47 protein-coding genes (1 of these 47 only partly in view) are annotated in these 57,062 nt (G+C 63.6%); 14 read left to right on the top strand and 33 right to left on the bottom strand.

The window, feature by feature from the left end; genetic code table 11:
* The first annotated feature begins 405 nt into the window (after nucleotides 1-405).
* Together AC07VY_RS05130 and AC07VY_RS05125 are read left to right on the top strand one after the other, a co-directional pair.
* Nucleotides 406-3,363 (top strand): autotransporter family protein, encoded by a 2,958-nt coding sequence (locus tag AC07VY_RS05130; RefSeq protein WP_495096502.1) that lies wholly within the window; start codon nucleotides 406-408, stop codon nucleotides 3,361-3,363.
* Nucleotides 3,364-3,816: 453 nt separating this feature from the next.
* Complete coding sequence (locus AC07VY_RS05125; protein ID WP_495096503.1) at nucleotides 3,817-5,625, top strand: M14 family metallopeptidase; 1,809 nt, start codon at nucleotides 3,817-3,819, stop codon at nucleotides 5,623-5,625.
* A 23-nt stretch (nucleotides 5,626-5,648) separates the two neighbouring features.
* Here AC07VY_RS05125 and AC07VY_RS05120 read toward each other — a convergent pair whose 3' ends face one another.
* From AC07VY_RS05120 to AC07VY_RS05020, 21 genes are all read right to left on the bottom strand, one after another.
* Complete coding sequence (locus AC07VY_RS05120) at nucleotides 5,649-6,281, bottom strand: hypothetical protein (RefSeq protein WP_495096504.1); 633 nt, start codon at nucleotides 6,279-6,281, stop codon at nucleotides 5,649-5,651.
* Nucleotides 6,278-7,375: a cell division protein ZapE gene (gene zapE, locus AC07VY_RS05115; RefSeq protein ID WP_495074589.1), complete on the bottom strand. Its 1,098-nt coding sequence runs from the start codon at nucleotides 7,373-7,375 to the stop codon at nucleotides 6,278-6,280. The genes AC07VY_RS05120 and zapE overlap by 4 nt, the downstream gene beginning before the upstream one ends.
* A gap of 85 nt (nucleotides 7,376-7,460) precedes the next feature.
* Nucleotides 7,461-8,879: a dihydrolipoyl dehydrogenase gene (lpdA, locus tag AC07VY_RS05110; RefSeq protein ID WP_495074590.1), complete on the bottom strand. Its 1,419-nt coding sequence runs from the start codon at nucleotides 8,877-8,879 to the stop codon at nucleotides 7,461-7,463.
* 69 nt (nucleotides 8,880-8,948) lie between these two features.
* On the bottom strand, nucleotides 8,949-10,202 hold the full coding sequence (odhB, locus tag AC07VY_RS05105; RefSeq protein WP_495096505.1) for a 2-oxoglutarate dehydrogenase complex dihydrolipoyllysine-residue succinyltransferase: 1,254 nt from the start codon (nucleotides 10,200-10,202) through the stop codon (nucleotides 8,949-8,951).
* Nucleotides 10,203-10,297: 95 nt separating this feature from the next.
* On the bottom strand, nucleotides 10,298-13,171 hold the full coding sequence (locus AC07VY_RS05100) for a 2-oxoglutarate dehydrogenase E1 component (protein ID WP_495074593.1): 2,874 nt from the start codon (nucleotides 13,169-13,171) through the stop codon (nucleotides 10,298-10,300).
* Nucleotides 13,172-13,442: 271 nt separating this feature from the next.
* On the bottom strand, nucleotides 13,443-14,045 hold the full coding sequence (locus tag AC07VY_RS05095; protein WP_495096506.1) for an isochorismatase family protein: 603 nt from the start codon (nucleotides 14,043-14,045) through the stop codon (nucleotides 13,443-13,445).
* Nucleotides 14,046-14,084: 39 nt separating this feature from the next.
* A complete protein-coding gene (locus tag AC07VY_RS05090; protein ID WP_495074595.1) occupies nucleotides 14,085-14,660 on the bottom strand; it encodes an RBBP9/YdeN family alpha/beta hydrolase in 576 nt (191 codons plus the stop codon).
* 180 nt (nucleotides 14,661-14,840) lie between these two features.
* Nucleotides 14,841-15,638: a MetQ/NlpA family ABC transporter substrate-binding protein gene (locus AC07VY_RS05085; RefSeq protein WP_495096507.1), complete on the bottom strand. Its 798-nt coding sequence runs from the start codon at nucleotides 15,636-15,638 to the stop codon at nucleotides 14,841-14,843.
* Between the two features lie 20 nt (nucleotides 15,639-15,658).
* Nucleotides 15,659-16,324: a methionine ABC transporter permease gene (locus AC07VY_RS05080; protein ID WP_495096508.1), complete on the bottom strand. Its 666-nt coding sequence runs from the start codon at nucleotides 16,322-16,324 to the stop codon at nucleotides 15,659-15,661.
* Nucleotides 16,317-17,357, bottom strand: coding sequence for a methionine ABC transporter ATP-binding protein (locus tag AC07VY_RS05075; RefSeq protein WP_495096509.1), 1,041 nt, complete (start codon nucleotides 17,355-17,357; stop codon nucleotides 16,317-16,319). Before AC07VY_RS05075 ends, AC07VY_RS05080 begins: the two co-directional genes overlap by 8 nt.
* A gap of 19 nt (nucleotides 17,358-17,376) precedes the next feature.
* Entirely contained in the window at nucleotides 17,377-17,592 is a 216-nt protein-coding gene (locus tag AC07VY_RS05070; RefSeq protein ID WP_490593073.1) for a TOBE domain-containing protein, read from the bottom strand.
* A gap of 102 nt (nucleotides 17,593-17,694) precedes the next feature.
* Complete coding sequence (locus tag AC07VY_RS05065) at nucleotides 17,695-18,987, bottom strand: O-acetylhomoserine aminocarboxypropyltransferase/cysteine synthase family protein (protein ID WP_495096510.1); 1,293 nt, start codon at nucleotides 18,985-18,987, stop codon at nucleotides 17,695-17,697.
* A gap of 27 nt (nucleotides 18,988-19,014) precedes the next feature.
* Complete coding sequence (locus AC07VY_RS05060) at nucleotides 19,015-19,821, bottom strand: ATP-binding cassette domain-containing protein (protein ID WP_495096511.1); 807 nt, start codon at nucleotides 19,819-19,821, stop codon at nucleotides 19,015-19,017.
* A gap of 4 nt (nucleotides 19,822-19,825) precedes the next feature.
* Complete coding sequence (locus tag AC07VY_RS05055) at nucleotides 19,826-20,785, bottom strand: aliphatic sulfonate ABC transporter substrate-binding protein (protein WP_495096512.1); 960 nt, start codon at nucleotides 20,783-20,785, stop codon at nucleotides 19,826-19,828.
* Nucleotides 20,786-20,809: 24 nt separating this feature from the next.
* Nucleotides 20,810-21,733: an aliphatic sulfonate ABC transporter permease SsuC gene (ssuC, locus tag AC07VY_RS05050; protein ID WP_495096513.1), complete on the bottom strand. Its 924-nt coding sequence runs from the start codon at nucleotides 21,731-21,733 to the stop codon at nucleotides 20,810-20,812.
* Complete coding sequence (locus tag AC07VY_RS05045) at nucleotides 21,730-22,116, bottom strand: VOC family protein (protein WP_495096514.1); 387 nt, start codon at nucleotides 22,114-22,116, stop codon at nucleotides 21,730-21,732. Before AC07VY_RS05045 ends, ssuC begins: the two co-directional genes overlap by 4 nt.
* Before the next feature lie 25 nt (nucleotides 22,117-22,141).
* Nucleotides 22,142-23,305: an FMNH2-dependent alkanesulfonate monooxygenase gene (gene ssuD / locus AC07VY_RS05040; RefSeq protein ID WP_495096515.1), complete on the bottom strand. Its 1,164-nt coding sequence runs from the start codon at nucleotides 23,303-23,305 to the stop codon at nucleotides 22,142-22,144.
* 33 nt (nucleotides 23,306-23,338) lie between these two features.
* Nucleotides 23,339-23,590 (bottom strand): hypothetical protein, encoded by a 252-nt coding sequence (locus AC07VY_RS05035; RefSeq protein ID WP_495074605.1) that lies wholly within the window; start codon nucleotides 23,588-23,590, stop codon nucleotides 23,339-23,341.
* Nucleotides 23,591-23,600: 10 nt separating this feature from the next.
* Nucleotides 23,601-24,569 carry a sulfonate ABC transporter substrate-binding protein gene (locus AC07VY_RS05030; RefSeq protein WP_495096516.1) on the bottom strand — a complete coding sequence of 323 codons (969 nt, stop codon included), beginning with the start codon at nucleotides 24,567-24,569 and terminating at the stop codon, nucleotides 23,601-23,603.
* A gap of 96 nt (nucleotides 24,570-24,665) precedes the next feature.
* Nucleotides 24,666-25,253, bottom strand: coding sequence for an NADPH-dependent FMN reductase (gene ssuE / locus AC07VY_RS05025; protein WP_495096517.1), 588 nt, complete (start codon nucleotides 25,251-25,253; stop codon nucleotides 24,666-24,668).
* Nucleotides 25,254-25,296: 43 nt separating this feature from the next.
* The gene (locus AC07VY_RS05020) at nucleotides 25,297-26,313 is read right to left on the bottom strand and encodes a sulfate ABC transporter substrate-binding protein (RefSeq protein WP_495096518.1); all 1,017 of its coding nucleotides are present in this window, start codon (nucleotides 26,311-26,313) and stop codon (nucleotides 25,297-25,299) included.
* A gap of 127 nt (nucleotides 26,314-26,440) precedes the next feature.
* Here AC07VY_RS05020 and AC07VY_RS05015 point away from each other — a divergent pair, with 127 nt between their 5' ends.
* Nucleotides 26,441-27,265, top strand: coding sequence for an Ivy family c-type lysozyme inhibitor (locus AC07VY_RS05015; protein ID WP_495096519.1), 825 nt, complete (start codon nucleotides 26,441-26,443; stop codon nucleotides 27,263-27,265).
* A gap of 59 nt (nucleotides 27,266-27,324) precedes the next feature.
* On the opposite strand, the gene AC07VY_RS05010 is transcribed toward AC07VY_RS05015, so the two are convergent.
* From AC07VY_RS05010 to AC07VY_RS05000, 3 genes are all read right to left on the bottom strand, one after another.
* On the bottom strand, nucleotides 27,325-28,683 hold the full coding sequence (locus tag AC07VY_RS05010; RefSeq protein ID WP_495096658.1) for an MATE family efflux transporter: 1,359 nt from the start codon (nucleotides 28,681-28,683) through the stop codon (nucleotides 27,325-27,327).
* A gap of 51 nt (nucleotides 28,684-28,734) precedes the next feature.
* On the bottom strand, nucleotides 28,735-29,394 hold the full coding sequence (locus tag AC07VY_RS05005) for a DUF2239 family protein (protein ID WP_495074610.1): 660 nt from the start codon (nucleotides 29,392-29,394) through the stop codon (nucleotides 28,735-28,737).
* A gap of 89 nt (nucleotides 29,395-29,483) precedes the next feature.
* Nucleotides 29,484-31,898, bottom strand: a complete 2,415-nt coding sequence (locus tag AC07VY_RS05000) for a DUF3772 domain-containing protein (protein WP_495096520.1) — start codon at nucleotides 31,896-31,898, stop codon at nucleotides 29,484-29,486.
* 270 nt (nucleotides 31,899-32,168) lie between these two features.
* On the opposite strand from AC07VY_RS05000, the gene AC07VY_RS04995 reads away from it, so the two are divergent.
* Nucleotides 32,169-32,657, top strand: a complete 489-nt coding sequence (locus tag AC07VY_RS04995; RefSeq protein WP_495096521.1) for a GNAT family N-acetyltransferase — start codon at nucleotides 32,169-32,171, stop codon at nucleotides 32,655-32,657.
* A 9-nt stretch (nucleotides 32,658-32,666) separates the two neighbouring features.
* Here the strand turns inward: AC07VY_RS04995 and hrpA are convergent, their stop codons facing one another.
* Nucleotides 32,667-36,560 carry an ATP-dependent RNA helicase HrpA gene (hrpA, locus tag AC07VY_RS04990; protein WP_495096522.1) on the bottom strand — a complete coding sequence of 1,298 codons (3,894 nt, stop codon included), beginning with the start codon at nucleotides 36,558-36,560 and terminating at the stop codon, nucleotides 32,667-32,669.
* 84 nt (nucleotides 36,561-36,644) lie between these two features.
* Between hrpA and AC07VY_RS04985 the strand changes: the two genes are divergently transcribed.
* The gene (locus tag AC07VY_RS04985; RefSeq protein WP_495096523.1) at nucleotides 36,645-37,226 is read left to right on the top strand and encodes a hypothetical protein; all 582 of its coding nucleotides are present in this window, start codon (nucleotides 36,645-36,647) and stop codon (nucleotides 37,224-37,226) included.
* 10 nt (nucleotides 37,227-37,236) lie between these two features.
* Here the strand turns inward: AC07VY_RS04985 and AC07VY_RS04980 are convergent, their stop codons facing one another.
* On the bottom strand, nucleotides 37,237-37,638 hold the full coding sequence (locus tag AC07VY_RS04980) for a nuclear transport factor 2 family protein (RefSeq protein ID WP_495074615.1): 402 nt from the start codon (nucleotides 37,636-37,638) through the stop codon (nucleotides 37,237-37,239).
* 106 nt (nucleotides 37,639-37,744) lie between these two features.
* Nucleotides 37,745-38,989: a winged helix-turn-helix domain-containing protein gene (locus AC07VY_RS04975; RefSeq protein ID WP_495096524.1), complete on the bottom strand. Its 1,245-nt coding sequence runs from the start codon at nucleotides 38,987-38,989 to the stop codon at nucleotides 37,745-37,747.
* A gap of 192 nt (nucleotides 38,990-39,181) precedes the next feature.
* On the opposite strand from AC07VY_RS04975, the gene AC07VY_RS04970 reads away from it, so the two are divergent.
* The 7 genes from AC07VY_RS04970 to AC07VY_RS04940 all read left to right on the top strand — a co-directional run bounded on the left by AC07VY_RS04970 (nucleotide 39,182) and on the right by AC07VY_RS04940 (nucleotide 50,429).
* Nucleotides 39,182-40,609 (top strand): sensor histidine kinase, encoded by a 1,428-nt coding sequence (locus AC07VY_RS04970; RefSeq protein ID WP_495096525.1) that lies wholly within the window; start codon nucleotides 39,182-39,184, stop codon nucleotides 40,607-40,609.
* A complete protein-coding gene (locus AC07VY_RS04965; RefSeq protein WP_495074618.1) occupies nucleotides 40,602-41,183 on the top strand; it encodes a hypothetical protein in 582 nt (193 codons plus the stop codon). Before AC07VY_RS04970 ends, AC07VY_RS04965 begins: the two co-directional genes overlap by 8 nt.
* The gene (locus AC07VY_RS04960; RefSeq protein ID WP_495074619.1) at nucleotides 41,180-42,580 is read left to right on the top strand and encodes a sigma 54-interacting transcriptional regulator; all 1,401 of its coding nucleotides are present in this window, start codon (nucleotides 41,180-41,182) and stop codon (nucleotides 42,578-42,580) included. Before AC07VY_RS04965 ends, AC07VY_RS04960 begins: the two co-directional genes overlap by 4 nt.
* A 175-nt stretch (nucleotides 42,581-42,755) precedes the next feature.
* Nucleotides 42,756-44,297, top strand: a complete 1,542-nt coding sequence (locus tag AC07VY_RS04955) for a glucan biosynthesis protein G (RefSeq protein WP_495096526.1) — start codon at nucleotides 42,756-42,758, stop codon at nucleotides 44,295-44,297.
* The gene (mdoH, locus tag AC07VY_RS04950) at nucleotides 44,294-46,426 is read left to right on the top strand and encodes a glucans biosynthesis glucosyltransferase MdoH (RefSeq protein ID WP_495096527.1); all 2,133 of its coding nucleotides are present in this window, start codon (nucleotides 44,294-44,296) and stop codon (nucleotides 46,424-46,426) included. The genes AC07VY_RS04955 and mdoH overlap by 4 nt, the downstream gene beginning before the upstream one ends.
* A gap of 68 nt (nucleotides 46,427-46,494) precedes the next feature.
* Nucleotides 46,495-47,844 (top strand): amino-acid N-acetyltransferase, encoded by a 1,350-nt coding sequence (argA, locus tag AC07VY_RS04945; protein WP_495074622.1) that lies wholly within the window; start codon nucleotides 46,495-46,497, stop codon nucleotides 47,842-47,844.
* Nucleotides 47,845-48,053: 209 nt separating this feature from the next.
* The gene (locus tag AC07VY_RS04940; protein ID WP_495096528.1) at nucleotides 48,054-50,429 is read left to right on the top strand and encodes a diguanylate cyclase domain-containing protein; all 2,376 of its coding nucleotides are present in this window, start codon (nucleotides 48,054-48,056) and stop codon (nucleotides 50,427-50,429) included.
* Here the strand turns inward: AC07VY_RS04940 and AC07VY_RS04935 are convergent, their stop codons facing one another.
* The 6 genes from AC07VY_RS04935 to AC07VY_RS04910 all read right to left on the bottom strand — a co-directional run bounded on the left by AC07VY_RS04935 (nucleotide 50,430) and on the right by AC07VY_RS04910 (nucleotide 55,239).
* Entirely contained in the window at nucleotides 50,430-50,933 is a 504-nt protein-coding gene (locus AC07VY_RS04935; protein WP_495096529.1) for a disulfide bond formation protein B, read from the bottom strand.
* A gap of 49 nt (nucleotides 50,934-50,982) precedes the next feature.
* Nucleotides 50,983-52,101 carry a sulfate/molybdate ABC transporter ATP-binding protein gene (locus AC07VY_RS04930; RefSeq protein ID WP_495096530.1) on the bottom strand — a complete coding sequence of 373 codons (1,119 nt, stop codon included), beginning with the start codon at nucleotides 52,099-52,101 and terminating at the stop codon, nucleotides 50,983-50,985.
* Nucleotides 52,102-52,113: 12 nt separating this feature from the next.
* Complete coding sequence (cysW, locus tag AC07VY_RS04925) at nucleotides 52,114-53,031, bottom strand: sulfate ABC transporter permease subunit CysW (RefSeq protein WP_495074626.1); 918 nt, start codon at nucleotides 53,029-53,031, stop codon at nucleotides 52,114-52,116.
* Nucleotides 53,028-53,879: a sulfate ABC transporter permease subunit CysT gene (cysT, locus tag AC07VY_RS04920; RefSeq protein WP_495074627.1), complete on the bottom strand. Its 852-nt coding sequence runs from the start codon at nucleotides 53,877-53,879 to the stop codon at nucleotides 53,028-53,030. The genes cysW and cysT overlap by 4 nt, the downstream gene beginning before the upstream one ends.
* On the bottom strand, nucleotides 53,876-54,916 hold the full coding sequence (locus AC07VY_RS04915) for a sulfate ABC transporter substrate-binding protein (RefSeq protein WP_495096531.1): 1,041 nt from the start codon (nucleotides 54,914-54,916) through the stop codon (nucleotides 53,876-53,878). Before AC07VY_RS04915 ends, cysT begins: the two co-directional genes overlap by 4 nt.
* Before the next feature lie 128 nt (nucleotides 54,917-55,044).
* Complete coding sequence (locus AC07VY_RS04910) at nucleotides 55,045-55,239, bottom strand: hypothetical protein (protein WP_495074629.1); 195 nt, start codon at nucleotides 55,237-55,239, stop codon at nucleotides 55,045-55,047.
* A 183-nt stretch (nucleotides 55,240-55,422) separates the two neighbouring features.
* Between AC07VY_RS04910 and AC07VY_RS04905 the strand changes: the two genes are divergently transcribed.
* Nucleotides 55,423-55,695, top strand: a complete 273-nt coding sequence (locus AC07VY_RS04905; RefSeq protein ID WP_495074630.1) for an oxidative damage protection protein — start codon at nucleotides 55,423-55,425, stop codon at nucleotides 55,693-55,695.
* Between the two features lie 2 nt (nucleotides 55,696-55,697).
* A protein-coding gene (gene mnmC / locus AC07VY_RS04900; protein WP_495096532.1) for a bifunctional tRNA (5-methylaminomethyl-2-thiouridine)(34)-methyltransferase MnmC2/FAD-dependent 5-carboxymethylaminomethyl-2-thiouridine(34) oxidoreductase MnmC1 crosses the window boundary here: on the top strand, nucleotides 55,698-57,062 show its 5' portion. It continues 444 nt past the right edge of the window; 1,365 of the gene's 1,809 nt are visible here — the first part of the coding sequence; the start codon lies at nucleotides 55,698-55,700; the stop codon falls past the right edge of the window.

The raw sequence follows: 57,062 nt of genomic DNA, 5'->3' as shown, positions 1-57,062 counted from the left end.
TCTATTGCAACCCTCTTGCCACTAAGAGGTGCTTGCCATCCCATTACTCCAATACCCAGGTCAGGACTCCACGGAAATCAACGCACACAGGACAAGGCTTCTGCGCACCCGAACCACAAACGCGCCACCGGTGCGACGAATTGAGCAACTCGGTGCATGAATGCGGCACCTTACTTCCTCGAGTGGTTGGGGCATTTTCAGAAATTCACTCTAAGTTCGAGACTTATTGCTCTGTTGTATTTATGTAAAGCAACCAATACTTCAGCTCTGGACGTTCGCCGCGCGCAAACGAAATCTCTGCAGACCTCAGGGGAACGAAGATTACTGAGTTGTACGTTCGTGGCAGGGCAACAAATAGCCTCCCCCTCGCGTCAGCCGACGAAGAGGAACCTCGAAAAACACCCGATGAAATACCGTTACCCCGCGCAGCGAACAGCAAACCCACATGTTGATCCGATCACCTGTGCCACTCGGAATGCCGGCTCAGTTGCAGCCGAGAGCCTCTGTGGGCACGGTGTTCCCATCGCCATTCTGGCCATAGCGGCCGGCCTTGCGTCGGACGCGGCCCTGGCGGCTTGCACCACTGTTGCAGGCGCGCAAGTCCAGGCCACTCTCTCCTCAACTTGTGCTGCCGTGGGCAGCTTTAACGGCACTGGTGCGACCACGAACACCGGTGCACTGGCTGCACAGACGGGCGGCGTAATCAACGCCGCTGCCACCGTGCCCCTGCCCTTGTCCCGAAACAACGCGGCAGGAGCATATGCATCTGACACAGACTCGCAGGTCCACCTGCAGGACGGCGCTACCATCACCAGGGTGGGCACGAGCGGCTCAAACAACCTGGGCCTCCATGCCAGCCTCGGTGGCACCATTACCGTCGACGGACTGTTGTCGATCAACTTGCCCAACGGGGCGGGCAACCATGGCGTGTTGACCGAAGACAGCGGCACCCTCGTCACATTGAACGGCCCCGTCGACATCACGATGGGCAGTGGCTCCGCATTTGCCCCAGGGATCCGCGCCCTCACCGGTTCAGACCTGGTCGCCAATGGCGCCGTGACCATCAACACCGCGGGCGGCAACAGATCGGATGCCATTGCGGCCAATTCGGCCACCATCACATTGAATGGTGCACTGGATCTCACGACCAGTGGCTCGCAGGCTTCCGCACTCAAAGTCACCACGGTGGGCAGCATTACCTACAACGGGCTGGCCACTTTCAATATCAGCAGTATCAACGGATCCGGGATCCGGGCGGTCACCGGTGGTATCGTGACCGCAGGTACGTCTTCGAACACATCGATCAACGTCACGGGCGTCAATGGCCAAGGCATCTCTTCGAGAGACGTCGGCTCCCAGGTGAACCTGGCGGGCACGATGCTCATTGACGTAAGCAGCGCCACGCAGGCCAACCTTCCCAGCGGCAATCTGGAGTCTTACGCCGCCGGTCTGCTGGCCGACCTGGGTGGCACCATCACATCAACAGGCGCGCTTCATATCAACACCACTGACGCGTCGAGCTATGGCGCACTGATTACGGGAAGCAACTCCACCATCGCAGCCACGGGCGGCGGCACAGTCAAGGCAGCGGGCGTTGCCATTGGTTTTCTGACCGGTGCCGATCAAAGAGCCAGCTTCGATGGCTTTGCCATCAGCAACACCTCGGGCGATCTGATCCAGGTCAACGCGGCTACCGGCAGTTCTTCGCTTGCGCTGACCAACAGCACGGCCTCGGCCGTCTCGGGCGGCAAGCTGTTGCATGTCACGAACGGCAGCACGTTTGTATTGACTGCCGATCGCAGCACACTGAGCGGAGACATCGTGACAGACGCCGGCAGTGCCGTCAGCATGGGTTTGCTGAACGGTTCGAGCCTGACCGGTACCATCGATCCGGTGACCCTGGCCATTGACGGCACCAGTCGGTGGACGATGACCGGTGATTCCGCTTTGAGCGGCTTGACCCTCGCCGGGCGCATCGACTTCCAGGCACCCGGCACGACCTTTGTTCCCAAGACCCTGACCGTCAACGGCAACTGGATTGGCCAGGGCGGCACGGTGCTGCTGAATACGTCACAGGGCGGTTCCAGCTCGCTAACCGATCAGATCGTCCTCAATGGCGGCACGGTCAGCGGCAGCACCAATCTGCAGATCAACAACGCCGGGGGCCTGGGGGCGCTGACCACCGGCAATGGCATCGAAGTGGTTTCGGCACTCAACGGCGCCACCACCACCGCGCAGACCACCAAAGATGCGTTCGCGCTCGCGGGTGGCCACGTCGACGCAGGTGCCTACGAGTACCGCCTGTACGCCGCCGACGCCAACGGCGCCGGCGAGAACTGGTATCTGCGATCAACCGCCACGGCAACGACAAGCACGAGCGCCGTGCAAGTGCCGACCTACCGCGCCGAAGTCCCCCTGCTCTCCGGGTTGCCCAGTCAAATACGCCAGGCAAACCTGGCCATGATCGGCAACCTGCACCAACGCATCGGCGACGACGATGTCAAGACAGGCGCCGCCGCATCGACCGACACCGAGCTCCGCGCCTGGGGCCGCGTGATCGCCGCCAACATCGACATCCGCCAGCAAGGCACAGTCAACCCGCACAGCCAGGGCAACGTCAAGGGTTTCCAGTCTGGCACTGATCTATTCGCCACATCGAACTGGCACGCCGGCGTGTACGTCGGCCAGCTCGACGGCAGCGTCCGGGTCAGCGGCTTCTCGAGCGGTATCGCCAACCTAGACGTCGGCTCCAACGACCTGAGCAGCCAGTACCTGGGCGCCTACGGCACCTGGACCGCCGATTCGGGCTTCTACGCCGACGCCGTGTTGCAAGCCGGGCGACACCGTTACAACATCGAACCCCTGTCGACTCAACGCAACTCGGGCAAAGGCAACAGCCTGATGGCGTCGATCGAAGTGGGCCAGGCATTCACAATGTGCGAAAGCGTCTGGAAGATCGAGCCGCAATTGCAGCTGATTCACCAGCACCTGAAGCTGGACGACATCGTGATCTCTGGTGCCAACGTGCGGCAGGACAGCAACGACGGCTGGATCGCGCGCGTCGGTGTGCGCGTGAAAGGCGATAGCTACACGAGCCTCGGCACACTACAGCCGTACGGCCGCTTCAACATCTACAAGGCGAGCGGTGGCGCCGACGTCACCCACTTCATCGGAGCTGCCACCACGACCGACATCACGAGCCGCACCGGCTTTACCGCCAGCGAACTGGCCGGCGGCTTCACCCTGGAGCTGAACAAGACCACCAGCATCTACAGCGAAATCGGAAAGCAGTGGGCCTCGGGCGGCGATGCGAAGGTGAAGAGTACGGTACAGGGTTCGCTGGGTTTGCGCGTGAAATGGTGAAACCCTGCTTCATCCGATAGCGTGGTCACAGACGCACCATTTACTGCTCCTATGAGCAATATTAAGACGCAAGGATCGAGCGACTGAGAATGCAAACGACAGCGACGTTCTATCGCAAACTTGAATCGCTAAGGTTCCGTTGTCGGTAGACGGTGCGTTTGATGACTGAATGCTCGACGCATTCCTTCTTGCAACATATGAAGCCCCGTAGAGCAGCCATCCTGCCAACACTAGGCTTCTGGGGGTAGGTAGCCATGGTGGTCAAAACAAATCAAGCTGCACTGACGGCACAAGCATACATGGCGGCCGGCTTTGCGTGAACCGTGTTTGTCCTGGATGGCATTAGCCTAGGCCCTGGCTTTCGGGGTGCCCCCCAGTTGCTGCCAGCAGGCTGAACAACGGAGATACCTTCCGTTAACATGCCACATTCCATAGCAGAGCAGTTTGGCCACCATGACCCCTCGTATGCGCACCGCCTCTCCCGTGCTCCCTGCCACCCGCCCGGTCTACGCAGCCTGCCTAGCCGCGCTGGTGCTGCTGCAAGTCGCTTGCTCATCCACGCCGCTGCCGCCCTGGCCCACGTCCGCCGACACGACAGCACCCACGCGCATTGCACCCACGTCGCCCCCCGCACCAAGCAAGCCAGCGGCAGCCCCTCCGGCGGCCGTGGCCAGCCCGGTCAATCCCCCACAGGCCGTCGCGCTGAGCGATACCGGTGCCGATGCCACGGAAAGCCCGGCAGTGGCTGCGCGCTTCCCGGCACCGCCGCTGGCCTACAGCACGCCCGGTCTGCAGAGCGGACGCAGCAACTTCACCAGCAACCCGGAAATCATCGACTGGCTCAACGAGCTGGCCGCCCACCCCAGCCCGGGTGTCAAGGCCACGGTGCTGTCCATGGGCCAATCGCAGCAAGGCTCGCCCCTGGTCGCCCTGTTGTTGACCCGGGCGTCCAGCCCCGACGCCCCCACGGTGCTGGCCACCGGACGCCCCACCGTGCTACTGGTGGGGCAGCAACATGGCAATGAACCCGCCGGCAGCGAGGCGCTGCTGGTGGTGGCCCGCGAACTCAGCCAGGGCCTGCTGGAGCCCATGCTGGACAAGATCAATGTCATCGTGGTGCCACGCGCCAACCCCGATGGAGCGGCCGCCAACCAGCGCGCTACCGCCAACGGCATCGACATGAACCGCGACCACCTGCTGCTGAACACGCCGGAAGCCCGTGCACTGGCCCAGCTGGAGCGCAACTACCAGCCCATGGTGGTGGTGGACGCGCACGAGTACACGGTGGCGGGCCGTTATCTGCAAAAGTTTGGTGGCATCCAGAAATACGACGCGCTGCTGCAGTACGCCATGACGGCCAACCTGCCCGAGTTTCTGACCCGCGCCTCTGAGGAATGGTTTCGCCGCCCCCTGCTGGCCGCCCTGAAGAACCAGAAGCTCAGCAGCGAGTGGTACTACACCACCAGCAACACGGCGGACGACCTGCTGGTGTCCATGGGCGGCACGCAGCCCGATACCGGGCGCAACGTCAACGGCCTGAAAAACACGGTCAGCATGCTGGTCGAAACCCGGGGCGTGGGCGTCGGCCGCCAGCACATCCAGCGCCGCGTCCACACCCAGGTCACGGCCATGGTCAGCATGCTGCAAAGCACGGCCAGCCGCAGCGACGAGCTGAACCAACTACGGCCCTATATGGAGCGTGACGTGGCCAGCCAGGCCTGCCGTGGCAAGGCCGTGGTGGAAGCCGGCCCCACCAGCGCCCAGTACACCCTGACCCTGCTGGACCCGAACACCGGCGCTGACCGCAAGGTCACGGTGGACTGGAATTCCGCCCTGGAGCTGCAAAACACCAAAACCCGCAGCCGCCCCTGCGGCTACTGGCTGTCGGCCACCTCGACCGTGGCCGTGGACCGTTTGCAGATGCTGGGGGTGCAGGTGATGCGGGTCACGGAACCCGGTTCGCTGCTGGGCGAGGCCTATCTGGAAAGCAGCCGCAGCGAAGGTAGCCGGCAAGACGTGCGCGGTGCCATCCAGGACGGCGCGCCCATCGTCCAGACCAAGGTCACGCTGGTGCCGGGTGTGGTGGATGCGCCGCAAAACAGCTTTTATGTGCCGCTAAGCCAACCCATGGGCAATCTGGTGCTGGCGGCCATGGAGCCGGACACGCAGAACAGCTATTTCGCCAACCACCTGCTGGATGGCTTGCGCGACCTGTCACGCGTCACGGCCGAGCCTACGGTGCGGATGGAAAAGCTGCCCTGACTTCACAGGGCAGCTTTTGAGCCTCAGGGCGGCAGCGGTGCCGCCGGCGTCTTGGTGTTTTCAGCGTTGCGCTTGCGGGTCTGCTCCGCGTGCTCGGCGGCGTCCTGTTGCTTGCGCAGATAGCGTTCACGTTCTTCCCCGGCGGTTGCAGCCTTGCGCGCACGGGCGGCCTGGGCCTCCTCAAAAGCCTTTTGCTTGCTGTCCAGCGTAGCTTTGCGGGCGGCTTTTTCTTGTGCGGCCTGGGCGGCGGTATGGGGTTGGCGTGGCGTGGAAGGGGTCGGTGCACGCACCGTACCCACGCTCTTCTCAGCTGGCGTTGCACTGGCCGGCGGGCTTTCTTCGGCAGCCTTTTGTTCCATGCGCTGCAGCTGCTCGGCACCCTTGCGCTTGCGCGCGGCATCGTTGAGCAAAATCTCCTGGCGGCGAAGGTCGGCCATCTGGTCACGCCGCTGGGCACGGTTTGCATCCTTGCAATCGTTCACGGCAAACTTCTGGTAGCAGTGGACCTCTTCCTGGTCGAAACGCTGCTGTATCTGCGCGCGTTCAGACTGAATACGGTTGCGTTCGGCCTGCTCGGCGTCGGCCGAAGTATCGGTCTGCGCCTGGACAAGGCTCACCCCCAGCAGGCAGAGGCAAAGAATCAGGGGCTTTTTCATGTGATGTGCGTATCGACGATACGGCGCTCCAGCGCCAGGAATTCGGTGGACTGCATCTCGGTCAGGCGTGACACGGTACGCGGGAACTCGTGGGCCAGCGGGCCGTCTGTGTACAACGCCTCGGGAGCCACGGCGGCCGACATGATCAGCTTGCAGCGGCGGTCGTACAGCACGTCCACCAACCAGGTAAAGCGCCGCGCCGGCGACGCCATGTTCACGGGCATGTACGGCACATCGCTGAGCAGCACGGTATGGAACTGGCTGGCGATTTCCAGATAATCGTTTTGCGAACGCGGCCCGCCGCACAGCTCGCGGAAGTCGAACCACACCACGCCACCGGCCTTGCGCCGGGCCCGTATCTCGCGGGCTTCGATGTGCAGTATGGGGTCTTCATCCTGCGTCTCGGCCAGGCGGTTGAAGGCATTGGTCATCTCCTGGTCCGCTTCAGGGCCCAGCGGGGTATGGTAGAGCTTGACCTGCTCCAGCGTGCGGCGGCGGTAATCGGTGCCGTTGTCCACACTCAGCACTTCCAGCTTCTCATTCAACAAGGCGATCGCAGGCAGGATACGGTCGCGGTGCAGGCCGTTGGGGTACAGGTCGTCGGGTTTGAAGTTGGAGGTGGTGACAAAGCCCACACCATTGGCAAACAGCGCCGCCAGCAGCCGGTGCAGGATCATCGCGTCGGTGATGTCGGCTACGTGGAATTCATCAAAGCAGATCAAGCGGTAACGCTTGGCCATGCGTTTGCCCAGCTCGTCCAGCGGGTTCACCGTGCCCTGCAGCTCCTGCAGCTCGCGGTGCACCTCGCGCATGAATTCATGAAAGTGCAGACGGGTTTTGCGCCGCAACGGCACGGCGTTGTAAAAGCAATCCATCAGAAAGCTTTTGCCACGTCCCACCCCGCCGTACATGTAGACGCCGCGCGGAATCTCCGGGCGGTTGATGAGTTTCTTGAGTGCGTTGGAACGCTTCTCTTTGTACGCTGCCCACTCAGAAGCACAACGCTCCAGTGCTTCCACGGCGCGCAACTGCGCCGGATCGGCGGTGTAGCCACGCTGGGCCAGTTCTGCCTCGTAGGCCTGTTTGACGCTCAAAGAGAAAAACTCCGGTTGCTACAAATTAAATAGCTGCCAGCGCAGATATATTCTGCGCTGGCAGCCTTTTTCTTCTAAAACGGGATTAGAAGTTCAGCGTGCGCTTGTCCACGGCCAGAGCGGCTTCCTTGGTGGACTCGCTCAAGCTGGGGTGGGCGTGGCAGATGCGGGCGATGTCTTCTGCGCTGGCGCGGAATTCCATGGCCATCACGCACTCGGCGATCAGCTCGCTGGCCTGTGGGCCGACGATGTGCACGCCCAGGATTTCGTCCGTGGCCGCGTCGGCCAACATCTTCACCATGCCGGTGGTGTCGCCCAGCGCACGTGCGCGGCCGTTCGCCAGGAAGGGGAAGGTACCGGCCTTGTAGGCACGGCCTGCGCCCTTGAGCTGCTGCTCAGTCTGGCCGACCCAGGCGATTTCGGGATTCGTGTAAATCACCCAAGGCACGGTGTTGAAGTTCACATGGCCGTGCTGGCCGGCGATGCGCTCGGCAACCGCCACGCCTTCTTCCTCGGCCTTGTGCGCCAGCATGGGGCCGCGCACCACGTCACCCACCGCCCAGACATTGGGCAGGTTGGTCTTGCAGTCGCCGTCTACCGTAATCGCGCCGCGCTCGTCCAGGGCCAGGCCAACCACTTCGGCACCCAGGCCGATGGTGTTGGGCACGCGGCCGATGGAGACGATCAGCTTGTCCACGTCCAGCGTCTGGGCTTCGCCCTTGGCATCGGTGTAGGCGATGTTCACGCCCTTCTTGCTGGTCTTGATCTCGCCGACCTTCACGCCGAGGTTGATCTTCAGGCCTTGCTTGTCGAAAGCCTTTTTGGCTTCCTTGGCGATCTGCTCGTCCACCGCGCCCAGGAAAGTTGGCAGACCTTCCAGGATGGTGACTTCGGCACCCAGACGGCGCCAGACCGAACCCATTTCCAGACCAATCACGCCGGAGCCGATCAGGCCCAGCTTCTTCGGCACAGCGCCGACGCGCAACGCGCCGTCGTTGGACAGCACCAGTTCTTCGTCAAACGGCGTGCCGGGCAAGGCACGGGCATTGGAGCCAGTGGCGATGATGATGTGCTTGCCGACCAGGGACTCTTCGCCCACCGTGATTTCGTAGCCGCCGTCCTTGGCTGCCGCGAAAGTGCCACGGCCGTGGAAGAAGGTGATCTTGTTCTTTTTGAACAGGTACTGAATGCCGTCGTTGTTCTGCTTCACGACGATGTCCTTGCGGGCGATCATCTTGGCCACATCCATCTCCAGGCCGGAGACGGAAATACCGTGGTCGGCAAAGTGGTGGCTGGCCTGGTCAAAGTGCTCGCTGGACTGCAGCAGCGCCTTGGAGGGAATGCAACCCACGTTGGTGCAGGTGCCGCCCAAAGCGGGGCCGCCCTTGGCGTTTTTCCACTCATCGATACAGGCCACGTTAAAGCCCAGTTGGGCTGCGCGGATGGCGGCCACATAGCCACCGGGGCCGCCGCCGATGACGATCACGTCAAAATTCTTGCTCATGAAAACTTCCAATCTGATTACGTAAAGACCCATGGAACAAGGGCAGCCTGGGCTGCCCTTGGAACCGTCTTAAATGTCAAACAACAGGCGGGCTGGGTCTTCCAGCGCTTCCTTCATGGCCACCAGGCCCAGCACGGCTTCGCGGCCGTCGATGATGCGGTGGTCGTAGGACATGGCGAAGTAGTTCATGGGGCGCACCACCACTTGGCCGTTTTCCACCACAGCGCGGTCCTTGGTGGCATGGATGCCCAGGATGGCGGATTGCGGTGGGTTGATGATGGGGGTGGACAACATGGAACCGAAGGTACCGCCGTTCGAGATGGAGAAGGTGCCGCCGGTCATGTCTTCAATGCCCAGCTTGCCGTCACGTGCCTTTTGGCCGTATTCGGCGATCTTCTTCTCGATGTCGGCAAAGCTCATCTGGTCGGCGTTGCGCAAAATTGGCACCACCAGACCGCGTGGCGAACCCACGGCGATACCGATGTCGAAGTAGCCGTGGTAGACGATGTCGTTGCCGTCCACGCTGGCGTTCAGCACGGGGAACTTCTTCAGGGCGTGCACTGCCGCCTTGACGAAGAAGCTCATGAAACCCAGCTTGCAGCCGTGTTCCTTTTCGAAACGTTCTTGCATGCGCTTGCGCATGTCCATGACCGGAGCCATGTTGATTTCGTTGAAGGTGGTGAGGATGGCGTTGGTGGACTGCGATTGCAGCAGACGCTCGGCCACGCGGGCACGCAGGCGGCTCATGGGCACGCGCTGCTCAGGGCGGTCGCCCAGGTCAGGCGCCATGGTGGAAACCTGTGGCAGGGACTTGGTAGGCACGCCGGTGGGGATCACGGCAGCAGCTACCTTGGCAACAGGAGGATTGGCCACGGCAGCCAGTACGTCACCCTTGGTGACGCGGCCGTCTTTGCCGGTACCGGCCACGGAACCTGCGGCCAGAGCGTTGTCGGCCATCAGCTTGGCAGCAGCTGGCATGGGCACGCCGGCCATGGAGGTGCTGGTAGCGGCGGCTGCAGGCGCAGCAGCGGCCACAGCGGGTGCTGCAGCGGCAGGTGCAACAGCCACGGCGCCGGCCTTGCCTTCGGTGTCGATGCGGGCAATCAGCTGCTCGGCAGCCACGGTGCTGCCGTCGCCCATGACCAGCTCGACGATCACGCCGGCGGAAGGTGCGGGCACTTCCAGCACGACTTTGTCGGTTTCCACTTCGATGAGGATTTCATCCACGGCAACAGCGTCGCCAACCTTCTTCTTCCACTGCAACAAGGTGGCTTCGGCCACGGACTCGGACAGTTGTGGAACCTTCACTTCAACGATAGACATTTCAAAAACTCCAGATTTTTATATGTGGGGCGTGCGAGCCGGAGCACACCGCTCCAGCCGGCACAGCGTTGGCCCGGAGGCACAACGCGGGGTGCTTATTTGGTTAAGACAAAGCCTTTGAGCTTGCCGAACGCGCCGTCGACCAGAGCCTTTTGCTGCTCTTGGTGCAGGTGCGAATAGCCGGCTGCAGGAGACGCCGAGGCCGCGCGGCCCGAGTAACCCAGCTTCTGGCCATCGGCCATGTTCTCGTGCAGATAGTGCTGCACGAAGAACCAGGCGCCCTGGTTTTGCGGCTCGTCCTGGCACCACACGAGTTCCGTGACGTTGGGGTACTTCTTCAGTTCCGCAGCAAAAGCCTTGTGCGGGAACGGATAGAGCTGTTCCACACGCAGGATCACGACGTCGTCTGCGCCCTTTTCTTCGCGCTTCTTGGCCAGGTCGTAGTAGACCTTGCCCGAGCAGGCGATGACGCGCTTGATCTTGTCGGCCTTGACGTCCTTGTTCTCCGGAATGATGGTCTGGAAACCACCCTTGGTGAACTCGCTCAGCGGAGACGCTGCATCCTTGGCGCGCAAGAGGGACTTGGGCGTCATGATGACCAGCGGCTTGCGCAGGTTGCGCACCATCTGGCGGCGCAACAGGTGGAAGATCTGGCTGGCGGTGGTGGGCTGCACGACTTGCATGTTCGTGTCTGCACTCAGCTGCATGAAGCGCTCCAGGCGGGCCGAGCTGTGCTCGGGGCCTTGGCCTTCGTAGCCGTGCGGCAGCATCAAGGTGATGCCGTTGACACGGCCCCACTTCACTTCACCGGAGGCGATGAACTGGTCGATCACCACCTGGGCGCCGTTGGCGAAGTCGCCGAACTGGGCTTCCCAGATCACCAGGGTGTTGGGGTCGTTCGAGGCATAGCCGTATTCGAATGCCAGCACCGCTTCTTCGGACAGGATGGAGTCGATGACGACGAACGGAGCCTGGTTGTCGGCCACGTTTTGCAGAGGCGTGTAGGTGCCTTCGTCGAACTTTTCACGGTTCTGGTCATGGATCACCGCATGGCGGTGGGTAAAGGTACCGCGGCCGCAGTCTTCACCGCTCAGGCGCACGGGGTAGCCACTGGCCACCAGGGAGGCGAACGCCATGTGCTCGCCCATGCCCCAGTCCACCGGAATGTCACCACGGCCCATGGCAGCGCGGTCGTCATAAACCTTCTTCACCAGAGCGTGCGGGGTGATGCTGGCAGGCAGCGTGGTCAGCTTTTCAGCCAGGCGCTTCCACTCGGACAGCGGAATAGCGGTGTCGCCAGCGTCGGTCCACTTGCGGTTCAGGTACGGGGACCAATCCACTGCGTACTTGCTCTTGAAGTTGGTCAGCACCGGGTCGAAGGTGTTCTTGCCTGCGTCCAGTGCGGCGCGCATGGCCTTGACCATATCGTCACCCAGCGTTTCGCCGAAGCCTTGGGCCGCCAGCTTGTCGGCGTACAGCTTGCGCGTGCCGGGGTGCTTGGCGATCTTCTTGTACATCAGTGGCTGGGTCAGCGCCGGCGTATCTTGCTCGTTGTGGCCCAGTTTGCGGAAGCAGATGATGTCCACCACCACGTCGCGTTGGAACTCCATGCGGTAGTCCAGCGCGATTTGGGTTGCCAGCACCACGGCTTCAGGATCGTCACCGTTGACGTGCAGCACAGGCGCTTCGATCATCTTGACCACGTCCGAGCAGTACAGCGTAGAGCGGCTGTCGCGTGGGTCGCTGGTGGTGAAACCGATCTGGTTGTTGATCACGATATGCACCGTGCCGCCCGTGAAATAACCACGGGTTTCGGCCAGCGCCAGGGTTTCCATGACCACGCCTTGGCCGGCAAAAGCCGCATCGCCGTGTACCAGCACAGGCAGCACTTGCTTGCCTTCGGGGTCGGCACGGCGGTCCATACGGGCGCGCACCGAGCCTTCGACCACCGGGTTCACGATTTCCAGGTGGGAAGGATTGAAGGCCAGCGTCAAATGCACTGGGCCGCCAGGGGTGGACACGTCGGAGCTGAAGCCTTGGTGGTACTTCACGTCGCCGGAAGGCAGGTCTTCGGGGGCGGTGTGGTCGAACTCGGCGAACAGGTCGGCGGGCACTTTGCCCAGCGAGTTCACCAGCACGTTCAGGCGGCCGCGGTGGGCCATGGCGATGACGATTTCTTGCACGCCCTTGGTGCCACCCATCTGGATCAGCTCGTCCATGGCGGCGATGAAGCTTTCACCACCTTCCAGGGAGAAGCGCTTTTGGCCCACATACTTGGTATGCAGGAAGCGCTCCAGGCCTTCGGCCGCTGTCAGGCGGTCCAGGATGTGCAGCTTTTTCTCTCGGGACAGGCTGGGCTTGCTACGGATGCCTTCCAGCTTTTGTTGCCACCAGCGCTTTTTATTCTGGTCGGTGGTGTACATGTATTCGGCGCCGATGGTGCCGCAATACGTTTCACGCAGCGCATTCATCAGGTCGCGCAGAGACATGGTCTCTTTGCCGAAGAAGGTGTTGCTGGTGTTGTAGACGGTTTCCTGGTCGGCGTCGGTGAAGCCGTAGAAGGATGGGTCCAGCTCGGGAATCTTGTCGCGCTCGGTGCGTTTCAGCGGGTCCAGATCGGCCCAACGTACGCCCACATTGCGGTACGCAGCGATCAGCTGCTGCACGGCGGTACGCTTGCGGCCCATTTCGGAGTCGGCGCCAGTCGCCATGACCACCTTGGTGCCACCTTGCTTGGCGCGTTCTGCGAAGGCGTTCACCACGGGCAGGTGGGGCACGTCCTTGGCATCGCTGCCGTCCACGGCAGGCACGTTTTGCAGCGCGTCAAAGTAATCGCGCCAGTTGTCGGGCACGCTACCGGGGTTTGCAAGGTAGTTTTCGTAGAGTTCTTCTACATAGGGGGCATTGCCACCGAAGAGATAGGTGTTGCCTTGGTAGGCTTGGTACACCGAAGAGACTGGTTCACTCATATTCCGCTGACCTCCGTTTCCCTGCAGGAAACATTAGCTGGTTAAAGCTGGGTTTAATTAACCTTCCGCGACACGGCTGGACCGATTGGCGGATGCGACTGTGGCAGGAAGGGCCTAGTACGGGCGGGATTATCTACCCAATATGGGGCGTGTGGTGCCGAGTTACGGGCGAAGAACAGGTACCCGCTATTTTTTTAATAGCTGCCAGCGCACGCCGTATATGCGCCAGCCCCATTTTTTATTTAAAACTCTATGTGGTGCGGGAGAAACATTACTTTACCAAGGCCTGCACCGCTTTGAAGTCCGCATGCTCGGCGGTGCGCAGCCATTCGAACAGCACCATCTCGGTGGTAACCAGCTCGGCGCCGGCACCGGCCAGGCGGTCAAAGGCGGCGTCGCGGTTGCGTTCGGTGCGCGAGCTGCAGGCGTCGGTGACCACCCAAACCTCGAACTCGTCTTCCAGCAGGTCCAGCGCGGTTTGCAGCAGACAAACGTGCGCTTCCAGCCCCGCAATGACGATGGTATTGCGCTCGGGCGCGGCGTTTTGCGGCTTCTGCAGATGCTTGGGCAGGCTGCGGGCATTGCCTTGCACCGGCTTGGCGGGCGGCCGCAACCACTCGCCCAGGCCCTCTTCCATGCCACTGAAATGCATTTTGCTCAGGGTGTCGCGGCACAAGGCGCGCATCTCGGCCGGGTTTTGGCCCAGCTTGGACGGGTTTTGCTCGGTGCCCCAGACCGGCACTTCCAACAGCTGGGCGGCCTGGGCCAGGCGCATGGCGTTGGCCAGCACAGCGGTGTTTTCAAAAATGGCGGGTAGCAGGCGCTCCTGGTAATCAACCAGGACGAGTTGGGATTCTGGGGCGTCGAGCAGCATGGGGTTCCTTGGCGAAATCGGGGGCAAACAAGCCCCAGATTAAACCGCAGAAACCGCCGATAGCACCTCTCCCCCGGCCGGCTGCAACAGCCCGCCGGTCAGAGACTGCAACAGGGCCAGACCCAGCGGCCAGTCGCCATGGCCGGAGGCGATGTTGATATGCCCCGCGTCCTGCAGACGCACCATCTCGCTGCCCCAGGCGCGCGCATAGGCACCGGCCAAGCGCACCGGGCAGTACGGATCGTTGCTGCTGGCCACCAGCACGCTACGGTACGGCAGGCGGGCATAGGGCACGGGCGCAAAGTCGTTCAGGATGGCGCGACGCTCGGGGTCGGCCGGGGCCACCAGCAGCGCGCCCTGGATGCGCTCCACCGCTTCGGGCGGCAAATGGGTGGTGGCGATGCAGCCCAGGCTGTGGGCCACCACCACCACGGGGCCAGGCCTGGCCAGTATCGCCCGGGTAATGGAGGCCACCCAGGCCGCGCGGGTGGGTGTGACCCAGTCGTCCTGGTCCACGCGCTCCACGCCGGCCACGCTCTCGGACCACAAGGTCTGCCAATGCCCGGGGCCGGAATTGCGCCAGCCGGGCACGATGAGAATTCTGGTTTGCGTCATGGCCCGGATTGTGGGCAGGCCGGAGCCAAACTCCAACGACTGAATTGCTGTTTGTTTATGCGCATGAGCTTAGAACCAAATTGTCTGAAGAGACGCTACAAATTCACACATAAAAAAGAGCTGCCAGCGCAGTAAATACCTGCGCCTGCAGCTCCTGTTTTTATAGTGCGGAAAGCCGGGTTAAAAGCCGCTCAACACCGCTCCCTTGAACTCGGTTTGCACGTACTGGCGGATCTCCTCCGAGTGGTAGGCCTTGACCAGTTTGGCCACCCAGGGCTTGTCCTTATCCTGCTCGCGCACGGCCAGCAGGTTGACGTACGGGCTCTTGGCGCTTTCCTGGGCAATCGCGTCCTTGGCCGGGTTCAAGCCGGCTTGCAGCGCGAAGTTGGTGTTGATGGCCGCCGCGTCCAGGTCGTCCAGCGAGCGCGGCAGCTGGGCCGCGTCCAGCTCCACGAAGCGGATCTTCTTGGGGTTGTCCACCACGTCCAGCGGCGTGGCCTTCAGGCCGGCCTCGGGTTTGAGCTTGACCAGGCCCTTGTCTTGCAGCACCAGCAGCACCCGGCCGCCATTGGTCGGGTCGTTCGGAATGCCGACCTTGGCGCCCTCCTTCAGGTCCGCCAGGCTCTTCACCTTCTTGGAATAGATGCCAATCGGAAAATTGACCGTATTGCCCACCGCCACGATCTTGTAGCCGCGGTCCTTGACCTGCTGGTCCAGGAAGGGCTTGTGCTGGTAGCTGTTCAGGTCCAGATCACCTGAAGCCAGGGCGGCATTGGGCTGGATGTAGTCGCTGAATTCGACGATCTGGATCTTCAGCCCATCCTTCTCCGCGATCTTTTTCACCTGCTCAAAGATCTGCGCGTGCGGTCCGGCGGTGACGCCGACTTTCAGCGGTTTGTCCTGCGCCAGCACGCCACCGGCCAGCAACAGGCTGGTGGCCAACACGACAGCGGACTGGATGAATGTTCTTTTGTACATGGCTAACTCCCTAAAAATATTTACTTGTGGCTGATGCGTCGCACCAGCCAGTCGCCCAGGCTTTGCAGTGCCTGCACAAAGACGATCAGCACCAGCACCACGGCCAGCATCACCTCGGGCAGAAAGCGCTGGTAGCCGTAGCGGATACCCAGGTCACCCAACCCACCGCCACCGATGGCGCCGGCCATGGCCGAGTAGCCGGTCAGGCTCACCAGGGTGATGGTTACCGCTGCCACGATGCCGGGCAGCGCCTCGGGCAGCAGCACCTTGAAGACGATTTGCAAGGTGCTCGCACCCATGGCCTGGGCCGCCTCCACCAAACCGGCATCCACCTCGCGCAGCGCGGTTTCCACCAGCCGGGCGATGAAGGGTGCGGAAGCAATCGTCAGCGGTACCACCGCCGCAGCCGTGCCAATGGACGAACCGGTCAGCAGCCGCGTGAACGGGATGATGGCCACCAGCAGGATGATGAAAGGCGTGGAGCGCACGGCGTTCACCAGCGTGCCAATCACCCGGTTCAACGCCGGCTTGTGCAGCACACCACCCTGGTCGGTCAGCCGCAGAAAGACACCCAGCGGCACGCCGATCACGGCGCCAGCCAGGCCGGAGATGCCGACCATCACCAGCGTCTCCCAGAACGAGGACGCAAACAGCTCCAGCAATTGGGGCGTAAAAGTATCAAACATGGGCAACCTCCTGCACCAATACGCCAGCGCCGCGTAAATGGGCCACAGCGGCGACCAGTTGCTCGCGCGCGCCACGTACATGTACAGCCAGCGCGCCGAAGGGGCGGCCCTGGATCTCGTCCACCTGGCCATGCAGAATGTTCAGGTCCAGCCCGAAGCGGCGGATCACGTCCGACAGCAGCGGCCGGTCCGAATCGTCGCCCGCAAACGCCAGCCGCAACAGCTGGCCTTGCTGGGCCGGCTCGGTGGCCATCAGCTTGCGGATGCGCGCCAGCACGCTGTCCGGCAGGTCCTGCGGCAAGATCTCGTCGATCAAGCTGCGGGTGGTGGCGTGTTGCGGGCGGGTGAACACATCCATCACCGCGCCCTGCTCCACGATGCGGCCGGCGTCTATCACCGCCACCCGGTCGGCCACCTGCTTGACCACCTGCATCTGGTGCGTGATCAGCACAATGGTCAGACCAAAGTCGCGGTTGATCTGGCGCAGCAGGCCGAGGATAGAACGGGTGGTTTCCGGATCGAGCGCCGAAGTGGCTTCGTCGGACAGCAAGACCTTGGGGTTGCTGGCCAGCGCCCGGGCAATGCCCACGCGCTGCTTTTGCCCGCCGCTGATTTGCGCGGGGTAGCGGTCGCGCAGCGCCGACAGGCCGACCAGGTCCAGCAGGCCATCGACCCGGTCCTTGATCAGCGCCGGGCGCGTGCCTACCAACTCCAGCGGCAGCGCCACATTGTCAAAAATTGTCCGTGAGGACAGCAGGTTGAAGTGCTGGAACACCATGCCGATCTGGTGCCGGGCGGCACGCAGCGCGGTGGCGTCCAGCGCCGTCAGATCTTGCCCATCGACACGGACCTGCCCTTGCGAGGGCCGGTTCAGCAGGTTGATGGTGCGCACCAGCGAGCTCTTGCCCGCGCCACTGCGCCCGATCACCCCGAAAATTTCACCCGCCTGGATGTGCAGGTCGATGCCCTGCAACGCTTGCACCGGGCCTTGTGGGCCGGGGTAAGTCTGGTGGATGTTATGCAGCTCAATCATGTGGATACAGCGTCAGCCCTTACAGCTTGGCGATCGACACTTCAGTGGACTTCACCAGGGCCACGACTTCGCTGCCCACCACCAGTTGCAGGTCGTTGACCGAGCGGGTGGTGATGACCGAGGTGACGATGCCCCAAGGGGTTTCGACGTCGATTTCAGAAACGACATCACCACGGATGATTTCCTTGATCTTGCCGCGGAATTGGTTGCGTACGTTGATGGCTTGGATAGACATGGGTTTACTCCTGGTTAAAAAATCGGTTTGCTATTAATTACGTAGCCACTAGCGCAGGTAATACCTGCGCCAGAGGCCTTTTTTATATAAATCTGAAATTGCTTACACAGCCGCCAGTGCCTGGTCCAGATCGGCCAGCAGGTCGTCGATATGCTCGATGCCGACCGACAGGCGCACCGTGTCTTCGCCCACGCCCGCCTTGGCCAGCTCGGCCGGGTTGAGCTGGCGGTGCGTGGTGGACGCCGGGTGCGTGGCCAGCGAGCGCACGTCGCCAATATTCACCAGGCGGGTGAACAGCTGCAGCGCATCCAGGAAGCGCGCACCGGCTTCACGCCCACCGGTGACGCCAAAGGTCAGAATGCCCGAGGCCTTGCCGCTGAGGTACTTCTTGGCCAGTGGGTAGTCGGCATGGTCTTCCAGGCCGGCGTAGTTCACCCACTTCACCTTGGCCGCGCCGCGCAGGTGCTGGGCAATCGCCAAGGTGTTGCTATTGATGCGGTCCATGCGCAGGGCCAGAGTCTCGATGCCTTGCAGGATCAGGAAGGCGTTGAACGGCGAAATGGCCGCACCGGTATTGCGCAGCGGCACCACGCGCGCCCGGCCGATGTAGGCGGCAGCGCCCAGGGCCTCGGTGTAGACCACGCCGTGGTAGCTGGGGTCGGGCTCATTCAGGCGCTTGAAGCGCGCCTTGTGCTCGGCCCAGGGGAACTTGCCCGAATCGACGATGGCCCCGCCAATGCTGGTGCCGTGGCCGCCCAGGTATTTGGTCAGCGAATGCACCACGATGTCGGCGCCATGCTCGATAGGCCGGCTCAGGTAGGGGCTGGGCACGGTGTTGTCGACGATCAGCGGCACGCCGTGGCGGTGGGCGATCTCGGCAATGGCCGCGATGTCGGTCACATTGCCGGCGGGGTTGCCCAGCGACTCGACAAACACCGCCTTGGTCTTGTCGTCGAACAGGCCTTCAAAGCTCTTCGGGTCGCGGTGGTCGGCAAAGCGGGTGGTGATGCCAAATTGCGGCAACGTGTGGGCGAACAGGTTGTAGGTGCCGCCGTACAGCGCGGTGCTGCTGATGATGTTGTCGCCCGCCTCGGCAATCGTCTGGATCGCATAGGTCACCGCCGCCTGGCCAGAGGCCAGGGCCAGCGCGGCAATGCCACCTTCCAGGGCCGCCACACGCTGCTCCAGGATGTCCTGCGTCGGATTCATGATCCGGGTGTAGATATTGCCCGGCACCTTCAGGTCGAACAGGTCGGCGCCGTGCTGCGCGCTGTCAAAAGCATAGGCCACGGTCTGGTAGATCGGCGGCGCGACTGCGCGCGTTGTCGGGTCCGGCGAGTAGCCGGCGTGGACCGACTTGGTTTCAAACTTCCAGTTGCTGCTGTCTCTTGCCATGCTGTCTCCCGAAGGTTGTGGTGAAAATCAAATTGCCCAATTGAGACCGAAGATGGGTGTCAAATCGCCGCCCCGCGCAGGTGGAACGTGCGCAGGCTGCTCCGGTTTCTGTAGCACGCGGTCGAGGATGCGTTTTTCGATGCGGGCAAACTCGGCGTCACCCTGCGAGCGCGGCCGGGCCAGGGCGATGGTTTCGTCCAACGCGATGCGGCCGTCTTCGATCAGGATCACGCGGTCGGCCAGGGCCACGGCTTCCTGCACGTCGTGGGTCACCAGCAGCGCGGTGAAGCGGTGCTGCTGCCACAGGCTTTCGATCAGGCGGTGCATCTCGATGCGGGTCAAAGCGTCCAGCGCGCCCAGGGGCTCGTCCAGCAGCAGCAGGCGCGGCTGGCGCACCAGGGCGCGGGCCAGGGCCACGCGCTGGCGCTGACCGCCGGACAGGCGCGACGGCCATTCGTTCTTGCGGTCGGCCAGGCCGACCTGGGCCAACACCTCTTCACCACGCGAACGCGCCTCGGGCGGCAGGCCCAGCACCACGTTGTCCAGCACGCGGCGCCAGGGCAGCAGGCGCGACTCCTGGAACATGATGCGGGTGTCGTCGTGCAGGCCGTGCACGGCCTTGTCGTCTATGGACAGTGCACCGCTGCTGGCGGCTTCCAGCCCGGCAACCAGGCGCAGCAAGGTGCTTTTGCCGCAGCCGCTGCGGCCCACGATGGCGATGAACTGGCCGGGCTCAACGGTCAGCTGCGCCTTGCGCAGTACCTCGCGCTCGCCATATTTTTTGGTAAGGCTGCGGGCTTCCAGCTTGACGCCGCCCTGTGTGGTGTTGCTCATCGATTCAAGCTCCGGGTTGAAACAGGGCGGCGTCCAGCGCGTTGACTTTGCGCGGCAGCAGCTTTTCAGAGAAGAAGGCGTCTGCAATGCGCTGCTGCTCGCCCAGCACGTTGGCCACCACGGGCCGCACGGCGTAGCTGCGGCGGCTGTTGGCCTGCTCGACGGTGGCGGCGTCCAGCCCCCAGACGGGTGCCAGCAGCGCAGCCGCGTCCTGCGGTTTTTGCTTAACCCAGACACCGGCTTTTTGCAGCTCGGTATAGAGCAGTTGCAGCACCTCGGGGTGGGCCTGGGCAAACGGCGTACCCGCCAGGTAGTAGCGCTGGTACGAGGCGATGCCCGTGCCATCGGCCAGCACGCGCAGGCTGGACTGGCGCTGCGCGGCGGACAGGAACGGGTCCCACACCACCCAGGCGTCGATGGCGCCACGCTCAAAGGCCGCGCGGCCGTCAGCCGGCGTCAGGTAGGCGGGCTCGATGTCCTTGAACGACAGGCCGGCCTTCTCCAGCGCAGCCAGCAGCAGGTAGTGCACGCCGGCGGCCTTGGCAAAACCGATCTTCTTGCCCTTCAGGTCGGCCAGCGTCTTGATGGGCGAATCGGCGCGCACCACGATGGCCTGGGCAGCTGGCGAAGGCGCCTCCTGGGCCACAAAGGTCAGCTTGGCCCCTGCCGCCTGCGCGAACACGGGCACGGTATCTGCCACGTCGGCACTGATGTCGATATTGCCCAGGTTCAGCGCCTCCAGCAGCGGCAGGCCGCTGGTGAATTCATGCCAGCTGACCTTGGCACCCAGCGCCGCCAGCTGTTTATCCAGCACACCCTGGGTCTTCAGCACCACCACCAAAGTAGACGACTTTTGGTAGCCGATACGCACAGTGAAAGGAGCCACAGTTTGCGCCAGCAACGGGCCTGCGGCCACGGCGGCGATGGAAGCCAGCGCAGCGCGTCGATGGATAGAAAAGTTCATGGTTTTACGCAATCCACAGCGGGTTCATTGATAACCGGGGTGCCAACGCAGCCACCAGCGCTCTAGCCCACGGGCGAACAGATCGGCCAGCTTGCCCAGCAGGGCGTACAACAAGATGCCCACCAGCACGATGTCGGTTTGCAGAAATTCGCGGGCGTTCATGGTCAGGTAGCCGATACCGGACTGGGCGGAGATGGTCTCGGCCACAATCAAAATCACCCACATCAGCCCCAGCGAAAAGCGCAGCCCCACCAGAATGCTGGACAGCGCACCCGGCAGCACCACGTCGCGGTACAGCTGCCAGCGCGACAGGCCGTAGGTGCGGCCCATTTCGATCAGTTGCGGGTCCACATTGCGGATGCCGTGGAAGGTGTTGAGATAGATCGGGAAGAACACCGACACGGCGATCAAAAACAGCTTGGCCATCTCGTCGATGCCGAACCACAGAATCACCAGCGGTATCAGCGCCAGCGCCGGGATGTTGCGCACCATCTGGATACTGGAATCCAGCAGGGTTTCAAAAAACTTCACCGAGCCGGTCAACAGGCCCAGCAGCAAACCCAGGCCACCGCCGATGGCCAGGCCGGTCAGGGCGCGGCCAGCGCTCACCTTGACGTGGGTAAGCAATTCGCCGGACAAGGTCAGCGTCCATGCTGCCTTGACCACGTCCACCGGTGCGGGCAGCACCCGGGTGGATAGCCAGCCCAGGGACGACGCGACCTGCCAGACCACGATCAAGGTGATGGGCACCAACCAGGGCAACAAGCCCTGCCCTACGCTGGCGGCGAATGCCTTCAGCTGGGCAAAGTTGCGCGAAGGTGGGGGGGCGTCCGGGGCCTCCAGCGCTTCTGCAAATGCGTGCGGAAACGGCGTGACCTGTAGCTCGCTCTCTTGCGGCAGGGAACGGGATGCTTGTTGGTGGATGTTGTGGGAAACAGTGCTGCTCATACCGTACTCGCTTGGGATGCATCGGGCTCCAGAAACTCCAGGCGGTTGCCCGCCGGGTCTTTCACGTAAAAGCGCAAGTGGCCGACCAGGGGCTGGGTTTCCTCCAGCACCACGTCGGCCGACAGCAGGCGCCGGCGCAGGCTGGGCAGGTCCTGCACCTCAAAAGCCAGGTGCGCGGGCAGGGGGCTGGGCTGCCAGTTTTCGGTGGGCACCAGGTCCACGCGCTGGTGGCCGGCCACAAAGCGCAGCGGCGCGCCTTCGGTTGGCTGCTGGCCCACCTTGAATTCGGTCAGGCCTATCAGCTGGTTGTAGAAGCGGCGTATCTGCGCCTCGTCACCGGCCCGAAAGCCCAGCTGCGCGTGGTGGATGGAGTGGATGTTCATGGCGGCGCTCTTCTTGAAGGGGTTGTCAGCTTTGCGATGCCTGGGGTACAAAGTTATTGCCAATCACCTCGCCAAACGGGCCGGTCAAGGTCTGGCCGGGCAACTTATTGCGCAGCGACAGCGGCAGCAGCGGGAACACCAGCTCGGCGAAGCGGTAAGCCTCTTCCAAGTGCGGGTAGCCAGACAGCACAAAGGTGTCCAGCCCCAGGTCGGCGTATTCCTGCAGGCGCGCGGCCACGGTCTTGGGGTCGCCCACCAGGGCAGTGCCGGCACCGCCGCGTACCAGGCCCACACCGGCCCAGAGGTTGGGGCTGATTTCCAGGTCGGCGCGGGTGCGCTTCTTGCCACCAGCGTGCAGGGCGGCCATGCGGCGCTGGCCCTGTGAATCCATGCGGGCAAACGCAGCCTGGGCGCGGATCACGGTGTCGTCGTCGAGCTTGCTGATCAGACTGTCGGCTGCGGCCCAGGCCTCGGCATCCGTCTCGCGCACGATGACGTGCAGGCGGATGCCGAACTTGACGGTGCGGTTCTGCTTGGCGGCGCGGGCGCGCACGTCGGCCACCTTTTTAGCGACCTCGGCGGGTGGCTCGCCCCAGGTGAGGTAGGTCTCAACCTGCTCGGCAGCCAGGTCGTGCGCAGCGTCAGACGAACCGCCGAAGTACACCGGCGGGTGCGGTTCCTGCAGCGGCGGGTAGAGCAGCTTGGCGCCCTTCACGCTCAGGTGCTTGCCCTCGAAGTCATAGCTTTCGCCGTCGTGGCTGCGCGCCAGGATGTTGCGCCAGATGCGGATGAATTCGGCCGACTGTTCGTAGCGCTGGGCGTGGTCCAGATACACGCCGTCGCCCTCCAGCTCAATCTGGTCGCCGCCGGTCACCAGGTTGATCAGCAGGCGGCCGCCGGACAGACGGTCAAAGGTGGCGGCCATGCGTGCGGCCAGGGCCGGCTGGTGCAGGCCGGGGCGCACAGCGACCAGGAACTTCAGGCGCTTGGTCACCGGCAACAGCGCCGAGGCCACCACCCAGGGGTCTTCGCAGGAGCGGCCGGTGGGGATCAGCACGCCTTCATAGCCCACGCTGTCGGCGGCCTGGGCTACCTGCTTCAGGTAGTCGAAATTGACCTCACGCGCACCTTCGCTGGTACCGAGGTAGCGGCTGTCGCCGTGGGTGGGGATGAACCAGAAGACTTGCATTGCAAACAACTCCAAAAATCGCGAACGTGAAAGTTAACGGCGGGCATCGACCCGGTGGTTGCCACGGCTGGACACGCAGCGCAGATAGCGAACCGGTGCCACGCCCCAGGGGCGGAACAGGCCATTCGCTACCAATTTAGTAGCTACCAGCGCAGGTAACCCCTGCGCTGGAGGGCTAAAAAGCCCCCAACTCACTGCCGTGGTCACCAGCAGGCGCAGCGCGTTCTGTTGCACGTTCTGTTGCGTGCGTTGCTGCGTGTCTGTGGTGGGGCTGCGGGTCGCCATGGCCAGCACCTCAGGCCACGCCGGCCTGGGCGGCTTCCAAAATGCTGATCTTTTTGGGCAGCAGCTTCAGCTCCCAGAAGGTGTCGGCGATTTGCTGCTGCTCGGCCAGGATGGCCTTGGTGATGGCGACCGTGCCGTAGGGCGTGCGGTTCACCGCCACCTCGACAACGCCACGGTCCAGACCCAGCACGGCAGCGTATTCGGTGGCAGCATCAGAGCGCTGGCTGCCGGCCCATTTCTCGATGGCGCCAACCTCCTCCACCGCGATGCGCAAGATGTCGGCATTCTTCTCGGCAAAGCTGCGCGAGGTGAAGTAATAGCCGCGGTTGTTGACCACGCCGGTGGCGTCGGCCAGCAGGCGGGCATCGGCACTCTTTTGCGCAGCGGCCAGGAACGGGTCCCAGATCACCCAGGCGTCCACCGAGCCCTGCACAAAGGCGGCGCGTGCGTCGGCGGGCGCCAGGTGCACGTGCTGCACATCGGTGTAGGCCAGGCCGTTCTTTTCCAGCAGCTTGGCCAGGAAGAACTGCACGTTGGAGCCCTTGTTGTAGGCAATCTTCTTGCCCTTGAGGTCCGTCACCTTCTGGATGGCCGAGGCCTTGGGCACCACAATCGCCTCGCTGGTGGGGCGTGGCACGGTGGCCGCCGCGTAGACCAGGGGTGCGCCAGCGGCCTGGGCGAAGATGGGCGGTGCTTCGCCCACATCACCAAAGTCGATGGAGCCCACGTTCAGCGCCTCCAGCTGCACCGGGCCGGCGTTGAATTCGGTCCAGGTGACGTTAACGCCCAGCGGGGCCAGTCGCTTTTCCAGCGTGCCACGGGCCTTCAAGAAGCTCAGCACGCCTTTCTGGTTGCCGATGCGCAGGGTGCGGGTGACGGGCGTTTGGGCCAAGGCGTTGACGGCTGGCAGTGCCAGGCTGGCGGCGGATGCGCCGGCGATCAGCAGGCGGCGGCGTTGTTCAAAGTTGGATGTGCTCATGGTGTGCTCTGGTGTCTTGGGTATGCGCAGGCAAAGCTCTGCCCTGCCACTGCGCAGCGGTCAAAAGGCAAACGGTGAAAGAAGGGGTGGAGCGGTTTAAACGCTACAGCGCACGTCGGCAAACTGCACCGGCGCGTAGTGCGGCTGCACCACAGGCTTGCGCTTGCCGGTAAATGGCAGCAGGTCCACCACGCCTTCCAGCCGGCGCGCCAACTCCACATCGATCTGCTGGCCTTCTTGCGGCAACAACACCACCTGGGCATCGATGGCAAACACGCCCGGCAGGATGTGCTCGGCCGACAGCGACTGCAGCACCGGGCGCAGCGCGTAGTCCAGCGCCAGCATGTGGTGCGGGCTGCCACCGGTGGCCACCGGCAGCACGGTTTTGCCCTTGAAGGCGGTCTGCGGCAGCAGGTCCAGGAACAGCTTCAGCACACCGCTGTACGCCGCCTTGTAGATGGGCGTGGCCACCACCACCGCCGTGGCCCGCGCCACCTGGGCAATTGCCTGGGCGATGCTGGGGTGGGCCACGTTGGCCAGCAACAGGGCCTGGGGCGACAGGTCGCGGATCTGCACCCGGTCCACCTGCGCACCATGCAGCTGCAGGCGCTGCTGCACGGCGTCCAGCAGGACGGCGGAGCGGGATCGCTCCGAGGGGCTGCCGGCAATCAATAAAACGGACATGTGGTGGACTCCCAGGTTGGCGTGCGCTTAAGCTTGGACAGACTTACTTTTTTCCGTAGAACTGGTCGAAGACACCGCCATCGGCGAAGTGCGTCTTCTGCGCTTTGGTCCAACCGCCGAACAGGTCGTCGATGGTGAACAGATTCACGTTGCCAAACTGCTTGGCGTACTTGGCGGCGGCGGTCTTGTCGCGGGGGCGGTAATAGTTCTTACCGGCCAGGTCCTGGCCCACCGGGCTGTACAGGTATTGCAAGTAGGCCTCGGCCACCTTGCGGGTGCCGCGCTTGTCCACCACCTTGTCGACCACGCTGACGGGTGGCTCGGCCAGGATGGACAGGCTGGGGGTGACGATCTCGAACTTGTCCTTGCCGAACTCGCCCAGCACCAGGTAGGCCTCGTTTTCCCAGGCGATCAGTACATCACCCTGGCCGCGCTCGGCAAAGCTGATGGTGGAGCCGCGGGCACCGGAGTCCAGCACCACCGCATTCTTGTAGATGCCAGCCACGAAGTCACGCGCCTGGGCGTCGGTGGCATTGTTCTTCTTCACCGCGTAGCCCCAGGCGGCCAGGTAGTTCCAGCGGGCGCCGCCGGAAGTCTTGGGGTTGGGCGTGACCACGGCAACGCCGGGACGCACCAGGTCCGACCAGTCGGTGATCTTCTTGGGGTTGCCCTTGCGCACCAGGAACACAATGGTCGAGGTATAGGGCGATGCGTTGTTGGGCAAACGCTTTTGCCAGTCGGCAGGGATCAGCTTGCCGTATTCATGCAATGCATCCACGTCGTAGCCCAGGGCCAGCGTGGCCACGTCGGCTTCCAGCCCGTCGATGATGGAGCGGGCCTGTTTGCCCGAGCCGCCGTGTGACTGGCTGATGGTCACATCCTGGCCGGTCTTGGCCTTCCAGTCCTTGGCGAATGCGGCGTTGAAGTCTTTGTAGAACTCACGGGTGGGGTCGTAAGATACATTTAGCAACGTAATCGGCGCCTGGGCATGTGCGGCCAAGCCGGCTGCAGACAGAGCCAGGGCCACGAAGGATTGCGAGAATTGGCGGCGAGTAGTCATAAAGCTTCCACGGAGTCCATAAAGATTGCGATGGATGGATTCTGGAAGCGGCACGTAAAAACTGGAACGAATGAATTCTCAGTTGTTTATTACTTATTCATCTCATAAGCCTCGGACCCAAAGTTATATGCAGGGTCTGACCCTGCTCGGCCTTTGCCTGTGGGCGGCGGCCCCCGCCTGGTCGCAGGCACGCTTCAAGTCGGATGTCATGCGCAATTTTGGTGGCGTGTACGCCAGCAGCTGCGGCAACCCCAGCGGCCCTCGGCTGCGCGTGGCCTGGGATGCGCTGGTGGTAGAGCACGGCGACAAGCGCATCGTGGGCCGCAATGTGCAGGCCGATACCCGTTATTACGGCGCCGCCGCACAGCTGCCACATTTCCAGGTGGCACTGACCAGCACGCTGCGGTCTGGCGCCAAGCTGGACTTTGTGGTGCTGGAAGAAAAGTCCATCGTCAACATTACGCTGCAGGCCGATCCCAAGCTACAACAGGCACTGGGCAAGACCATTCTGGCGGCCAAGTACCACCGCTGCAGCAACGACAAGCCAGGCAACAAGGGCGAGGAAGCCGCCGACGAAACGCATGACGGCAGCCAGGCCACCCTGCCCGAGCCCATGAGCGATATCGAGAAGATGCTGCTCAACCCCCAGTTCAAGGCCACCTACACCCGGGCGCTGGGCCCGCTGGTGCGCGACCGCTGGCTGGCGCGGCTGGAAGGCCCGCGCCCGCCGATGCGGCGCGAGCACATCGCCGGCACCGAATACGTGGTGATTGCGGTGTGCAAGCCGCATTTCTGCACCAACTACAACGCTGCCCTGCTCTACGCTCCCCAGCAGAACCTGCTCTACGGCAAGGTCTTCCAGCTGGGCAGCAGCACCCAGCTGGGCGAACCACCGCCGATGGTGCAGACGCGCCTGGACGCACTATGGGCCGAGCAGTGGCTGCAACACTGAAGCGCTATTGAAATAGTAGCTGCCTGCGCAGGTACTATCTGCGCCAGCGGCTTATTTACTTATAAACGTCGGACCGGCTTCTTGACCCACACCAGGCGGTAGTAAGTGGTTTGCATGGCCAACATGGCCAGAAACGCCACCGGGTAGGCGGCCCAAATACCATTCAAGCCGTAGTACTGGCTCAGCACCCAGGCCACCGGCACCTCCACCCCGCCAATCGCCAGCATGGTCAGCGCCGTGGGCACCAGCACCGTGCCGCTGGCGCGCATTAGCCCCGACAAGACCATGGACATGCCCATGATGATGATGCCCCACAGCATGGTGTGCAGCAGGGTTTGGGCCAGCTCGACCACCGCCGGGTCGGTGATGAACAGGCCCAGGATACGGCGCGAAAACAGGTAGGCCAGCAGCACCAGCGCCCCGGTCAGCAGCAGATTCATCCAGATGCCGGTGCGGGCGATCTTGCCCAGCGTGTCGCCCCGCCCAGCGCCAATCGCCTGCGCACCCAGGATGGAGGCGGTGATGGCAATCGAAAACGCCGGGAACTGCACATAGGACACGATCTGGTTCACCGCGCCATAGGCCGCTGTGGCCTGCGAACCAAAACGGTTCACCAGGAACAGCACGGCGATCTCGGCCAGCGAGATGGTGATCATGGACAGGCCCGTGGGCAGGCCTATGCGCAGCACCTTGGCCAGAATCTGCCGGTCTATCCGCAGATGCGGCCGGAAGGTGGCGTCTGGTGCCAGCACATGGCGCACGCGCAGCAGGTGCCAGGCCGTCCAGGCCATGGCCACCGCAAAACCCAGCCCAGCCGCGTAGGCGCCACTGACCACGCCCAGCTGCGGCAGGCCGCCCCAGCCGCGTATCAGCGCCGGCGTGGCCAACAGGCTCACAGCGGTGGAGATCAGCAGGGTTTTCAGCGGCGTCTTGGTATCGCCCACGCCGCGCATCATGGAGGTGACCAGCAGGAATAGAAACACCGCCGGCGAGGCCACCAGCATCACCCGCGCATAGGCCGTGGCGTCGCCCAGAATGTCGGCCGGCGTGCCCAGGGAGCGCAGCAGGCCGTCGGTGAACATGCCACCAAACAGGGCCACCACCACACCGGCGTACAAGCCCACCATCAGCGTGGTGCCGGCAATCGCCTTCACCCGCTCGGGCTCCTTCGCGCCCCAGGCCTGGCCTATCAGCACGGCAGCGCCCGAGCCCAGGCCAATCATGAAGGCGATCAGAAAGAACAGCACCGGAAAAAATGCCGACACCGCCGCCATCGCGCCCACGCCCAGCATCTGGCCCAGGTAGATATTGTTCACCGTGCCCGACAGCGCCTGCAGGATGTTGCTGACGATCATCGGCGCCAGAAACGCCAGGTACACCCGCCACAAAACCCTGGGCTGGGCCGACGGCCCGGGCATGGCGGCGCCCGCAGGCACGGCCGCACTACGACTTGCATCCATATCTGTCCTTTAAAACGTATTCACGATTTCTTGGGGTTCGAAGGCGTTGGCCACGATCTTTTGCAGATGGGCCTGCACATCGGCCGGCCAGCTGGCTATCTGTGCTTCAAACGCTTGCGCGTCCGCGGCGAACAGGGCCCGACTGGCTTCTTCAAACCCGGGGGCATCGCCCGCGATGGTGGACATGAACTTGTAGCCCACGGCGCTGCAGCGGGTCACCTCGTCCTTGCGTTCGGACGCAAGCCGCGCCACTTCCACCAGCTTGCGCAGCGCCACCGAGGCTCCACCGGGCTGGGTAGCCAACCATTCCCAATGGCGGGGCAGCAGGGTCACCTCGCGCGCCACCACGCCCAACTTGGGCCGACCCGGCCCGCGCGGCGCCCGACCGGAGGCACTGTCTTCCGCCGGCAGCGGCGCAGGCTCGGCCATGGCATCCACCGCCTGTGCCTGCTGCACCAACTGCACCGCGAACTCCTCCACCGTGCCACGCCAGTCCAGCTCCAGCACTTCGCTGGTGGCGTCGTCAAACACCCAAACCGACGCAGGGGTGGCACTGTCAGCGCCGGCGTCCACCGCCATCTTGGCGCGCATGGCCACATCGCGCAGCGCCCCTGCTGCAATGCAGTTGCCGCCTTCGAAGGCGGTGCAAGAAGTATCCAACCAAGCCATATTTTTACCCGGATTTAATCAATCCGCGGATTCTACCCGGATTGAATACCCAGGCAATTTATACCCGGGTAAAAAATTGCAAACCCGGCTTACGCGGGCTTTTCAACCGGCACGACCGGATGGGTCGGCTGGATCGACTGCATGGGCACATCACGCAACACCATGGTCGACGGGTTGGACAACGGCAGCCCGGCTGCGCGCAGCTCCTTCAGCACCACCAGCAACACGTCGCTGCGCACGCTGTACGAACGCCGGGGCGACGGCACATAGGCTGTGGCGTTGAACATCAGCTTGCCATTGCTGTCTATGCCCTCCAGCGCCACGCTGGGCGCAGGCGTGGGCTGCACCTCGGGGTGGTTGGTGAAAGCCGCCAACAACACGTCCTGCACGCGCTGCACATCGGTGTCCAGCGGCATGGGCAGCTTGATCTGCACCAGACCCAGCGGGCTGGCGTGGGTGATGTTGCGTACCGTCTTGGTGATGAACTCCGAATTCGGCACGATTACGGTGGAGCGGTCGCTCATCTGGATCTCGGTGGCGCGCACATTGATGCGGCGGATATCGCCCTCCACCGTGCCCAGCACCACCCAGTCACCCACCTTCACCGGCCGCTCGGCCAGCAGGATCAGGCCGGAGACAAAGTTCTGCACCACCGCCTGCAGGCCAAAACCGATACCCACCGACAAGGCACTGGCCACCCAAGCCACCCGCTCCAGGCCAATGCCCACGGCCGACATAGCCATGGCCACCACCGTCACGCTGCCGGCATAGCCAAACAGGGTGCTGGCCGACATCTGCATACCCGCGTCCAGCGTGGTGGTGGGCAGGAAATGGTCTTTCAGCCAGCGCTTGAGCGTGCGCACGCCCAACAGCCCACCCACCACAACCGCCAGGGCCAGCAGCACCGCCGTAGGCCGCAGCTGGATTTCACCAATCGCCAGACCGTCGCCCAGCGCCGAGGCACGGTGCATCAGCTCGGGCGGCCCATCACCAAACGGCGACAGCACCAGCAGCAAGGCCACCAGCGCCACCGTGGCACGCACCACGCCAGACAGCAGCACGGCCGCCTGGTCGCGCAGGCGCCAGACTTCGGGCTCGGGTGTTTCCACCGGGGCCGATGCCAGCCAGCCCATGCACATATCGTCGACCAACATCATCAACAAATAGGCCGTGCCCGAGACGATGGTGCACCAGGCCACCTGGCGCAATACAAAGCTGCCCAGCGCCACATAGCCCAGCAGCAAGCCCACCACGCTAGCCGCCAGCACCAGCCAGAGCAGAAATGCCAAGCTGCTCAGCCACAGCGGCCGGGCCGGCACCTGGTCGGCACCCGGTCCTTCGAGCTGGCGGCGCAGCCGCTCGCCACGCATCACCGCCATCACCATGCTCAGGCCCAAGGCCAGGGCCAGAATGCAGTTCAGGGCGACGGCGGTGGCCAGGCTGGCATTTACCAGGCTGTAGAGCTGCTCGGCCAACCAGCCCGCCGTGGTCACCAGCGCCAGCACCAACGGAAACCGGCGCAGGCCAACCGCCACCGTATCCGGCATGGCCGACAAGCGCCAAGTGGGCCGGTTGGGCGACAGCAAGGCCTGGCCCAGGCCTGCCACGTAGCCGCCAAAACAGGCCAGGCCCACGCTGCGCACCAGCAAGGCATGGGGCAGCTCGGACAGATCGCTATTCCACTCCAGCCCGGTGCGCACCACCAGGGCCACCAGCCCCCAGGACAGCACCGACAGCAGCACCCGCAGCACGGCATACAGCGAGCGACGCAAGCGCCCACCCGGCACCTTGTGGCTGACCAGGTACAGCACCGCCACCTCCAGCCGATTCCGCACCAGCGCCAGCACGGCCAAGGCCGCCGCCATGCCCAGCCACACGCCCACGGTGGCAGCCCGCAAGGCCTTTACCAGTTCGCCCACCAGGTCAGCGGAGCGGCCTGCATCGGCCACGAAGTTGTCGCGTAGTTCGTTCCAGAACGGCGGCGCCAGGATGGACGCCGTGCGCTGACCCAGCTGGGCCTGGAACTGCGCGCGCCGCTGCGCGGAAATCTGCGACGCCAGTTGCTCGCTCTCCACCACCAGCAGGCGCGCCAGCTTGAGCTGCGCATCCAGCGCATTGCGGCTCTTGTCCAGCTCGCTACGCATGGAGCTGATGTCGCTGGCCTCTTTTTTGTCGGCCGGCGCGGCGCCCAGCTCGCTCAGCCGGGCCTGCACGCTGTCCAGCTGCGGCGCCAGTTCGTCTGCGGCTTTTTGCGCTTGCGCCTCGGCTGCTATGGCGGTGCTGCGCCAGGCCATCAGATCGGTCTCGGCATCCGCATCGGGCAGATTCTTCTGCATGGTCTCGATCTGCTGGCGCAGCTTGTCCAGCGAGTCGTCCAGCGCCCCCGGCTGCGCCCAGGCCGGCACGCCAACACAGGCCAGGCATAGCAGCATGCTGGCAAAAACCTTGGATAAAAACTGGCCTCTTGCGCTCATCGGTATTGGTTTGTCTGCTATGAATTTCATAAATTTATGGGCTGGCTGGCGAGCCCCCCCGGTACACCGCGGTACTTCCTGGGGGTATCCGCCCGGCCTGCAGCTGCAGCACCGTCGGAGCTACAGGCAAAGCAGTGACGGTACCATTGATGCACCCACCCCCAGTAATGCCGCCGGCGAATTCAAACCGCCAAGCTGCGGAATTGCCGACACGCTCTCGCAGGAGACTCGCCACCTGGCCTGCGGGATATCTGAGGCGAACCTCGCGCCTGGGCCACCACCCGCCACACACTGAAAACCATGCACTCTTCCAAGCTGACCATTCGAGCCGCACAGGCCTGCGACGTTCCCCTCATCCTCGCAATGATCCACGAGATGGCGGAATTCGAGCATCTGACACATCTGCTGAATGCATCCGAAGAGCAATTGAAGAACGACCTGTTCGGCCCCCATCCAGCCGCCGAATGCGCAGTCGCCACGGTAGACGCGCAGCCCGTAGGCTACGCCCTGTTTTTCCACAACTACTCCACCTTTCTGACGCGCAGAGGCCTGTACCTGGAAGACCTGTACGTCAAGGCCGACGCGCGCAGCCTGGGCGTGGGCAAGGCCCTGCTGAAGCACCTGGCCAAGCTGGCCTGCGAGCGCCAGTGCGCACGTTTCGAATGGAGCGTGCTGGACTGGAACACCGCCGCCATCCAGTTCTATGAAAAGCTGGGTGCCAGCGTGCTGCCCGACTGGCGCACCTGCCGGGTCACAGGCGATGCGCTGCAGGCCATGGCCCAGGACTAAAACGGCCTCTCAAGCCCCCAGCTGCGCCCAGGCTTTATCCAGCCGCTTGGCGCTCACCGGCTGCGGGGTCTTCAGCTCCTGCGCGAAGAAGCTGACGCGCAACTCCTCCAGCAGCCAGCGGAACTCCTGCATGCGCGCATCCGCCACGCCCTTGCGCTCGGCCACCAGGCGCCAGTAGCGCTGCTCCTGTGGGCGCAGCTCGGCCAGGCGGGCGGCGTCGCGGGCCGGGTCGGCGCGGTATTTGTCCAGCCGCGCGGTGATGGCTTTCAGGTAACGCGCGTAATGCTGCAGCGGCCCCCAGGGCGTGTTGGCCAGGAAGCGCTTGGGCATCAGCCGCGCCAGTTGCTGGGCCGCGTCGGCGGTGGCTTCGGGCGCGTTCTTGGTGTCCTTGATCTTGCGGGCCGCCGTGGCGTATTCGGTGAGGATGGTCAATGACAGCCGCGCCACCTCGTTGGCGATCAGGGTCAGGCGGCCGCGGCCTTCCTCGATGCGGCGCTTGAAAGCGAACTCGTCGGTCGGCAGCGGGTCGAGCAGAAAGGCGCGGTCCAGCGCCACGTCGATGATCTGCGCACGCAGCTCTTCAACCGTGCCGCCGCCCGAGCCGTCGGCGTTCTTGCCGACCTGCATAAAGGTCACGGCCATTTTCTGCAGGTCCGGGATGTTCTTTTCCAGGTACTTCAGCGCGTCTTTGATCTGCAGCGAGAACAACCGGCGCAGGCCGGCGCGGTGCTTGGCGGCAGCCACTTCGGGCTCATCGAAGACTTCAATCGTGACGGCATCACCGGCGTCGATCAGGCCGGGGTAGCCGATCAGCGTCTGGCCGCCCTTCTGGATTTCCAGCAGCTCGGGCAGCTCGCCAAAGGTCCAGGCGGTGTAGCGCTGGTTGGCTGGTGCGGCCGGCTTTGCTGCAGTTTTGATAGCTGCTTGCGCAGGTACTACCTGCGCCAGAGGCTGATTTTCCTTAAAAACCGGTTTGGCCGCAGCATTGCTGGCCATCTTCAAACCCGCCAGCGCCTGGAAAGCCCCGCGCGCCTGCGCGCCCAGCTCGGACTTCAGCGCACCCAGGTTGCGCCCCGTGCCCAGCTGGCGGCCATGCTCGTCGACCACGCGGAAGTTCATGAACATGTGGGCCTGAAGCATGTCGGCCTTGATGTCGGCGCGAACGATGTCCAGCGAGGTGGCAGCGCGCACCAGCTTCAGCACCGCGTCCACCAGCGTGCCGTGGCCGAATAGCTCGGGCGCGTTCAGCGTCTCGGCCATCTTGCTGGCGGTGTCCGGCAGCGGGACCAGGCGGGATCGCGGGCGCTGGTGCAGGGTTTTGATCAGCGCCTGGATCTTGTCCTTCAGCATGCCGGGCACCAGCCATTCGCAGCGCTCGTCGTTCACCTGGTTCAACACGAACAAGGGCACGGTGACGGTCAGGCCGTCTTTGGCGTCGCCGGGTTCGTGCAGATAGGTGGCCAGGCAGTCCACACCGCCGAGGCGTATGGTCTTGGGGAAGGACTGGGTGGTGATGCCGGCGGCCTCGTGGCGCATCAGCTCCTCGCGGGTCAGCATCAGCAGCTTGGGGTTCTGCTGCAACGCCTCGCGGTACCAGCGTTCGAAGCTGACGCCGCCATACACGTCAGCGGGCAGCTGCTGGTCGTAAAAGGCGTAGATCAGTTCGTCGTCCACCAGCACGTCCTGCCGGCGCGCCTTGTGCTCCAGGTCTTCCACTTGCTTGATCAGCTTGAGGTTGGCCTCCAAGAACGGGAACTTGCTGTCCCACTGCCCGCCGACCAGGGCTTCGCGGATGAAGATTTCGCGCGCCCCCACCGGGTCGACCCGGCCGAAGTTGGCGCGGCGCCCGCTGTAGATGACGATGCCATACAGCGTGGCGCGCTCCAGCGCGGTGACCTCGCTGGCCTTCTTTTCCCAATGCGGGTCCAGCAGCTGCTTCTTCAGCAAATGGCCGGCCACCTGCTCGACCCACTGCGGCTCGATGTTCGCAATGCCGCGCCCGAACAGGCGCGTGGTTTCCACCAGTTCGGCCACCACGATCCAGCGGCCCGGCTTCTTGCGCAGATGCGCGCCCGGATGGCGGTGGAACTTGATGCCGCGCGCGCCCAGGTATTCGGTCTGCGCCACCTCGTCGCCCTCGGTCTTCCAGCCTATATTGCCCAACAGGCCGGACAGCATGGACAGGTGGATCTGCTCGTAGCTGGCCGGCGCGGCATTGAGACGCCATTTGTGCTCGGCCACCACGGTGTGGAGCTGGCTGTAGATGTCGCGCCACTCGCGCACGCGGCGGATGTTGACGAAGTTTTGCCGCAGCAGTTGCTCGTACTGGCGGTTGCTGAGCTTGTGCGCACCCTCGCCGCCGCGGGCGTCGTTGATCCATTTCCACAGATTCAGATAGCCGCTGAACTCGCTGCGGTCGTCGTCAAATTTGGCGTGTGCCTGGTCGGCCTGGGCCTGCAGGTCCATGGGCCGATCGCGCACGTCCTGCACGCTCAGGGCCGATGCAATCACCAGCACTTCGTCGAGCGCGCTGCGGTCACGGGCTTCCAGAATCATGCGGCCGACGCGTGGGTCGAGTGGCAGCTTGGCGAGTTCCTTGCCGGTGCCGGTCAGCTCGTTCGCGTCGTCCACTGCGCCCAGTTCGGCCAGCAGCTGGTAGCCATCGGCAATGGCGCGGCCCTGGGGTTTCTCCAGGAACGGAAAGTCTTCGACGATGCCCAGGTGCAGCGACTTCATGCGCAAGATCACACCGGCCAGCGAGCTGCGCAGGATTTCAGGGTCGGTAAAGCGCGGCCGGCCGTTGAAATCCTGCTCGTCGTACAGGCGGATGCAGATGCCGTTGGCGACCCGGCCGCAGCGGCCAGCGCGCTGGTTGGCGGAAGACTGGCTGATCGGCTCGACCAGCAGTTGCTCCACCTTGCTGCGGAAAGAATAGCGCTTCACGCGCGCCGTACCTGCGTCGATCACGTATCTAATGCCTGGCACCGTGAGCGAGGTCTCGGCCACGTTGGTGGCCAGCACGATGCGCCGGCCGCCTGCGTGGTTGTCGAAAATCCGGTCCTGCTCGGCCGGGCTCAGGCGCGCAAACAGCGGCAGCACCTCGGCGCTGCGGAACACCGGCTGGTGGCTCACGTGCTTGCGCAAGTGGTCGGCCGCCTCGCGGATTTCGCGCTCGCCGGGCAGGAAGATCAGGATGTCGCCGGCGTTGTGCGGGTCGCGCCAGAGCTCGTCCACGCCGTCGGCGATGGCCTCGTTCAGCCCGTAGTCGCGGCTTTCTTCGAACGGGCGGTAGCGCTGCTCCACCGGGAACATGCGGCCGGACACCATGATCACCGGGGCCGGGCCTTTCTTGGACTCGAAATGCTTGGCGAAGCGGTCGGCGTCGATGGTTGCCGAGGTGACGATGATCTTCAAATCCGGCCGGCGCGGCAGGATTTGGCGCAGGTAGCCCAGCAGAAAATCGATATTCAGGCTGCGCTCATGCGCCTCGTCGATGATGATGGTGTCGTAGGCATTCAGCAGCGGATCGGTCTGCGTCTCGGCCAGTAAGATGCCGTCGGTCATCAGCTTCACCGAGGCATCGCGGCCCAGGCGGTCCTGGAAGCGCACCTTGAAGCCGACCACGTCGCCCAGCGTGGTCTTTAGCTCTTCGGCAATCCGCTTGGCCACCGAGCTGGCGGCAATGCGCCGCGGCTGGGTGTGGCCGATCAGCTTGCCGCGCTGGCCTTCGGGGTAGTTCAGTTTGCCGCGGCCCATGGCCAGGGCGATCTTGGGGAGCTGGGTGGTTTTGCCGGAGCCGGTTTCGCCGCAAATGATGACCACCTGATGGGCGGCAATGGCGGCTTCGATCTCTTCGCGGCGCTCGGAAACGGGCAGCGACGCGGGGAATTCAATTTTCAACATAGGGGGCGATTATCCGGGTGCGCTGGTGCCCGCCCGCTACCCCGCATGCCAGAGGCGATACTTCTCTGAACAACGGTCCACACAATGCCCCTGATCGACCAACTCCTGCCCCGCTACCAGTTCTCAGAGAAGCACCAGTTGCTGACCAGCGCCGCGCCAGCCGCCCTGCTGGACGCCGCACTCCAACCCGAGATCAGTGACGACCCGTGGACGCGCCGTTTCATCCAGCTGCGCGAGTTGCCAGACCGCATATGGGGCACTCTGGGTGGCAGCAGCGGGCTGCAGCGGCAGCCCGCGTTTGGCATCCACAACTTCACGCCGCTGGGCCGCGACGGCGATCGGGAAGTCGTCATAGGCCTGGTAGGCAAGTTCTGGCAGGCCGATTACGGCCAGGCCCGGATCGCCACCGCCGATGCCTTCACCCAGTTTGCCGAGCCTGGTGTTGCCAAATTGGTGTTGAACTTCAGCACCGAAGCCGCGGGCGATGGCCGCACCTGGCTGCGCACCGAAACACGGGTGTTTTGCAACGACCGGGCTTCTTTGCGGCGGTTTACGCCGTATTGGTGGTTGATTCGGCCGGTGAGCGGGTTGATACGCAGGAGGCTATTGGCACGGATTCGGGATACGGCGCGCTCCGATCAAAAGGATCAGAAAATTCCCAATTAGTGGCGATGCATCAATGCACCTTGTGCCCCGCTTCCACCGGGGTTTCCGTATGCATCACACACTGCCAACCCTTGCCCTTTTGCACCCAGGTCGACGTGTCGTGCATTTCCTGCGCGGTGGTCTTGGTTTTGCCTCTGGGGGCGACGGCCTGTTTGACATGGTAGGTCAGGATGGCGGTGGCGGCGTTGGGAAACACGACCTCCATATCACTTAACTCGAAGGACTTGATCACCATCGACCCTTGCTCGGCCATCTTGCGATAACTGGCGTGGTCGAACTTCATCGCTCCGTGCGCGCCGACCAACAACGAGGGTTCGCTGAGCATCTCCAGCGCGGTTTCAGTGTCCTGATCGACCATGGACTGCCAGAACTTGTTTTCAAGGTCGATGAGGGTCTTGTGGGGTGTCGACATAGCGGACTCCTATGGTTGAAAGTGTCTATCCTGCTACGTTGAGCGTCAGACACTATCGGACAGAGGGGAATCCTCCGGTAAGTCCTTTCCTACGCAGAGAAAAGCGCTAATTAACCCACGCCCCACACAGCCGCTGCCTCAGGCCCTCCGGTTCCGCCCTCCCCAGCCGCACCTCCGGAGTCCCATGCCAATCCGCACAACGCTGGATGGCCTCTGCCACCGCCCGCACCGCCGCGTCGCTGAGCTTGACGCCGTCTTCCAGAAACACCGCCTTCACCTCGAACACGCCCTGTGCGCGGTGGGCCTTGGCGTCCAGCCGGCCGACCAGCGCGCCGCGGTAAAGGATGGGCAGCACGAAGTAGCCGTAGGTGCGCTTGTCTTCCGGCGTGTAGCACTCGATGCGGTAGTCGAAACCGAACATCGCCAAGGCGCGTTCGCGGTCCCAGACCAACGGGTCGAAGGGCGACAGCAAGGCTGTGTGGGTGGCGCGCAGCTTGCCAGCCTGGGCGGTTTGCAGCAGCTCGAAGTGTTGCTGGTGCACATAGCCGGGCAGAGTCCAGCCCTGCACTTGCACGCGCTGCACCACGCCTTGCTCCACCAGCACATCCAGGTCGGCATCTTTCAGGCGTGGCTTCTGGCGGAAGTAGTCGTGCACCCAGCGGGCCTGTGTGATGCCCAGCGCCAGGATGGCTTTCTCGGTGAAATGGCGGTGCACGGAGGCGGCTTCCGGCAGTTGGGCGTTGGCCAGGTGTGGGTGCACGCGGTGCGCCAGGTCGTAGACGCGCTGGAAGCTGTCGCGGCGCTTGACCATCAGCTCACCGCTGGCGAACAAGGCCTCCAGCCAGCGCTTTTCGTCCTTGCGGTCCCACCAGCCATTGCCGGTTTTGCCGTCCTGCCGGGTGAAGTCGGCAGAACGGACCGGGCCTTTGCTGTCGATATGCGCAAGCAAGGCGTCCAGATGCGCACGTTGACTGGCCTGCACAGCCTGCCCGTTCAGCAGGCCCCAGTGGCGGCGCGCCTGCTGGTTGTAGCTGCGGTGCAGCAGCAGGTCGTCGACCGGCGCAAAGCAGGCTTCGTGGGCCCAGGTTTCAAACAGATGACCGTCGGCGAGCGCAGAATCCAGCCAGGCCTGCGGATAGGCACCGAGCCGCGAGAACAACACCAGATAGGGGCTGCGCGCCACCACGCTGATGGTGTCGATCTGCAGCAGCTGCATCTGGGCAATGCACTGGCGCAGCGCCAGGGGTGTGGCCTTGCGGCGCGGTGCAGCCAGCAGGCCCTGGGCGGCCAGTTGCAGATTGCGCGCCTGGGCCAGCGCCAGGGGTTTGGAAGATGGTGAGTCGTGCGGCATGGCAAACAGTCTAGACAGCTATTAATTCCATAGCTGCTTGCGCAGGCAATACCCGCGCCAGAGGCCTAAATGGCTTGAAACTCCAAAAGCACTACAACGGCGGCTACAGCCCATTACATCTTCAGATGCTGCAGTGCAGCACCGGCTTTTATACTGAAGCCACCCCTTGTTGCCTGGCTTGTTGCCCCTGCCGTGACCCTACGCGCCTCTTTTCGTCAACTGTTGTTGCTCGCCTTTGTGCTGATTGCCGCCCTGCTGGGCGCGGTGTCGCTCAGCGGCCTGCAGGCGCTGCAAGGCGTGTTGGCGCAAAGCCGCGCGGCCGGGCAGCAAAGCATCCAGCTGAACCTGTCCACCCGGGGCCTGGCCGAGCGCAGCACCGACATGGAACGCGCCGCCCGCCAGTACCTGGTGCTCGGCGATGACGCCCTGCGCCAGCGCTTCGACGATGCCGCCAACCAGGCCCAGGCCCTGCTGCTGCCGCTGGGCCAGTACCCACCCACCGCCGCGCTGGCCCAGCAGTGGCTGGCCTCGGCCGTGCGCATCCGCAGCCAACTGGCCGATAACCGCGTGCCGCGCCCCAGCCGGGGCAATGCGGTGGCGGCCGAGTTCCAGACCCTGGACGGCATCTCGCGTGGCCTGTCGCAGCAGGTGCAGCAAAGCATTGCCGAGCACAACCAACAGGTGCAAAACGCATTGGAAGAGCAGCGCAACCGCCAGGTGCAGCAGGTGCTGGTGGCCATCGTGGCGGCAGCGGGGGCAGCCCTGGCGTTTGGCCTATGGCTGACACGCCCGCTGCGCCAGCTGGGCAAGGCCATCGTTGCGCTGGGCGAAGGCCGGCTGCAGCAGGCCATACAGATACACGGCCCGGCCGACCTGGCCAGCCTGGGCCGCCAGCTGGACTGGCTGCGCCTGCGTCTGACCGAACTGGACGAGGACAAGGCACGCTTTCTGCGCCACACCTCGCACGAACTGAAGACCCCACTGGCCGCGCTGCGCGAAGGAGTGGCCCTGCTGCAAGAAGGCGTGGGTGGTGCGCTGGGCGCCGAGCAGGCCGAGATCGTGGCCATACTGCAGCACAACACTGGCGTGCTGCAACAACAAATCGAAGACCTGCTGCGCTACAACGCCGCCGCCTTCGACGCGCGGCAGCTGCAGCGCCGCCCCACGGTGCTGCGCACATTGCTGGAGGGCGTGGCCCAGGCCCAGCGCCTGAGCTGGCAGGCACGTGGACTGAACGTGGTGGTGGAAGGCGACGCCACGCTCAGCCACCCGGTAGACCCGGAGCGTCTGGGCATGGCGCTGGGCAATCTGCTGTCCAACGCCGTGCGCTTCAGTCCGCCTGGCGGACGTATCCGCTGGTGGGTGGGCACATTGAACGGCCAAGTGGTTCTGGAGATCAGCGACAACGGGCCGGGCATACCCGAGGGTGAGCGCGAACACATCTTCGACCCCTTCTACCGTGGCCATGTGCAGCCGCTGAATCTGCCGCGTGGCAGCGGCATCGGCCTGGCCATCGTGCGCGAACAAGTGGCCGCCCACGGCGGGCAGGTACGCCTGGTGGCACGCGCCGACGGCGCCTGCTTTCAAATCCTTTTGCCTTTGGACACCTCACATGTTTAAGTTATTGATCCGAAATTTGGGACTCTGGAGCCTATGCGCACTGGTCGCCTGCAGCACAGGCCCTGTGGCGGAGCCCCCACCGGCCAGCGCCATCAGCAATGAAGCCACGTCGTCACCTGTCATCAAGCTGGTGCCGGTGCCCTCGCCACTGAGCCCCGTGGACGAAGCAGGCCGCCTGCTGCAGCAATGGCAAGACAGCCTGCGCCAGGCAACGCCCGAATCACTCAACGCCCTGGCCGCCGGGCTGGCGGCAGAGCCCGCCACGCCTGCCGGCATGGTGCATCTGGCCCTGGTATGGCTGCACACGCATAACCCAGGCGACTCAGCGCGCGCGCTGGCGCAGCTGGAAGGGCTCAACAATGGCAACGACCCGGCAGTAGCCGCATGGACCGGTTGGTTACCGCTGCTGATGGCAAGGGCCGCCGAGCAAAAGCGGCTCGAGGAACAGATCGTTCGGCAAAACCAGCAGCTGCGCGACAACCAGCGCCGCATAGACCAGTTGACTGAGCAACTGGAAGCGCTGAAGGCCATCGAGCGGTCCCTCGCGCCACGCAGCATGGGCAAGACGCCATGAGCGCCAAGCTGCAGATCCTGGTGGTGGACGACGACCCCGACATGCTGCGCCTGCTGTCGCTGCGCCTGGGCGCCGCCGGCTATGCCGTCACCGCCGAAGTCGATGCCGAGGCTGCCCTGGCCCGGCTGGAGGTGCTGCGCCCGCAACTGGTGCTGAGCGATGTACGCCTGCCGGGCATGGACGGCATGGGACTGTTCGACGCCGTGCAGACACGCTTCCCCGGCCTGCCGGTGATCCTGCTCACCGCCCATGGCAGCATCCCCGACGCGGTGGACGCCACGCTGCGCGGCGTGTTCAGCTACCTGACCAAACCCTTTGATGGCAAGGAACTGCTGGCCGCCGTAAGCCGGGCACTGGTTTTGTCCGCCGCCAGCCGCCCGGTGGCGGGCTCGGCCGGCGAGGCCTGGCGCGCCGAAATTGTGAGCCGCTCGGCGGTGATGGACGAGGTACTGGCCGAGGCACGGCTGGTTGCACCCAGCGATGCATCGGTGCTGATACGCGGCGAAAGCGGCAGCGGCAAGGAGTTGCTGGCGCGCGCCATCCACCGCGCCAGCCCACGCGCCCACGGTGCCTTTGTGGCGGTGAACTGCAGCGCCATCCCCGAGGCGCTGCTGGAATCCGAGCTGTTTGGCCACGTCAAAGGCGCATTCACCGGCGCGGTGGCCCACCACCGGGGCCTGTTCCAAAGCGCCAACGGCGGTACCCTGTTCCTGGATGAAATTGGCGACATGCCACCTACGCTGCAGGTCAAGCTGCTGCGCGTGCTGCAAGAGCGGCAAATACGGCCTGTGGGCGCCCAGCAGTCGGTGGACGTAGACGTGCGCATACTCTCGGCCACCCACCGCGATCTGGAAGCCGCGCTGACCCAGGGTGACTTTCGCGAAGACCTGTATTACCGGCTGAACGTAGTCACCCTGACCCTGCCCCCGCTGGCCGACCGGCGCGAAGACATTGCGCTGCTGGCACAGCATTTTCTGCAGCGCCTGGCCAGCAAGTACCACAAGCCGGTGAAAGGCTTTGCCCCCGATGCACTGAGCCTGCTGGCCACAGCCGCCTGGCCCGGCAATGTGCGGCAGCTGCACAACGTGGTGGAGCAGGTCTGCGCCCTGGCCACCACGCCGCTGGTGCCGCTGGCCCTGGTGCAGCGCGCCCTGCGCGTGCCCACCGTGGAGGTGCTGGGCTTTACCGAAGCCCGCAACCGCTTTGAACGCAGCTACCTGGTGGACCTGCTGAAGCTGACCGACGGTCAGGTGGCTGACGCCGCACGGCTGGCCGACAAGAACCGCACCGAGTTCTACCGCCTGCTGCAAAAACACGGGCTGACGCCCGGCCTGTTCCGCGCCGAACCGTCCGACGGCGAACCGGAAAGCGGCCTGTCGCCAGCTGGCGACAGCTGATTTATCGTTATAAATCAATAGCTTGCAAAGACAAGATGAGCGCATGCGTGCAGGGCTGTCGCTGATCAGCGACGCTTTTCCTGCAAAAAATAGGGGGGAATTCTTTAAAAATCACGTAAGCATTTGATTTTTAAAGGTTTATTTACGTGGCATAGGGTTTGCACCAGTACTGGCAATGACCTGTACACCACGCATACCTCCATCCGCCATGCTGGCTTTGTCGTCGCTGGTGACGCTGGCCTCTCCCACCGCCTTTGCAGTACTGCCGCTGCGCACCGACTTCGACACCCTGGCCGAACGCGCCCAGGCCCTGGCTGCCCAGCCCTATAGCCCAGTAGCCAGCCGCACCCCTGCAGCACTGCGCCAACTGAGCTACGACCAGATGCGCGACATCCGCTTCAAGCCCGAGCGCGCTGCCTGGCGTGCCGAGCAGTTGCCGTTCGAACTGATGTTCTTCCACCTGGGTAAGTACCAAACCGAACCGGTACGCCTGCATGAACTCACGCCCGAGGGTGAACGCCCATTCAGCTTCAACCCACAAGACTTCAGCTACGGTGCCAACAAGCTGAACCCGCAGAGCTGGGAAGACATAGGCTACGCAGGCTTTCGCGTGCACTACCCGCTGAACACCCCAGCCTACAAGGACGAGCTGGTGGTGTTCCAGGGTGCGAGTTACTTCCGGGTACTGAGCAAAGGCCTGCACTACGGCCTGTCGGCCCGTGGCCTGGCTGTGGACAGCGCGGGCGGCGGGCCGGAGGAGTTCCCCCGCTTCACCGACTTCTGGATCGAACGACCCGACGCCAAAGCCCAGACCCTGACCATCCTGGCCCTACTGGACTCGCCCCGCGTGTCCGGTGCCTACCGCTTCGAGATCCAGCCCGGCAGCACTACCAGCGTAACGGTCAAGGCCCGGCTGTTCCTGCGCGCGTCGCCGCAAAACCCAATACGTACCCTGGGTATTGCGCCGCTGACCAGCATGTTCTCCTTTGGCGAAAACCAGCCCAGCCGCGACGACTTCCGCCCAGAGGTGCATGACTCGGACGGCTTGATGGTCGCCAGCGGTGAAGGTGAATGGCTGTGGCGCCCGCTGCAGAACCCGCGCAAGCCGCTGGTCACGTCCCTCACTACCCAATCGCCCAAGGGTTTTGGCCTGATGCAGCGCGACCGCAACTTCAACAGCTACGAGGACAGCGAAGCCAGCTATGAGCGCCGGCCGTCCGCCTGGATCACCCCGCTGGGTGACTGGGGCAAGGGCCGGGTGGAGCTGATGCAGCTGTCTACACCGGACGAAACCCACGACAACATCGTCGCCTACTGGGTGCCGGCCACCCTGCCGGCACCCGGCCAACCGCTGGACGTGTCCTGGCGCGTGGACTGGCAGGGCGAGGCCCAGCAGCGTCCGCCCAAGGCCTGGGTCGCGCAGACCCGGGTGGGCCGCAGCTATGCCACCCTGGCGCCCAACGAGCAGCAGTTCATTGTGGACTTCGAAGGCCCCACCTTGCCCAGCAACGACGAACTGAAGTCCGTGGTGAGCGCCAACGGCAACGGCCGCATTACCGAGCAAGCCGTCTACCGCGTGGAAGCCACCGGCGCCTGGCGCCTGGCCCTGCGCGTCAAGACCCTGGACCCCGCGCGCCCCGTGGAACTGCGCGCCTACCTCACCGCCGGCCCTGACGCGGTCAGCGAAACCTGGACTTACATCCTGCCAGCCCTATGACCACACCTGCACACACCTCTGGCATGCCTCCCACCCAGCGCGGCTCCATGCCCGCCCAGCCCTGGTTGGGCTTCGCAGCCCTCCTGCGTGGCGAACGAGCCCCTGGCAACGCCCCCTGGCGCGCCAGTGCCGCTCAATTGCAGCAACAAACCCCAGCCTGGGAAACGGCAGCCCAGCAGCGCCGCAACTGGCTGTTGTTCTGGATTGCCGGTGCCACGGCCTTTGCCACCGCCCTGCTATGGCGTGCCCAGCCCGGTGCGGGCAGTGACTGGCTGCTGGCGACGCAGCTAGGCCTGTTCGCGCTGCTGTTTGCCTGGGTATCGGCCGGCACGGTGACCGCCGTGATGGGCTTCTGGGTTACGCTGCGCGGCGACCGCCATGCACTCTCGGCCCGCAGCGCCGAAGGCATCACCCTGCCGGCCGACGCGCGCACCGCCGTCATCATGCCGATCTGCAACGAAGACGTGGCCACGGTGTTTGCCGGGCTACGCGCCACTTGCGAGTCGCTGGTGAACGCCGGGGCCGAGCGCTTGTTTGACGTGTTTGTGCTGTCCGACACCAACGACCCCGACCTGCGTGTGGCCGAGATGACCGCCTGGCAGGACTTGCGTAGCCAGATGCAAGCCCACGGCAGCAAGCTGCAGGTGCACTACCGCTGGCGCCAGCACCGTACCCGTCGCAAGGCCGGCAATGTGGCCGACTTTTGCCGCCGCTGGGGCCGCAGCTACCGCTATATGGTGGTAATGGACGCCGACAGTGTGATGAGCGGCGACACCCTGGTCACCCTGGCCCGCCTGATGGAGGCCAACCCGCGTGCCGGCATCTTGCAAACCGCGCCGCGCGCCTGCGGTCACGCCACCCTGCATGCACGGGCACAACAATTTGGCAGCCGTGTGACCGGCCGCCTGTTTACCGCCGGCATGCAGTTTTGGCAGCTGGGCGAAGCCCACTACTGGGGCCACAACGCCATCATCCGTGTGGAGCCCTTCATGCAACACTGCGCATTGGCCACCCTGCCCGGCACCGGCGCCCTGGCAGGCGAAATCCTGTCACACGACTTTGTGGAAGCAGCCCTGATGCGCCGCGCAGGCTACGAGGTCTGGCTGGTGAACGACCTGGAAGGCAGCTACGAGCAGCAACCGCCACACTTGCTGGCCGAGCTGCAACGCGACCGCCGCTGGTGCCAGGGCAATCTGCAAAACTCTCGCCTGCTGGCCGAGCCCGGCCTGCGCCCGGTCCACCGCGCCATGCTGGCCACCGGCGCCATGGCCTATGTATCGGCACCGCTGTGGCTGCTGTATGTAATGCTGGGTGCCTGCCTGTGGCTGCATGACAGCGAATTCCAGCCGTGGTCCCACCACAGCGTAGTGACGCTCTGGGCCTCCACCGCGCTGATGCTGGCCCTGCCCCGGGTACTGGGCCTGGCCGCCGTGCTGCTGCGTGGCGAACAAGCCCGATTTGGCGGTAGCCTGGCCCTGGTGGGCAGCACCGTATTGGAAGCTGGCCTGTCCATGCTGCAGGCGCCGCTGCGTATGGCGGCGCACAGCCTGTTCGTGCTGGGTGCCCTGACCGGCTGGCGCCTGGAATGGACCTCGCCTCCGCGCGAGGCCAATGACCTACCCTGGGCCGATGCGGCGCGGCGCTTTGGCCCCCTGGGCCTGGGCGTGCTGTGCCTGCTGGCCAGCATTGCCTTTATCTCGCCCGCTACGGCACTATGGCTGCTGCCCATGGGTCTGCCCCTGCTGCTGGCCGTGCCGTTCACCGTGCTCAGCAGCCAAAGTGCACTCGGCCAGCGCCTGCGCAATGCCGGCTGGCTGCTGGTGCCCGAGGAAACCCAGTCTCCGTCGGTCCTGAAGCAGGCCTGGGCCTATGCCAAGGACAGCAATGTACGCATCTCCGCCGGCAGCTGGCTGGCCGACCTGCCACGCCTGGCCAGCCTGGCCCTGCAAGCCCTGGGCCCCCGCCACACCGGCCTGGGCCTGCGCGGCGAGCACCGTCGCCAACGCGTGCGTCAACTGGGCCGCCAGGGCCACACCGTGCCGCAAGCCGCGGAAAAAATGCGCTTTCTGAGCGAACCGCATAGCCTGCGCATGCTGCATGCCGCGCTGGTAGGTGCCCGCACGCGCTGATCGGCAAAAAGCAGCGGGGCAAGCCCCGCTGGCACAGAGGCTTTCATGCACAATCACGCGCCATGACCATGACCTCTGTTTTCAACTTCACCTTCGTGCCCTGGTTCCGTTCCGTGGCACCGTATATCCACAAGTTTCGGAACCAGACCTTTGTGGTGGGCATCGCGGGTGAGGCGATTGCAGCAGGCAAGCTGCCCAACCTGGCGCAAGACCTGGCCATGATCCAGAGCATGGGCGTGAAGATTGTGCTGGTGCACGGCTTCCGTCCGCAGGTCAATGAACAGCTCAAGGCCAAGGGCCACCCCCCCAAATACGCCAACGGTATCCGCATCACCGACGAAGTAGCGCTGGACTGCGCACAAGAAGCCGCCGGTCAGCTGCGCTACGAGATCGAGGCGGCGTTCAGCCAGGGCCTGCCCAATACGCCCATGGCAGGCGCCACCATCCGCGTGATTTCAGGCAATTTCATCACCGCCCGCCCGGTCGGCATCGTGGATGGCATCGACTTCCAGCATTCCGGTCTGGTGCGCAAAGTGGATATCGCCGGCATCACCCGTGTGCTGGACATGGGAGCCATGCTGCTGCTGTCACCATTCGGCTTCTCGCCCACAGGTGAAGCCTTCAACCTGACCATGGAAGAGGTGGCTACCTCGGTCGCCAGCGCCCTGCAGGCCGACAAGCTGATCTTCCTGACCGAGGTGCCCGGCATCCGTATGCATCCGGGCGAGCCCGAGAGCGAAGACAACCCTATCGACACCGAGCTGCCCCTGGCCATGGCCGAAAAACTGCTGGCCGAACTCCCCCCGGCGAATGTGCCCACCGACACGGGTTTCTACCTGCAGCATTGCGTGACGGCCTGCAAATCCGGCGTGGAGCGCAGCCACATCATCCCGTTCTCGGTCGATGGCGCCATCCTGCTGGAGGTCTATGTGCATGACGGCATAGGCACCATGGTGGTGGACGAAAAGCTCGAAAGCCTGCGCGAGGCCCTGGTGGACGATGTGGGCGGTATCTTGCAACTGATTGAACCGTTTGAGAAAGACGGCACCCTGGTCAAGCGCAGCCGCACCGAGATCGAACGCGACGCCCATATGTACACCGTGGTCGAGCATGACGGCGTGATCTTCGCCTGCGCCGCCCTCTACCCCTACCCCGAAGCCCACACCGGTGAGATGGCCGCGCTGACGGTATCGCCCCAGGTGCAAGGCCAGGGCGACGGCGAAAAAGTGCTAAAACGCATCGAGCAGCGTGCCCGTGCAGCCGGTCTGCAAAGCATTTTTGTGCTGACCACTCGCACCATGCACTGGTTCATCAAGCGCGGCTTTGTGCAGGTAGACCCGGAATGGCTGCCCGAAGCCCGTAAGCGCAAGTACAACTGGGACCGCAAAAGCCAGGTGCTGGTCAAAAAACTGAACTAGCGCGCCAGAGGGGACGAGTCGGCGGCACGTGGCCGCCTATGGCGCCCAATGCCCCCCGAAGCGTCGGAAATAGATAGAAATTCGGTGCATTTAGGTGTGCGCCGAGGCGGGCGCGGGTACACAATGTATCGGCATACACTCCTAAAAGCCTGTTCACGATCTATGCGCCGCTACGCACACCGCGACATGCATGCAATGGGCCTCTCTCCATGAGGCAAGCGGCTCCGCATTCCCCGGTGACGGACGTCCGCCTGAACCGGCGCCATACCCAGGAATGGTGGGCCATGGCACTGGTGCTACTGGTTTTGCTGGGCACCGTGGCCTGCAAACTCTGGCGGGAACACGGACTGAACCGGGAAAAGGAATTCGACCGCCTGCAAACCCAGGCCCGCGTGGTGGGCGAAAACCTGATCCGCCAGCTGCAGGGAGTAAACCGGGCCCTGGCTGGTCTGCGTTACGACCTGTACTACAGCGACCACCCGGGCGACGCGCCCAATATGGGACGGCGCCTGCAGCTGCTGGCCGATGCCATGCCCGGCGTGCGGGACCTGTCCATACTGGACAAATCCGGCATCGTCATCGGCAGCAACAACAAGAACGCCTTGGGCGCCGACCTGCACCAAAGCCCGTATTTCGAAATTCCCCAAGCCAACCCAGACTACGCGGCACTCTATGTGTCGCCCAACTACATCCCCAGCTCTGGCTTCTATGCGGTGGGGGCCAGCAAGGCCGTATCTGAGGTAGATGGGCAATTCATAGGCCTGATCAGCGCCACACTGGAGCCGAACTATTTCGACATCGTGATGCAGTCGGTGCTGTACGCGCCCGACATGACGGTCGGCATCACGCACCACGATGGGCGGGTGTTCATCATGATTCCGCCCAATGCGAAATCCCTGAACACCAATATCAACGTGCCGGGAGCCATGTTCCACCAGCATGTCCAGTCGGGACAGGCCGTAAGCCGTTTGATTGGCCAGTCAAGGGTATTGGGCGACCAGCGCATGCTGGTTTTTCGCAATATCCAGCCCGCCGAGCTGCACATGCATACGCCACTGACCATCTCTGTGAGCCGAAACCTGGCAGCGGTAGACGCCATCTGGTGGAACGAAGCCCTGCTGAACCTGGGGCTGCTGGCGGTATTCGGCCTGATTGCCTGCATAGGCTTGGCTTACATCCATAAGCACCGAAGGGCCATGCACCTGGCCCATACCGAGATACAGGATGCCTTGAAAGAAACCGCCCAGCGCTTTGAATTCGGCCTCAAAGGCGCGGACCTGGGTCTGTGGGACTGGAATATGGCCAAGAACACCATGGTTTTCAGCGACCGTCTCTGGCAGATGCTGGGCTACCAACCCAATGAAATCCTGCTGCGCGGCGGCCTGTGGTGGCAACTGCTGCACCCGCAGGAGCTGCCCATGCTGCGTACTGCGTTCATCGCCCACATCAAGGGCCATAGCTCGTCGTACAAGCTGGAGCACCGCGTGCGCCACAAGGACGGCCACTGGATCTGGGTGCTGGACCACGCCATGGTCGCGGCGCGCGATGAGAACGGCCGCGTCACCCGCGTACTGGGTACGCATATGGATGTGTCAGAACGCAAGCAGGCAGAAGCGCACCTGGCGGCTGCCACGGCCCTGCAGCGGCGCACCGGCGAGATCGCCAAGATCGGAGGCTGGGAACTGGACCTGTCGAACATGCTGCAGACCTGGACGCCCGAGGTTTTTCTGATCCACGACCTGCCGGTAGGCATGCCACTGTCCCTGGACGAATCCCTGACCTGCTACCCGCCAGAGGCACGCCAAAAGCTGGAGCAGGCGATGGCCGAAGCCATACGCTACGGCACGCCCTGGGCTCTGGAGCTGCAAATGACCACCGCCGCCGCACGCCAGGTCTGGGTCCATTCGCATGGCGAGGCCATCGTGCAGGAGGGCCACACTGTGCGTCTGGAAGGCACTTTGCAGGACATCACGGAACGCATGCAGTTCCAGGCCGAGCTACAGCGCGCCAACGAACAACTGGCCGAACTCAGCGTGACCGACGGGTTGACGGGCGTGGGTAACCGGCGTTTTTTCGATCAATGTCTAGCGTCCGAGTGGGCGCGCAGCATGCGCCAGGAACAGTCGCTGGCCCTGCTGATGATAGACATAGACCATTTCAAGCGCTACAACGACGCTTATGGCCACCTGAACGGCGACGACTGCCTGCGCGAAGTGGCGCGCATTCTGAACACCTGCATTTGCCGTCCTGGCGAATTGCTGATGCGCTATGGGGGCGAAGAGTTTGCGGTGCTGCTGCTAGATACCGATATCGCCGGCGCCACGGTGGTTGCGCAACGCTGCCTTGAGCGCATACGGCATGCCGGCCATCCGCACAAGGACTCACCTACGGCCAGCCACGTGACCCTGAGCGTAGGTATTGCCAGCGTCATACCGCACAAGGACATTTCCGAACAAGACCTGCTGGAGCAGGCCGACGCAGCCCTGTACGAGGCCAAGCGACAAGGCCGCGACCGCTACGTGTGCGCAACCCAGGGACCACCACCCGCTCCCGGCCCCAGCCAGTCCGAGTTCTATCTGGGGTGATCAGGCCTTGAGCTTGCGGCCCAGGAACACCAGAGCCAGCAGAATGATGGCGACAAAGCAGACAAACGACCAGTTGGCGATCGAGCCGCCCAGAAAGGTCCAGTCCACCACCGTGCAATCGCCGCCGCCCTTGAAGATCATGGGAATGGCGCGCTGCAGCGGGAAGGTTTCAATCATTCCGTAGAGGTCGCGACCGCAGGTGGCCACCTCGGGCGGATACCACTGCAGCCAGCTTTGACGCGCAGCCACAAACGCCCCGAAACCAGCCACCAGCAGCACCAGAAATACGCCTGAAATTTGCAAGCCTTTCTTGCCGCTGGCGCTGGTAATACCTGCGATGATTGCTACCAAAACAAGAGCATAGCGCTGCACAATACACATCGGGCAAGGCTCCAGGCCCACCACGTGCTGCAAATACAGGCCAAAGGCCAGCAGGCCGATACACACTACGCTAATCCCCAACAGCACACGGCGTGGGGCGGCATCAATCCAGGACAACAACATGCATAGCTTTCAAAAAATGCGCCCTGCGGACGCACCCCCGGGGGCTACATCACGCTGGCGCGGACTCCACAAACACTTTGGCGCGACGCGGTGTCACCACCAGCGTGTCGCCCTCTTGCAAACCTAGAACCCGGAACTGCTCCGCAGGCAACTGCGCTTCCACCAGGTTATCCAGCGTATTGTCCACGGCTTGGTGCTGCTCCAGCGGCGTTAGTTCCAAACGGGCGATAGGACCGATCACCAATGCACGGGTCAGCGTCACCACCATACCCAGAGGTTGGCCGGTGGCGTCCAGGCCCTCACCCTTCACATAGCGCTGCACCTGGATGTCGTGGGGACGCACGTAGGCAAAAGCCTTGGCGTCTTGCGCATCGGGGTGCTCGGGGGCCTGGATCTTGATACCTTCGAGCTGTACCTCGCCCTCGTGGGCGCGGCCATGGAACAGGTTCACATCGCCCAGGAAACCATACACAAAGGGGCTGGCCGGGTGGTCCCACACGTCTTGTGGCGAGCCGATCTGCTCGACCTTGCCCTTGTTCATTACCACCACGCGGTCGGCCACCTCCAGCGCTTCTTCCTGATCGTGGGTCACGAAGATGCTGGTCACGTTCAGGTCGTCATGCAGGCGGCGCAACCAGCGGCGCAGCTCCTTGCGCACTTTGGCGTCCAGCGCACCAAAGGGCTCGTCCAACAGCAGCACCTTGGGCTCCACCGCCAACGCGCGCGCCAGGGCGATACGCTGGCGCTGACCGCCAGACAACTGGCTGGGGTAGCGGTTGGCCAACCAGTCCAGTTGCACCAGGCCCAACAGTTCATGCACCTTGGCCTTGATCGCCGACTCGCTGGGGCGCTGGCCACGCGGCTTGACACGCAGGCCGAAAGCCACGTTCTCGAACACCGTCATATGGCGGAACAACGCATAGTGCTGGAACACAAAGCCCACCTGGCGCTCGCGCACATGCACGTCGGTGGTGTCTTCGCCGGAGAAGTGGATGCTGCCAGCGTCCGGCGTTTCCAGCCCGGCGATGATGCGCAGCAGCGTAGTCTTGCCGCAGCCCGAGGGGCCGAGCAAGGCCACCAGCTCGCCCGACTGGATGTCCAGGCTGACGTCGCCCAGGGCGGTGAAGCTGCCAAACTGCTTATGGATATTGCGGATTTCGATGCTCATAAGAGGCCTCTTTCAATGGGCGGCGGCAAGCTGTGCCGCAGGTGTATCGGTACGTGGCGCTTCGGGTGGCATTTCGGCAATGGAGCGCAGCTCGCGCTCGATACGCCACTCGGCCACCGACTTGATCACCAGCGTCACCAGCGCCAGGATGGCCAGCAGAGACGCCACGGCAAACGCCGCCACGGATTGGTATTCGTTGTACAGAATCTCGACGTGCAGCGGCAACGTGTTGGTCTGGCCGCGGATATGGCCAGACACCACCGACACCGCGCCAAACTCGCCCATGGCACGCGCGTTGGTCAGAATCACGCCGTACAGCAGGCCCCATTTGATGTTCGGCAAAGTCACATGCCAGAAGGTTTGCCAGCCGGTCGCACCCAACACGATGGCTGCCTGCTCCTCGTCATTGCCCTGGGCCTGCATCAGCGGAATCAGCTCGCGGGCCACAAAGGGGAAGGTCACGAACACGGTAGCCAGCACAATGCCCGGCACCGCAAACACAATCTTCATATCGTGCGCCTGCAGCCAGGGGCCGAACCAGCCGCTGGCACCAAACAACAGCACATAAACCAAGCCCGCCACCACGGGCGACACCGAGAATGGCAGGTCCACCAGCGTGGTCAGAAAAGACTTGCCCCAGAAGTCGAACTTGGCAATTGCCCAGGACGCGGCGATGCCAAACACCAGGTTCAGCGGCACGGCGATCACGGCCGTCAGCAAAGTCAGCTTGATAGCGGACCAGGCATCGGGCTCCTGCAGGGCTTCCAGGTAGGCACCCAAACCTTTACGCAAGGCCTCGGTAAAAACCGCGGCCAGCGGTAGTACTAGAAACAGCAGCAGAAACACCAGCGCCACGGTCAGCAGCGTGTAGCGGACCCAGGCGGACTCGGTGGTGCCGGCCTGGGCGCGGCGTACGGTATTGGCACTCATGCCGTGGCTCCGGTTTGGCGGCGCTGCCAGGCCTGCAAGGCGTTGATCAGCAGCAACAGAATGAAGGATATGGTCAACATCACCACGGCCACGGCGGTAGCACCAGCGTAGTCGTACTGCTCTAGCTTGCCAATGATGATCAGCGGAGTGATCTCGGACACCATGGGCATATTGCCGGCGATGAAAATCACCGAGCCGTATTCACCAATGGCGCGGGCGAAAGCCATGGCAAAACCGGTCAACAGTGCTGGTGCGATATGCGGCAGGATCACGCGGGTGAATATCTGCAGCCGGGTTGCACCCAGCGAGGTGGCGGCCTCTTCCAACTCTTTCTCGGCGTCTTCCAGCACCGGCTGCACCGTACGCACCACGAAGGGTAGGCCAATGAAGATCAGCGCAATCACCACCCCGGCCGGCGTAAACGCCAGCTTGATGCCCAATGGTTCCAGGTACTGGCCCAGCCAGCCGTTACCCGCCAGCAGTGCAGTCAGCGAAATGCCGGCAACGGCCGTGGGCAGTGCGAAAGGCAGGTCCACCAAGGCGTCCACAATCTTTTTGCCCGGAAAGCTGTAGCGCACCAGCACCCAGGCTACCAGCAACCCAAACACCAGGTTCACCAAGGCCGCCAGCAAAGACGCGCCAAAGGTCAACCGGTACGAGGCCAGCACGCGTGGTCCCGTCACGGCGTCCACGAACTGGTCCCAACTCAAGGTAAAGGTCTTCAGAAACAGGGCCGACAAGGGCACCAGCACGATGATGCTCAAGTAGAGCACGGTATAGCCCAAGGTCAGGCCAAAACCGGGCAAGACGCGTTTAGCCTTGCCGGACGGAGCGCGCGCAACGCTCATTTGGCACCTGGGGTGTAGATCTTGTCGAACTGGCCGCCGTCGTTGAAGTGCACCTTCTGCGCTTCACCCAGGCTGCCAAACAGCTCGTTCACGGTAAACAACTGGATAGGCTTGAACACCGCAGCGTATTTCTTCAGGATGGCTTCGTTGCGGGGGCGCAGTGCGTGCTTTGCCGCAATCTCCTGCGCTTCATCGGAGTACAGATAGTCCAGGTATTCCTTGGCCAGCACGGCCGTGCCCTTTTTAGCTACGGTACGCTCTACCACGGCCACCGGGTTCTCGGCGACAACGCTGATGCTGGGGTGGATCGCATCCACCTTGCCCTCACCAAACTCGCGGTCGATGGACACCACTTCGGACTCGAAGGTGATCAGCACATCGCCGATATTGCGCTGCAAAAAGGTCGTGGTGGCCGCCCGGCCGCCCTGTGCCAGCACGGGTACGTTCTTGTACAGCTTGCCCACAAACTCGGCCGCCTGGGCATCGCTGCCACCCTTCTTCTTCACATAGCCCCAGGCCGCCAAATAGGCGTAGCGGCCATTACCACCAGTCTTGGGGTTCACCACCACCACCTGGATGCCGGGCTTGACCAAGTCATCCCAGTCCTTGATGCCCTTGGGGTTGCCATTGCGCACCAGGAACAACATGGTGGACGTGGTGGGCGACGCATTGCCCGGGAACTTCTTGTTCCAGTCCTTCGCAACCACGCCCTTGTCGGCCAGAAAGTCGATGTCGGTCGATGTGTTCATGGTCACCACGTCGGCATCCAGACCCTCGGCCACCGAGCGCGCAATGGCACTGGAGCCGGCATGCGACTGGTCTACCTTCACATCCTTGCCGGTGGTCTTCTTGATATGCGCGACGAAAGCGGCGTTGTAGTCCTTGTAGAACTCACGCGCCACGTCATATGAGCCGTTCAGCAGCGTGGTTTGCTGCGCAGATGCCAGGCCTGTCGCGGCCAAAAGCAGGCCGGCGAACACTGTGCGCACCACGCTGGATGAACGGCTAGACGGAGAAATGCTATAAAAAAAGCGCATGCATGGCCCTGGCAATAAAGTTGTAAGCAATATTGTCTGGCCAAAGCTTTAGGCCTCAAACGACTGTTTTCTTGTTTGTATAGCGTTATTAAGAATATAGAACCCTGTACACCGACTACAGCCGAAACTTAGCGCCAGCCCATATGGCCGCGCCAATAGGGGTTGCCATAGTAATAAGGCCGGGGCGCCACGTAAACCGAAGGCTGCACCACCACCGCCGGCGCCTCATAGTATCCAGGGCCGTAGGCCCGTGGGCCATAAGGAGCAACCACGCAGCCACTCAAGGTACAGGCTAGCAACACGGCAGAAATCACGATACGCATGGCGAGGCTCCTAAAATACAGTACTACTGCAACGCGACAGCGGCACCGTTTGCCGACGCCCGTACGCGAAGTTCTGTAAAGTCCAGCCGACGCCAGGGCGTTGCAAACATTGCTACAGTCGCCCCCTGCAATGCGAATCGCAACCGATTTGCGCACCCCACACAACACATTACAAGGCTTTTTATGGCACGCATGGTCCACTGCATCAAACTCGACAAGGAAGCTGAAGGCCTGGATTTCCCACCCTACCCCGGTGACCTGGGCAAGCGCATCTGGGAGAACGTCAGCAAGGAAGCCTGGGCCGCCTGGCTCAAGCACCAGACCATGCTGGTAAATGAAAACCGCCTGAACCTGGCCGACCTGCGTGCGCGCCAGTACCTGGCGCGCCAGATGGAAAACCATTTCTTCGGTTCGGGCGCAGATGCCGCCCAAGGCTACGTACCGCCTGCAGCCTGATCTTGTCGGAGCCTATCCAATGGCTGCCTGATGGAACCCCGTTCAGCCCGCGCTTTGGCGACCGCTACCGCAGCGAGTCCGGCGGGCTGAGCCAGGCGCAAGAGGTCTTTTTCCACGGTTGTGGCCTGCCTGCAGCCTGGGCACAACAGCCCCAGTGGTGCATTCTGGAAACCGGTTTTGGCCTGGGGCTGAACTTTCTGGTGACCTGGGCAGCCTGGAAGGCCGACCCGCAGCGCCCGTTGCTGCTGCATTTTGTTTCCATCGAAGCCTGGCCCTCCAATGCCGACGACCTGCTGCGCAGCTTTGACGCCCACCCTGCGCTGCAGCCCCTGGCGCAGCAACTGCACGCCCAATGGTGGGGCCTGTCACCGGGTTTCCATCGTCTGGTGTTTGAAGGCGGCCAAGTACAGCTTACCCTGTGCATAGGCGACGCACAAGCCATGCTGCGCGAAATGGCGCTGCAAGCAGACAGCGTGTATCTGGATGGATTCAGCCCGCAGCGCAACCCCGATATCTGGAGCCCGCACACGCTGAAGGCCGTGTCGCGCTGCTGCAAACGCGGCACGCGCATCGCCACCTGGACCATCGCCCGCGCGGTGCGCGACGCGCTGGAGCAGTGCGGCTTCTCGGTGCAAAAAACCCCGGGCGTGCCACCCAAGCGTGACAACCTGCAAGGCCACTTCGACCCGCGCTGGGAACCCCGCCCCGCGGTGCAGCCCGCGCCCACACCCAGCCACTGCGTGGTCATAGGCTCTGGCCTGGCCGGGGCCAGCGTGGCCGACAGCCTGGCACGGCGCGGCTGGCAGGTACTGGTGCTGGACGCTGCTGCAGCCCCGGCCGCAGGCGCTTCCGGCCTGCCCGCAGGCATCTTCTCGCCGCTGATTTCACGCGACCACAATGTGCAGTCGCGTCTATCGGCCAGCGGTGTACGCGCCACTCTGCAGCTGGCCCAAACCCGGCTGCAAGTGGGCCAAGACTGGCAGGCCACCGGCGTGCTGGAATGGCTGGGCGGTAGCCCTGCCGCCGAATATCCGGCCCACACGGCCGCCAGCACGGAAGCGTTGGACCAGGCGGGCCTGCCCGCCGACACGCATGCGCTGTGGCACGCCCGCGCTGGCTGGATCAAACCCGCGCAACTGGTGCAGGCACTGCTGGACCACCCAGCCATCCGCGTGCGCGGCCACAGCCCGGTAGACCGGCTCCAGCCCTGCGACCAGGGCTGGCAGGCACTGGACGCGCAAGGCCATGTCCTGGCGCAAGCGCCGCTGGTCGTGGTCGCCGCCGGCTTTGCCAGCCGGCAGGTGGCAGCGGCAGACATTCCGGTGCAGGCCGTACGGGGCCAAATTTCCTGGGGCTTGCGCGGTGCT

The organism is Rhodoferax sp. GW821-FHT02C08 (assembly GCF_059421805.1).
The sequence above is the reverse complement of the archived record's forward strand: the minus strand, read 5'-3'. Positions and strand labels throughout refer to the sequence as shown.

Excerpts from the sequence above, each read along its gene's own strand:
- AC07VY_RS05130 (WP_495096502.1), top strand. The coding sequence starts at position 406 with ATGAAATACCGTTACCCCGCGCAGCGAACAGCAAACCCACATGTTGAT.
- AC07VY_RS05125 (WP_495096503.1), top strand. The coding sequence starts at position 3,817 with ATGACCCCTCGTATGCGCACCGCCTCTCCCGTGCTCCCTGCCACCCGC.
- AC07VY_RS05120 (WP_495096504.1), bottom strand. The coding sequence starts at position 6,281 with ATGAAAAAGCCCCTGATTCTTTGCCTCTGCCTGCTGGGGGTGAGCCTT.
- lpdA (WP_495074590.1), bottom strand. The coding sequence starts at position 8,879 with ATGAGCAAGAATTTTGACGTGATCGTCATCGGCGGCGGCCCCGGTGGC.
- odhB (WP_495096505.1), bottom strand. The coding sequence starts at position 10,202 with ATGTCTATCGTTGAAGTGAAGGTTCCACAACTGTCCGAGTCCGTGGCC.
- AC07VY_RS05100 (WP_495074593.1), bottom strand. The coding sequence starts at position 13,171 with ATGAGTGAACCAGTCTCTTCGGTGTACCAAGCCTACCAAGGCAACACC.
- AC07VY_RS05095 (WP_495096506.1), bottom strand. The coding sequence starts at position 14,045 with ATGCTGCTCGACGCCCCAGAATCCCAACTCGTCCTGGTTGATTACCAG.
- AC07VY_RS05090 (WP_495074595.1), bottom strand. The coding sequence starts at position 14,660 with ATGACGCAAACCAGAATTCTCATCGTGCCCGGCTGGCGCAATTCCGGC.
- AC07VY_RS05085 (WP_495096507.1), bottom strand. The coding sequence starts at position 15,638 with ATGTACAAAAGAACATTCATCCAGTCCGCTGTCGTGTTGGCCACCAGC.
- AC07VY_RS05080 (WP_495096508.1), bottom strand. The coding sequence starts at position 16,324 with ATGTTTGATACTTTTACGCCCCAATTGCTGGAGCTGTTTGCGTCCTCG.
- AC07VY_RS05075 (WP_495096509.1), bottom strand. The coding sequence starts at position 17,357 with ATGATTGAGCTGCATAACATCCACCAGACTTACCCCGGCCCACAAGGC.
- AC07VY_RS05070 (WP_490593073.1), bottom strand. The coding sequence starts at position 17,592 with ATGTCTATCCAAGCCATCAACGTACGCAACCAATTCCGCGGCAAGATC.
- AC07VY_RS05065 (WP_495096510.1), bottom strand. The coding sequence starts at position 18,987 with ATGGCAAGAGACAGCAGCAACTGGAAGTTTGAAACCAAGTCGGTCCAC.
- AC07VY_RS05060 (WP_495096511.1), bottom strand. The coding sequence starts at position 19,821 with ATGAGCAACACCACACAGGGCGGCGTCAAGCTGGAAGCCCGCAGCCTT.
- AC07VY_RS05055 (WP_495096512.1), bottom strand. The coding sequence starts at position 20,785 with ATGAACTTTTCTATCCATCGACGCGCTGCGCTGGCTTCCATCGCCGCC.
- ssuC (WP_495096513.1), bottom strand. The coding sequence starts at position 21,733 with ATGAGCAGCACTGTTTCCCACAACATCCACCAACAAGCATCCCGTTCC.
- AC07VY_RS05045 (WP_495096514.1), bottom strand. The coding sequence starts at position 22,116 with ATGAACATCCACTCCATCCACCACGCGCAGCTGGGCTTTCGGGCCGGT.
- ssuD (WP_495096515.1), bottom strand. The coding sequence starts at position 23,305 with ATGCAAGTCTTCTGGTTCATCCCCACCCACGGCGACAGCCGCTACCTC.
- AC07VY_RS05035 (WP_495074605.1), bottom strand. The coding sequence starts at position 23,590 with ATGGCGACCCGCAGCCCCACCACAGACACGCAGCAACGCACGCAACAG.
- AC07VY_RS05030 (WP_495096516.1), bottom strand. The coding sequence starts at position 24,569 with ATGAGCACATCCAACTTTGAACAACGCCGCCGCCTGCTGATCGCCGGC.
- ssuE (WP_495096517.1), bottom strand. The coding sequence starts at position 25,253 with ATGTCCGTTTTATTGATTGCCGGCAGCCCCTCGGAGCGATCCCGCTCC.
- AC07VY_RS05020 (WP_495096518.1), bottom strand. The coding sequence starts at position 26,313 with ATGACTACTCGCCGCCAATTCTCGCAATCCTTCGTGGCCCTGGCTCTG.
- AC07VY_RS05015 (WP_495096519.1), top strand. The coding sequence starts at position 26,441 with ATGCAGGGTCTGACCCTGCTCGGCCTTTGCCTGTGGGCGGCGGCCCCC.
- AC07VY_RS05010 (WP_495096658.1), bottom strand. The coding sequence starts at position 28,683 with ATGCCCGGGCCGTCGGCCCAGCCCAGGGTTTTGTGGCGGGTGTACCTG.
- AC07VY_RS05005 (WP_495074610.1), bottom strand. The coding sequence starts at position 29,394 with ATGGCTTGGTTGGATACTTCTTGCACCGCCTTCGAAGGCGGCAACTGC.
- AC07VY_RS05000 (WP_495096520.1), bottom strand. The coding sequence starts at position 31,898 with ATGAAATTCATAGCAGACAAACCAATACCGATGAGCGCAAGAGGCCAG.
- AC07VY_RS04995 (WP_495096521.1), top strand. The coding sequence starts at position 32,169 with ATGCACTCTTCCAAGCTGACCATTCGAGCCGCACAGGCCTGCGACGTT.
- hrpA (WP_495096522.1), bottom strand. The coding sequence starts at position 36,560 with ATGTTGAAAATTGAATTCCCCGCGTCGCTGCCCGTTTCCGAGCGCCGC.
- AC07VY_RS04985 (WP_495096523.1), top strand. The coding sequence starts at position 36,645 with ATGCCCCTGATCGACCAACTCCTGCCCCGCTACCAGTTCTCAGAGAAG.
- AC07VY_RS04980 (WP_495074615.1), bottom strand. The coding sequence starts at position 37,638 with ATGTCGACACCCCACAAGACCCTCATCGACCTTGAAAACAAGTTCTGG.
- AC07VY_RS04975 (WP_495096524.1), bottom strand. The coding sequence starts at position 38,989 with ATGCCGCACGACTCACCATCTTCCAAACCCCTGGCGCTGGCCCAGGCG.
- AC07VY_RS04965 (WP_495074618.1), top strand. The coding sequence starts at position 40,602 with ATGTTTAAGTTATTGATCCGAAATTTGGGACTCTGGAGCCTATGCGCA.
- AC07VY_RS04960 (WP_495074619.1), top strand. The coding sequence starts at position 41,180 with ATGAGCGCCAAGCTGCAGATCCTGGTGGTGGACGACGACCCCGACATG.
- AC07VY_RS04955 (WP_495096526.1), top strand. The coding sequence starts at position 42,756 with ATGACCTGTACACCACGCATACCTCCATCCGCCATGCTGGCTTTGTCG.
- mdoH (WP_495096527.1), top strand. The coding sequence starts at position 44,294 with ATGACCACACCTGCACACACCTCTGGCATGCCTCCCACCCAGCGCGGC.
- argA (WP_495074622.1), top strand. The coding sequence starts at position 46,495 with ATGACCTCTGTTTTCAACTTCACCTTCGTGCCCTGGTTCCGTTCCGTG.
- AC07VY_RS04940 (WP_495096528.1), top strand. The coding sequence starts at position 48,054 with ATGAGGCAAGCGGCTCCGCATTCCCCGGTGACGGACGTCCGCCTGAAC.
- AC07VY_RS04935 (WP_495096529.1), bottom strand. The coding sequence starts at position 50,933 with ATGTTGTTGTCCTGGATTGATGCCGCCCCACGCCGTGTGCTGTTGGGG.
- AC07VY_RS04930 (WP_495096530.1), bottom strand. The coding sequence starts at position 52,101 with ATGAGCATCGAAATCCGCAATATCCATAAGCAGTTTGGCAGCTTCACC.
- cysW (WP_495074626.1), bottom strand. The coding sequence starts at position 53,031 with ATGAGTGCCAATACCGTACGCCGCGCCCAGGCCGGCACCACCGAGTCC.
- cysT (WP_495074627.1), bottom strand. The coding sequence starts at position 53,879 with ATGAGCGTTGCGCGCGCTCCGTCCGGCAAGGCTAAACGCGTCTTGCCC.
- AC07VY_RS04915 (WP_495096531.1), bottom strand. The coding sequence starts at position 54,916 with ATGCGCTTTTTTTATAGCATTTCTCCGTCTAGCCGTTCATCCAGCGTG.
- AC07VY_RS04910 (WP_495074629.1), bottom strand. The coding sequence starts at position 55,239 with ATGCGTATCGTGATTTCTGCCGTGTTGCTAGCCTGTACCTTGAGTGGC.
- AC07VY_RS04905 (WP_495074630.1), top strand. The coding sequence starts at position 55,423 with ATGGCACGCATGGTCCACTGCATCAAACTCGACAAGGAAGCTGAAGGC.